Here is a 57,671-nt window from a genome sequence, read left to right on the forward strand (position 1 = left end):
TTCGTGGATAAATTGCCTGCCGATAGCCAAGAAAATATCGTTTATTTTTGCTGGCAAGCTTTTGCCAAAGCACTTGAGCAAACTGATGTCGCGCTCAAGCCTGTGGCCATGACCCTTGAGAAAAATATGCCCATTGGCTCAGGTTTGGGCTCCAGTGCTTGCTCTATTGTCGCAGCGCTGGATGCGCTCAATCAGTTTCATGGCAGCCCGCTAGATGAGATGACGCTGCTTGGTTTGATGGGCGAGATGGAAGGGCAAATCTCAGGTGGTATTCATTACGATAACGTAGCGCCTTGTTATTTGGGGGGCATGCAACTGATGGTGGAAGCGCAGGGCATTATCAGCCAGCAAGTGCCGAGTTTTGACCAGTGGTACTGGGTCATGGCTTATCCTGGCATCAAGGTTTCAACCGCAGAAGCACGCGCTATTTTGCCTGCGCAATATCGCCGCCAAGATGTGATTGCTCATGGCCGATACCTAGCCGGCTTTATTCATGCATGTTACTCTCAGCAACCAGCGCTGGCCGCCGAGATGATCCATGATGTGATTGCAGAGCCCTACCGTGAGAAATTGCTGCCTAATTTTGCCAATGCACGTGAATTTGCCAAGCAAGCAGGCGCATTGACCACAGGGATTTCAGGCTCAGGCCCAACGCTGTTTAGTGTTTGTGATGATTTGGCCGTTGCAGAGCGTGTCGCGCGCTGGTTAGAGCAAAACTATGTGCAAAATGAAGAAGGATTTGTCCATATCTGTCGCTTAGATGGGTTTGGTTCAAAAGTGACAGGAAGTACACTATGAAGCTATACAACATTAAAGAGCGAGACGAGCAAGTCTCCTTTGGCCAAGCCGTACGCCAAGGCTTAGGTCGTAATCAGGGCCTCTTTTTCCCTGAAAATATTCCTCAGTTTGATGATATTGATGCGCTCCTTGCGCAGGATTTTATCACTCGCAGCACCACCATTTTATCGGCATTGATTGGCGATGAGCTGAGCACTGAGCAAGTGCGCAGCATGGTGGGAAATGCCTTTCAATTCCCTGCGCCCCTAGCGAAAGTCAGTGCGCAGGTGGATGCCCTTGAACTATTTCATGGCCCAACTTTAGCCTTTAAAGACTTTGGTGGCCGCTTTATGGCGCAGTCTTTAGCAACGGTTTCTGAAGGTGGGCAAATCACCATTTTGACTGCGACCTCAGGCGATACTGGCGCAGCGGTTGCTCATGCTTTTTATGGCATGGACAACATTAAGGTGGTGATCCTCTATCCAAAAGGTAAGATCAGCCCGTTGCAAGAGGCGCTGTTCTGTACCTTGGGCAAGAATATTCATACGGTTGCCATTGAAGGTGATTTTGATGCTTGCCAGGCCATGGTTAAGCAAGCCTTTGATGATGCCGCACTTCGCCAAGAGATTGGTTTGAACTCCGCGAACTCAATCAACATCAGCCGTTTGATGGCGCAGATTTGCTACTACTTTGAAGCCGTGGCTCAACTCTCTGCTGAAAAACGCCAGAATCTTGTGGTCTCTGTACCAAGCGGTAACTTTGGTAACTTGACCGCTGGTCTACTAGCCAAAGCCATGGGTTTGCCGATTAAGCGCTTTATTGCTGCAACCAACGCCAATGATACTGTGCCGCGTTATCTTGAAACCGGTGAGTGGGCTCCGAAACCTACGGTTGCAACGCTTTCCAATGCGATGGATGTTAGCCAGCCAAACAACTGGCCACGCATTGAAGAGCTATGCCAGCGCATGGGCTGGGGGCTTGAAACACTGGGTCGCGGCGCGGTCACTGATGCGCAAACCGCAGAAACGCTCAAAGCAATGTACAAAGATGGCTACCTGTGTGAGCCGCATGGTGCGATTGCCTATCGCGTATTGACTGAGCAACTCGCTGCCGATGAGCACGGTCTATTCCTTTGTACTGCGCATCCAGCCAAGTTTAAAGAGGCGGTGGATGAGATTCTGGCAACCGATATTGATCTGCCTGCGCCTTTGGCCAAGCATGCCAAATTGCCACTGCTTTCTCAGACGCTTGCGCCTGATTTTGATGAGCTAAAAGTGGTATTGCGTCGCGTGCAGCCATAAGCACAGCAAAGATGTATGGTTCAAAAAAGCGCTCCTGGGAGCGCTTTTTTATGGCTTTTTGTCTTTGGAGTGACCTGAATTCGAGACCTTTTTCAGGAATTGTTAGCTGGGTCGCAATGTTAAATTTGATGTAATAAATGAACACAAGCGCCAAAGCGGGGCGAAAAATTGCTGTCAATCTCGCACTATTTGGGGCGATTTGCTGGCTTTTGATCAAGTCCGGTGAAAGGAATGTGAAATGACCGGAATTTCATGAAAAACAAAGGATTTTCGGTTTAAAAACGTGACTGAAACGCGCTTACCTAAAGTGCAAAGCTATGGTTATCTAAGCTCGATTTATCTCATATTTGATTGAGGATGGAGCCGAATGAATAAGTTTACCCTGAGTGCATTAGCGCTTGCCATGGCCGCGACTGCGCCACTTACCCAAGCCGATGAGTTGGCGGGTCTATCGCAACTGACCATTATTCCAAACCATAATGCGCAGCTGCTTCGCAACTTTAACCCTTATCTCACAACACGTTTGCACACCGCGCGTGACTTTATCTATGAGCCATTGGTGATTTTTAATGAGCTAAAAGGGAATACACCTGAGTATCGTTTGGCGACCAACTATAAATTTAGCGATGATCTTTTGACCCTCACTTTTGATTTGCGTGAAGGCGTGAAATGGTCAGATGGTCAAACCTTTAACGCAGATGACGTGGTTTACTCTTTTGAACTGCTGAAAGCACAACCTGAGTTTGACGATCGCGGTATCAACAAGTTGGTGAAATCAGTTAAGAAGATCAATGACTACCAAGTGTCATTTGCGCTGACTGAAGTGAATACCAACGCCGCTTATGAAATTGTGCAAGTACCAGTAGTTGCTGAGCATATCTGGTCGAAAGTCGACAACTTGGTTGAGTTCGAAAACCCAAATCCAGTGGGCACCGGTCCATTTACCGATATCAAAGTCTTTACCCCAACCCTGATGGTGCAATGTCGTAACCCGAACTACTGGGATAACGCAGAGCTTGAAGTGGACTGTTTGCGTCTACCACAATTTACCCATAACGATCAGGTGTTCGCATCCTTGGTGAACTCTGAAGTGGACTGGGCGGGCTCTTTTGTTCCTGATATCGACAGTACTTATATGAAGGCATCGAAGCACCATGGCTACTGGTATCCAGCTGCGGGCACTCAGTCTTTCATGTTTAACTACCAGTCAAAAGATGCTGCGAAAGCTGAAGCCATGAATAACGTGGACTTCCGCCGTGCATTCTCCATGGCCATTGACCGTGCAACCATCATTGATATTGCTAACTATGGCAATGGCACAGTGAACGACTTTGCATCGGGCTTGGGTTATGCGTTTGAAGCCTGGTCTGATGAAGGCGTGCATCAGCAGTATAAGCAATATATGACTTATAACGTGGACGCAGCCAAGGCGTTGTTGAAAAAAGCAGGCTTTGTCGATAAAAACGGCGACGGCTTTGTTGAAACCCCATCAGGTAAGAGCTTTGAGCTAGAAGTTCAATCACCAAATGGTTGGACCGATTTTAACAACGTGGTGATGCTTGCAGTTGAGCAGCTTGGTGAAGCGGGTATTAAAGTCACAGCGAAAACGCCTGACTTCTCTATCTATAACCAAGGGATGGTGAACGGTAACTACGATGTGGCCTATACCAACTACTTCCATGGGCCAACGCCATTTACTTACTGGAATAGTGGTTACCACTCTAAACTGCAAGCTGGCCAAGGGATGCCTCGTTTCGCGATGCACTTCTGGAAAAATAGCCAGCTAGATGCACTACTTGATGGCTTCTTTAAAACAGCTGATGCCAACAAGCAAAAACAAACAGCGCACGAGATTCAAAAGCTGATTGCTGAGAACCAAGTAACCGTGCCTGTGATGTCTGGCTCAAACTTCTACCAGTACAACACCAAGCGCTTTACTGGCTGGTGGACACAGGACAATCCAAAGGGTCGTCCAATGGTTTGGGAAGGAACACCTGAGCGTATTTTGCACGTGCTTGATCTGAAGCCTGTGAAATAAATCATCGCTTACGAAAAAGCCCAGCAATTGCTGGGCTTTTTGTTGTTTGTTCTTTGTTTTTTGTTCTTTGTTTTTGGGGGGCTGACTATTCAGCGATGACCTCAAAGGCCAACAACCGTTTGGCTAGCAAACTGTCGAGCATCTCGCGCTCGCTTTCTTTTAGATAGGTCCAGCGCAATTGATAGCGATCCATCATCGCTTGCTTTTGCTCAAGCTGATGCTGCTCATCCTCATTAATAAAATCAAGATAGAGATTGGCCTGTGGTAAGTAAAAGCTGGCAAAGCACAACTCATCAATTGGCAGCTGACGCTCGTAAGCATGGGGAATACCAGCAAGATAGAGCCAGTTATCGATTTCAAGCTCGCCTTGGTGGCGCACATAGTGGCCGTCAAGCGCTTGGTATTTGGCTGCAAATTGAGCGCGAAAACGGGCAAAGGAAAGATGGGTATTTTCCTGCGTGCTATTGCCTTTGAGTTTACTCGCTAGCTCTCGTAAGCGCGGATGAAAAGAGAGGGTATCAGGCCAAATGGCGTAGGGAATACCGGTTTGCTGCGATTGTTTTTGCTGTCCACCAATCTGTTCACCCGCGGCGGTGACTTTCCAGCCTTTGGTTGCTTTTTGCAGCCAACCTAGCTCGCGTAGCAGTAGATTAATTTGATTGGCGCTTAATGAAAAATAATGCGCGATTTGCTTGGCTGAATGATAGCCCTGTTCTTGTTTCAGCGCACTTTGGCCGCGAACATCCAAATCATTGGGCCAGATAATATAAGTGCCGAATTTATCACTTTGCTTATACTCACCCCCATGGCGACGGCCAAGGTCGGTCAGTTGCCACTGCTCCTGCTGACGGGCAATGAGTCCAGCCTGTTGCAGCTGAATAAATAGAGTCTTAAGGTCGATTTGGCGCTTTTTTGCCAAAGCTGAGGTGGAGAGTTTTTCTGGCGATGAATTTGACATGGTTGCAAATACAGCGAGGAGTGATGGCTCAATCTTAGCGATTATTTGTCTTGAAAGCTGTGTTTTTTCAAAGGGACAGATGGTAACAAATGCAAAAAAGCGAGCCGAAGCTCGCTTTTTTTGTTGTCACTTTAAGAGCAATTAAAGTGACTCAGTAAAGGTACGAGCAATCACGTCACGTTGTTGTTCAGGTGTGAGTGAGTTGAAGCGTACTGCATAACCAGATACACGAATGGTTAGCTGTGGATAATTTTCTGGGTGTTTTACCGCATCTTCTAGCGTGTCACGTTGTAGTACGTTCACGTTGAGGTGTTGGCCACCTTCAATTTTTGGTGCAACTTCTAGGTTGATTTCGCGATATTCGATGTCGCCTAGGGTTTCAGTTGCAACTGTGTCATCTGCGTTAAAGTTGCCAGCGGCTGCAACACAACGTGCTTGGTTTGTTTCGCTGTCTAGCAACCAAATTGAGTTTAGTAGGTCGTCGTTCGCAGCTTTGGTGATTTGAATACCAGTGATCATATGACTTTACTCCTATCAAATTAGGATGATGTTTTATTTCAACGCACCGGCACGCTTTGTGCTAGCGCAATTTGTATTACTTATTCTTGATGTGAGTCAATTTACCGCAAGATTTCCTTGGGATCAATAGGGTTTTTCATTGAGTTAAATCAAGAAATGGGTGTTTTTTTGTTTTTGTGCGCTAGAATGCAGTTCTGCTCATTTGAGTGGAAATAATACAAAAAGTGGTAAATTTACAACCAAAGGTGGCAAGATGAAGTATATCGGCGCACATGTCAGTGCATCTGGCGGGGTCCATCACTGCATTGATAATGCATTGGCGATTGGTGCTAATGCTTTTGCGCTTTTTACTAAGAATCAGCGCCGCTGGCAGGCCAATCCGCTTGAAAGCAAAGTAATTGACCAATTTCGTCGTCGCTGTGAGGCGGCCAATTTTTCTGCCGCGCAAATTCTTCCCCATGATTCCTATTTGATTAACTTGGGACATCCTGATGCCGAGGCGCTTACTAAATCGCGTGATGCTTTTTTAGATGAGATGCAGCGCTGTGAGCAACTGGGTTTAACGCTGCTCAATTTCCATCCGGGTTCGCACTTAAATCAGATTGATCCTGAAGCTTGTCTCGACCGCATTGCGGAGTCGATCAATATCACTTTAGAGAAGACGCAAGGGGTCACGGCGGTGATTGAAAATACTGCAGGACAGGGGACCAACTTAGGTTATCGATTTGAGCATCTGGCGCAGATTATCGACAAAGTCGAAGATAAAAGCCGAGTGGGTGTGTGCCTAGATACCTGTCATACCTTTGCTGCGGGTTATGATTTGGCTTCTACGGCCGCGGCGCAGGCAACTTTTGCTGAGTTTGAGCAGGTGGTGGGGTTTGAATATTTGCGTGGTATGCACCTCAACGATGCCAAGGTGACCTGTGGTAGCCGTGTCGACCGCCATCATAGCTTGGGGCAAGGGCACATCGGCTGGGACTGCTTTGCTTTCATCATGCAAGATGCGCGATTTGATGGCATGCCGTTGGTTCTTGAAACCATTGATGAAACGATCTGGCCTGATGAAATTCAAGCATTGCGTCAACTGGCAGCAAAGCAGAATGCATGATGATGCCTTTATTTAGCGTCTATTTAATGTCGATAGATTCAATGGTGTTAATAGATGCAATGTTATTGACTAAAAATTAACCAAAAATTTATCCGCAGTTGATACCCAAATATTGAGCCTCGCTATAGTCAACCATGTGTCATAACACTTTGCTGGCAAGTGATGTGTGAGCAAAGCGTTTCCAGCTGAAACGTGGATAACTTTTAGGAGTGCTCAATATGCCTGTTTATTTTCATACACCCTCACGAAGCACAGGGGCAACACGCCCACAACCTTATCGAAGTCAATCTGGACGAGGCCATTGGCGGCACAGCCATGCCCAGCGTCCTACGCGGCAAAGCCAAGCATAAGATGCAAGCATCACCACAGCGCTGGGTTCACCTGTATTCATGGTGGCTGGATGACGATGAATGCGGCGGATGATTGCTGCGCTTGGTGAACTGGGTACAATAGCCCTTTTATTGGCAAGGAATAAGCGAAATGACCCAAGCGCTTAATTGGACTGATGTGATTGGTTCAGAGAAACAGCAACCCTACTTTATAGAGATGATGCAGTACATCCAAAGGCGTCGTGAGCAGGGTGTGGTGATCTACCCGCCGCAAGAGCAGGTATTTAATGCCTTTCAATCCACCCCCTTTGAGCAAGTGCGTGTGGTGATTTTGGGTCAAGACCCGTATCACGGTCCTAATCAAGCGCATGGCTTGTGTTTTTCTGTACTGCCAGGCGTCAAAGCGCCGCCATCACTTGCCAATATGTATAAAGAGCTGGTGCAAGATATTCCTGGATTTACCATTCCCAATCATGGTTATCTTCAAAGTTGGGCTGAGCAGGGGGTATTGCTACTCAACACCGTATTAACCGTGGAGCAGGGGCACGCGCACTCACATGCCAAGTTGGGGTGGGAAACCTTCACCGATCGCGTGATTGAAGCCATCAACCAACAAAAAGAGGGCGTGGTGTTTATTTTGTGGGGCGCACATGCACAAAAGAAAGGCCGCTTTATTGATCGCCAGCGTCACCATGTATTGACGGGTCCGCATCCTTCACCGCTATCGGCACATCGTGGCTTTTTTGGTTGCGGCCACTTTAGCCAAACCAATGCCATTCTCAGTGAGCAGGGACAAGCACCAATCAACTGGTGTTTGCCTGCGCAAATTTAAGTGCGCTGCTGAACAATTTTTCATCGTTTTGACGCGTCCTGCTTTTATTTCCACTATATTTGCAAGGTTATAGGGAAGCGCGGGGCGCGTTATGTTGCAATCCATTTACCAAGAACACCGGCAGATGAGTCAGTTATTGGCGGTGTTAACCAATATTCATCGCGCAATTGGCAAGGAGCAGCCAGTTCGTTTTGATTTAGTGCGAGATATTATCGATTATCTGCAAGATCATGCCGAGCACTATCACCATCCTAAAGAAGATCTGATTTATAACCACTTCAAACGCTACTATCCAGACCAAGCGATGGCCGTGATTCAGCTTTCGCGAGAGCATGAGGAGCTGGAGTCGATCACCGAAGAGTTTATGACCGCGGTGCAAATGGTGCTGTTTGATGCGGTGATTCCGTTGTCGGTGTTTTACGATAAGCTTGGTGCCTATATTGAGCGACAGCGATTGCATCTACATCTTGAAGAGCAGGTGATTTTACCGAAAATCGCGCAATATTTTGGCGATGATGATTGGCAAGAGCTTAAAGCGCAGTGGCAGCATGATCATGAAGATCCACTCTTTGGCCACCATATTGATAGCAAGTATCGCGCTTTAGCCGCTTGTTTGAATACGGGAATTTATCAGCTCGCGCTGGATCAAAATGCCAGCTAAGCATTGGATGATAAAAAGGCAGCCCTGTGCTGCCTTTTTTAATTCAAAATTTTCATTTGATTAGAGAAAGTCGATGTCGTCGTGACACTCGTCAAGCAGGTCGATACCAGCGAGCTCTTTGCGAAGACGCTGTTTATCTTTCAATGCTTCAATTTCACGCCACATACGCTTGGCAGGTTTTTTCTGCGCGCGACTTGCTCGTTCATCGATGAAGTCTTCAAACATTAGATCGTCCATAGTGCACCTCTGCATTACTCCTTAGACTGACTACTTAAGTACCATAGGTAGGGTGAGGATAAAATTGACGCATTTCTCATTTGTTACTGACTGATGAATCTTTTATTAGAAGTCGATCACGAGTTGAAAAAGCATGGCTAAAATTTGCTCATGGTGAAGGATTTTTAGCAGTATTAGATGCGTCTCAATCTCATCTGTGAGTGATAAATGTACGGTGAAATTGATGGATAAAGTCGCGATTGATTGGATAAATATGTGTCTAAAATTTTTTTGATTTTGCTTGGTAAATTTGAAATCCCAATAATTTTTGAGAATTTTTTTCCTGTTTGAGCAAAGGGTTAGTTCTTTTATTTGCGTTTTTTTAGTTAAGCGATATTTATGCCAGTTTTCTTTGCAACCTTAAATTTTTGTTGCAATTATTGTAAGTTATTTGCATGATCATGCGCCGTTTATCACTAACTGTGACGCAATCATCGGTGTAATCGCACTGTTCTTGATTGCATTCGACCGGCATGATTTTGATGCTCGGCGCTGCCCATTCCGGGCCCCCTTTAAATCGGACTTAAACTCGCGATGCTGTGTTACGCAAAGTGGAGATAACTTTGTAGCAGTATGGCACTCAGAAAAATCAAAGAGGTGTATACGTGACAACTCTGAAGCAAATCATCGACCTATTTAATGGTCTGTTGTGGAACTCAGTGCTGATCTATTTGTTGATTGGTGTGGGTGTCTACTTCACCATTCGTCTAGGGTTTATTCAGTTCCGTCATTTTGGCCACATGTTCAAAGTGATGAAAAACAGCCGTAAAGCGGACAAATCTGGTATCTCGTCTTTCCAAGCCCTTTGTACCAGCTTGGCCGCCCGTGTGGGTACCGGCAACATGGCTGGTGTGGCTTTTGCATTGACTGCAGGTGGTCCAGGTGCTGTTTTTTGGATGTGGCTCATTGCCATGTTGGGAATGGCAACCGCTTTTGCAGAAAGTGCCCTTGCACAGCTTTATAAAACACGCGATGAAGATGGCAACTATCGTGGCGGTCCTGCCTACTATATGGAAAAAGGCTTGGGAATGCGCTGGATGGGCGTGCTGTTCTCGCTCTTCTTGATCCTTGCCTTTGGTATGGTGTTTAACGCTGTACAGGCCAACTCAATTGCAGATGCGATGCATCAATCCTTTGGCGTTGATGCCATGTGGGTTGGCGTGGCGCTGGTGATTTTAAGTGGCGTGATTATCTTTGGTGGTTTGCGCAAAGTGGCGCGTACCGCAGAGTTGGTTGTGCCAGTGATGGCGATTGCTTACTTGGGCATTGCCTTCTACGTGTTGATCGCCAACATCGAACAAGTACCAGGTGTACTGGCGATGATTGTAAAAAGTGCCTTTGGTTGGCATGAGGCCGCTGCGGGTGGCCTAGCGTACACGATTAAGCAAGCGATGCTGCAAGGGATCAAACGTGGTTTGTTCTCAAACGAAGCGGGTATGGGCTCTGCGCCAAACGCCGCTGCGTCTGCAACGCCATATCCACCACACCCAGCATCACAAGGTTATGTGCAGATGCTTGGCGTATTTATGGACACCATTGTGATCTGTACTGCGACTGTGGCGATTATCCTGATGTCTGGTGAGTATCAGCCAGGTGCTGAAGTTGAAGGTATTGTACTGACACAGCGCGCGATGACTGCCCACGTGGGTAGCTGGGGTGGCATCTTTGTGGCGACGGCAATCTTCTTCTTTGCCTTTACCTCAATCATTGCTAACTACTCATACGCAGAAACCAACTTGATGTTCCTTGAGCACAACCATAAAACAGGTTTGAACATCTTCCGTGTGGTTGTTCTGGTGATGGTGATGTTTGGTGCGATGTCAAAAGTCCAACTGGTTTGGGATATGGCGGATGTGTCCATGGGCTTGATGGCCGTGGTCAACTTAATCGCGATTATTCTGCTATCGGGTACTGTGATTAAGCTATCCAAGGACTACAACGAACAGCTTCGCCAAGGCAAGGTACCAAGCTTTGACCGCAGCAAATATCCAGAGCTGGATGAGCTGATCGACGAAGGGATTTGGGAAAAGAAAAAGCCAACTGAGCTGTAATTTCTAACCCTTCAGAAAGAATCAATGACAACAATAGGTCACGCCGCTTGCGTGACCTATTTTTTTTGTCATCATAGAGACCTACATTTTCGGCAGTGATTGCGCGCCTAAGAGAGATAAACACTATGTTGATTGTTGTATCCCCAGCTAAAACACTTGATTACGAAACGCCGCTTCCTACGGATCGCTACACCCAGCCAGCGTTTCTTGACCAGTCGGCGCAATTAATTGAACGCTGCCGAACATTAACCCCTGTGGACATTGCGAAGTTGATGAAGGTGAGCGATAAAATTGCCAGCCTCAACGCCGTGCGCTTTGCTGATTGGGCACAACCTTTTAGCCCTGATAATGCACGTCCTGCGATTTTTGCCTTTAAGGGGGATGTCTACACCGGTCTGGATGCCTTCTCTTTGTCAGAGGCGAGTCTGGCATGGGCACAGCAACATTTTCGCATGCTCTCTGGTCTATATGGCATTTTGAAACCTTTGGATCTGATGCAGCCTTATCGTTTAGAGATGGGGACTAAGCTCGATAACATCAAAGGGGCGAACCTCTATCAATTTTGGGGCTCTCAGCTGGCGGAAGCGCTCAATCAAGAATTGGCCGCAGAAGAAACACCTGTGCTGATCAATTTGGCGTCCAATGAATACTTTAAAGCGGTACCGACTAAGGCGCTCAAAGCGCAGGTGATTACCCCAGTGTTTAAAGACCTGAAAAATGGCCAGTACAAGATGATTAGCTTTTTCGCCAAAAAAGCGCGTGGCATGATGGCGCGTTATTTGATGGATCAGCAAGCGACCTCACCTGAAATCATCAAATCCTTTGATGTCGCGGGTTATTACTTTGTGCCTGAGCTCTCAACTACAACTGAGTGGGTCTTCCATCGCGATGCGCCAGAGGCTTAAGCCTGAAAGTGAAGGTTGCCGTTTGCAACTTAGCGAAGATCATCAATCAAAACGCACACAAAAAGCACCGAGTCTGGTGCTTTTTTGGTATTTGTATTGAATCGCTGGTAGCTGGCTATTGCTGACGCCATCATCGAGCAAGTCATGGCCATGGTGCCATTAGGACACATCGTGACATGCTATCGGTTGGCTACTTTCTCATCTGAACTTGCATGAGGACGTGACCCTCTTAACAAGCTCGATTTTGAGGGATACCTCGCAAATCGCTTGCATGGTATAACCCTCGCCCCATGGTAGGAAGGAATGACATTAGATTGAGCAAATCGTATCAACAACGTGGTTTTCTTCACGCCTTTGGGCTTATCTTGTGTTTGATGCTAAGCGCCAGCGCCACTGCCTCCGTCAACATGAAAGCAAGCGATCACGCTGAGCCGAGCAAAACCATCGCACAGCTATCGCCATCATCAAATGCGCAGGCCAGTTACCGTCAGAATCACCAAGCCGTCGTGCTGCGTATGGTGCCGCGTTTTTATCAGCAGTGGCAGCGCAATTTCAATCCCTATGTCGCTGAGCGGTTGCACACCACCCACGAATTTATTTTTGAGCCGCTATGGATAGTGGATACGCTTTATAGCGGTACGCTGCATCTACGCTTGGTAGAGCAGGTGACCTTAAGCGATGATTTGAAAGTGGTGACCCTCACCTTAAGACAAGGGTTGAAATGGTCTGATGGTCAGCCGCTGACATTGGATGATGTGATTTTTAGTTTTGATTATTTACGTCAGCATCCTGAACTGTGCCAGCTATTGGTGATGCCACGTATTGCAGCGATGCAGCGACTCAATGCGCAGCAGCTGCAAATCACCCTTGCAAGTCCGCAATATAATGCCTTGGAGCGTTTAAGTCGCGTGCCCATTGTGCCGCAGCATATTTGGCAATATGTGACCAATCCGCGCGATTATAGCAATAGTGAGCCGGTGGGCTCGGGTCCCATGACACAGGTGGTACGATTTGATGAGCAAGCCTATCGGCAGTGTCGCAATCCTCACTATTGGCAGGCTGACAAACTGGCGATTGATTGTATTGAAATGCCAAAAATTGCCAACAACAGCGCCTATTACAGCGCTTTGGTGTCAGGGCAAGTGGATTGGGGCAGCGCCTTTTTACCTGATATCGATCGCAACTATGCAGCCCTTTCACCGCATTTTCGCTATTGGTTCCCCGCAGCGGGCACCAACAGTGTGGTGTTGAATTTTGCCAGCCCGCATCAAGAGATCGCTAAGGCGCTGAATCAGCCACTGTTTCGCCGTGCTTTGTCCATGGCGATTCATCGTCAGTTGATTGTGGATATCGCTACCCATGGTCAAGGCGAGGTGAATGATTTTGCCTCTGGGCTCGGTCGACCATTAGCGCACTGGGCGGATGGGCGAACCTATTTGCAGCATCGTCCCTATTTGCAATTTAATCCTGAGCAGGCCATTCGCCTATTGGACGATTTAGGCTATCGCGATGTGAATGGTGATGGCTGGCGTGATACGCCGCATGGCGCGCCATTTCAGCTGCAACTGCTAAGCCCACAGGGCTGGGATGATTGGAATAACACAGCGCATTTGCTAGCTGAGCAGTGGCGACGCGTTGGGTTAAATGTGCATCATGTGCTGGTGCCGCTGAATGAATATGAATTGCGTTTGCGTCAGGGGAATTTTGAATTGGCGCTGATGAATTATGCCTATTCAGCTTCTCCTTTTGATTACTGGTATGGCGCCTTTTCATCAACGCGCCCTGCCACCCAAGGGCAACCAAGGGTGGCCAATGGTTTTCATGATTCAGCCATTGATGATTTATTAAAGGCATTTTTGCAAACCGCGCAGCCTGAGCAGCAATTAGAGATTGCGCATCAGCTGCAGCAGCATATTGCCAGCTCGCTGCCATCTTTGCCGCTTTATACCGGTTATGCGGCCTATCAATACAGCACTGCACGCTTTGAAGGATGGTGGTTTGAGCAAAATCCGCAGGGACTGCCCATGTGCTGGGCTGATATTCCCGAGCGGCTACTGCATTTTCTAGCGCTGCGCCCTGTTGAGGCAAAGGTATCCGCAATATGAGCTGATTGAGCACAATAAAAAACGCACTCCAAGGAGTGCGTTTTTGTCGGCGTTACTGAACTATTGATTGCGTCATGAGGTGAATCAATTAGGCTTCAGAGCTTTGCGTTTTTGGTTTGCCTTTATCTTTGCGAACCTTTTTAACGGTTTTCGTCTTTTTCTTTCCGTCTTTGCTTTTGCTTTTGCCTTTGCTATCGCCGTCTTTTTTCTTTTTCTTTTTCACAAACGCTGGTTTTTTGTGTTTTGGCTTGAGGCCTTCGATAAAGCGCTCTTTAATTGGCTCATCGAGGTAGCGCATCACACGTTCAATCATCGGTTGATCATGGGCTTCAACAATCGCAATAGCGCTGCCTTTTTTGCCTGCTCGCGCGGTGCGGCCAATACGGTGTAAGAACACATCAGCGGTGCGTGGCATGTCGTAGTTGATGACATGGGTCACATCTGGCAAATCGATACCGCGCGCTGCGACATCGGTGGCCAATAGAATTTTCACATCGCCTTTGGCAAAGCGCTCAATGGAATTGCTGCGCTTCGCTTGGGCCATTTCACCTTGCAGCCATGCTGTGCGAATGCCAGCTTGGTCAAAACGGCTACGAAGCTCGGCAAGGCGTTCACGGGTCTTGATGAAAATGATGGTTTTTTCTGCGATCTCTTGCACGATATGTTGCGTGAGCGCCCATTTGTGCTCCATATCATCCGCGCGGTAGTACCATTGGTTGATTTTTTTGCGCTCACGACGAGAAGGCTCTGCATCGATCACAGTGGCTTCGCCGAGTAGCTCTTGCGCAAAATCACGCACGCCTTTGCCTTCAAGGGTGGCCGAGAAGAGCAGGCTTTGTTTGCGCCAGCGACACTCACCAACGATACGATGCACGATGCCAGCAAAGCCCATATCCAACATACGGTCCGCTTCATCAAGCACAAAGCATTCAATGGCGCGGCAATCAAAGCGCTCAGCTTCGATATATTCCATCAGACGACCCGGCGTTGCGACCACGATATCCTGTGGTTTACCAAGCCACTCTGCGTGATCTTCATAGGAGATGCCACCGGTGACGGTGATCACTTTGAGCTTGGTAAATTGCGCCAAATTACGCACGGTATCGGCAACCTGAATCGCGAGTTCACGCGTTGGCGTCAGGATCAAAACACGTGCAGGACCCGGTTTGCTACGAGGAAAGTCGAGAAGATGCTGAATCATCGGCAAGGCGAAGGCTGCAGTCTTACCTGTGCCGGTTGGGGCAGACGCCATAATATCCTGACCATCAAGCGCTGGCGGAATCGCTAGGCTTTGAATTTCAGTCGGGCGTGAATAGTTGAGCAGTTCAATCGCTTCAAGTAGCGACTCATCAAGCTCTAAGCTGGCAAAATCTCTCACAGGATCTCCTCGTGATCATCGGGGGCGGCATTATAGAAGCAAAGTTTAGGAATGCCCAGTAGAGGATCGCTCTGTATCACCTTCACTGTCAAATTTCAGGTAAAAATCGCGTGTTAGAGCGATAAAGTTCGCATCGTACCCGGCACCGTCATGAATCGTCAGACTGGCGGTGTGCATCACGGCAGGCGTTGGACTTAAACAAAAGGCTATGCGCTGGCATGGTTTTTTCGCTGTGGTGTGAATCGCCAACTGGGCGATGCAATACAGCTGATGCTCACTGGCTTGTGCGATCAGTTGCTGCGCTTCATAGGTGGGTAAAATGAGACTCGCAACAGCGGTCGGTTTGAGTAGTTGGCGAAGGCTACTCAGCAGCGCAGTTTGACTGAGTTGGTCGTCATGTCGTGCGGTGGCGCGATCGGTTTTTTGCGCTTGCAAGCCATGACCAAAATAGGGCGGGTTGCAGATGATGGCATCATATTGTGCGATATGTTGCTGTTGCCAATCTTGCACGGATTGATGAATCACATCGATACGATGAGCCCAAGGGCTTTGCAGCACATTATCCTGACAGGTTTCAATGGCGCTCTTGGCAATATCTAAGGCATGGATGCGAATATTTTCCTGTCTTTGTGCGCACATCAGGCTAAGAACGCCAGTTCCGCATCCTAAATCTAAGATATTTCCCTGAAAAGGTAGCCAAGACCATGCACCTAAAATCACTGCATCTGTGCTCACTGGCATCCCACATTGACCATTGGAAATTGAAAATTGTTTAAAATCGAATCGTTTGGACGTCATTTTTTCTATCGGTTGGTTAATTTTCGAGCGATAAATTAAGGGTTTAGTGAAAAAGCAACAGATTCTCTGGTTATGAAATGAGCGTCAATTGTTAGGTTGTGGTGTTTTATTCTGAATTGACTGGTCAAATTTGGTTTAAAATATGGCCATTTTCGTTTTCATGGAAAAGATCGTGGTGTTTTTCTCTGAGAGGTTGCTTGTCGTCTAAATCTTCTTCAATATGCCGTGAAATAGATCACGAATAGTTAATTCTACTAAGACGGTTTAGCTAACCTATATAAGTAAACTATTTGTGCCATTGTAGCAGCGAAAGAGGGTGAGGATAACGTGAAGCAGTCGTTAAAAATCTCCGATATTTTGGCATTGGGCTTTATGACCTTTGCTTTCTTCCTTGGGGCGGGCAATATCATGCTACCGCCAGAGTTGGGTCAACAAGCGGGCGAAAACCTGGTACCTGCCATGTTTGGTTTCCTCTTTACGGGTGTCGGTCTACCCCTGCTTGGTATTATTGCAGTCGCGATTTCTGGCGGCGGTTGGAGCGGATTGACGCGCGACCTGCCGGCTAAAATTGCAATGCTGATTGCGATTGCGATTTTTATCGTGATTGGTCCTGCTTACGCAGCGCCACGTGCGGGTTTGGTGGCCTTTGACATGGGCGTGAAGCCTTATTTGTCTGCGGGCCTGCAAGCAAGCTCATGGTCAATCATTCTATTTTCTTTGATCTTCTTTGGCCTTGCCATGCTGTTTGCATGGTCACGTGGCAGCATGATTGACATGATTGGTAAGTTCTTAACACCAGCATTGTTTATCGCATTGGCTGCCTTGGCGATTGCGGTCATCGTGAATCCACAGGGCGAAATTCTTGCCGCCAAAGGTACCTATGTCGACCAGGCCTTTACCAATGGTTTCGTCAACGGCTATCAAACCATGGACGCCTTTGCATCTTTGATGTTCGGGATGTTGATTGTTGATGTGCTGCGTAAAAAGGGCATCACCGATAGCACCAAAACCTGCCACTATCTGATTGCTGCGGGTTTGATTGCCGCAGCTGGTTTGGCCTTTGTTTATCTTTCTTTGGTTTATCTGGGTGCAACCAGCGGTAACGTCGCACAGGGTTTGACTAAGGGGACGGATATCCTAACTGCCTATGTGCCAGCGCTATTTGGCTCTTATGGTTTGATGATTCTGTCAGTGATTGTGATTTTGGCTTGCTTTACCACAGTGGTTGGTTTGGTGAGTGCGGTTTCAGATTACTTCAGCACCATTAGCCCGCTTAGTTATAAGCAATGGGTGGTGATTAACGCGGTTGCCTGCGGCATTGTTGCCAATGTGGGTTTGACTCAGTTGATGACGTTGTCATTGCCTGTGCTATTTGCCATGTATCCAGTCGCCATTGCGCTGATCGCCTTGACCTTTGTTCGTCGCTGGTTGCCAAACCCTCGTTTGGCTTATGCCTTGGTGATTGGTGTGGCCTTTGCCTTTGCACTGTTTGATGCCTTGAGCTTCTTCTGTTCAACCTTTATGGCCAAAGATGCAGCGATTAACCTGACGCTTGCACCAATATTTAGCGCCGCAACAGCCTATATGCCTTTGTATAGCTACTATATGGCTTGGGTGTTGCCAACGGCAGTGGCTTTGCTGCTGAGCTTCGCGCTAAAGCGAAGCGCTGGTGAACCATTGACACCAGCAAGCGCCTAAACACTCAATGGCATGATAAAAAACCACCTTCGGGTGGTTTTTTTATTGGCTGAGAGTTACGCGGCTTAATCTCAGTGTGTTTGCTGGTGGAATCGATAAACCTGAGAACGGCTGCGATTAATCGCAATGCTCAGCCATCTGTTGGCTAAGATGATCGTCTGCTTGCCAGCGCACAAAGGCTTCAAAACTCTGGCCCACACTGAGCACTTCTGTGCCATAGCAGCACAGACCTAAACCCAATTCAGGCTCCCATCGACAGGTGCATTGTACGCCAAGATAGGGCACGCCTTGAAAAGAGAGGGGATGGATATAAAAAGCCTCAATACCGATGTCATGAAAGAGCTGGCTGGGATCTTGATATTCAGGGTATTGCTCGGCGACCTGCTGATCACTGAGGTAGGTGAGGGCATATTCACGTAGCTGATGGTATTCAAGCCAAAGCTCGCTGAGCACCGCGCGATAGAGCTGAGCTTCGTGGTTGAGTAACCAATCAATGGCATCACGCTCTTGGCGATTGAGGGCGCGATCTTGCTCGCCCTCATCGGCAAGGTAGATCATCGGCAGCATGGCATCTTGTCGTTGCGGTTGAGGCAGGTGATGCATCAGGGCTTGCCAACTCGGAAAGTACCCCTGGCCTTGCCAGCGCTCTTCGTTGAGACAAAAGTTCTGATTCATAAGTGATGCACCTTATTGATGATTCTGATGAGCCATTTTGATTGAACCCAGATGATAACGCTGACACTTTATTGGAGCGAGATCACATCGGTTACCTGTCAGTGTGCGGTTCCTATTGATAAAAGTAAAGGTAGCAAACATGCGCGTATTCACACTCTGAATGAGTTTTTATGCAGCACATCAGACCATAAAAAAGCCACGCGGGTGCGTGGCTTTGACAATCAATAAAATAAGTTGGCATTAAGCGGATTGTTCAAGCCAATCAGCAAAGCTGATCATGACCTGTTCACACCAAGTGGCAAGACGCTCATCGGTGAGGTCGTATTGGCTGTCTTCATCAAGCGCGAGGCCCACAAATTGACCATCAACGACCGCTTTGGATTGGTCAAAGTGATAGCCGGACGTTGGCCATTGACCCACAAAGTGCGCGCCACTTTGCGCTAGCTCTTGGTAGAGCATGCCCATGGCATCTAAATACCATTCCCCATAGCCCTCTTGGTCACCTAGACCGTAAAGAGCCACCACTTTGCCACTAAGGTTGAGGCTGGCTAAATCGGACCAAACGACGCCCCAGTCTTCTTGTAACTCACCAAAGTCCCAGGTTGAGATCCCTAAAATCAGCAAATCATAGTGCTGCATTTCACTCAGTGGGGTGTCTTTGACATTGTGCAGTTGTACGAGATCGGCACCTAGAATATCGCGGATTTTCTCTGCGCACATTTCGGTGTAGCAGGTACTGGAGCCATAAAATAGACCAACTTTCATAGCGGTGTTCCATTGTGGATGATGTTTTGATAGTACGCATCAGGAAGCCTTGTCGCAATGGTCAATGCATGCCGTGGCGCCGGTGGTAAGGATGGTTTAATTTACATTGAGTTCATGGGTATAAATACAGTACCTTTAGAGCATGCTGAATTTTGGAGTGTTCGACGTGTCGCAGCCATCCCCCTTTTCTGTGCTTTCAGAGCAAGAAGTGTCTTGCTTGGAGCAGTTTTTAGATGCCATGTGGCTTGAGCGCGGTTTGGCTGAAAATACGCTGGCCTCTTATCGCAGCGATCTAGAAAAATTCACCCATTGGCTGGCCGAGCAGGGTGGTAGCCTTTGGGGGGTGAGTGCAGAGCAGCTGCAAAACTATCAGTGGTGGCTAGAATCTCGCCACTATAAGCAAAGTAGCCGCGCGCGAATGACTTCGGCGCTACGTCGCTTATTCCAATATCTCTTTCGCGAAAAATTGCGTGAAGATGACCCTAGCGCCCTTTTGCTCAGCCCTAAATTGCCCGCGCGCTTACCCAAATCGCTCAGTGAAACGGAAGTGGAAGCCTTGCTCGATGCGCCGCAGCTCGATGATCCCATTGAGATGCGCGATTACGCCATGTTAGAGCTACTCTATGCCACGGGATTGCGGGTGACTGAGCTGGTGAGCTTGACTCTGGAAAATATGAGTTTGCGCCAAGGCGCAGTGCGAGTGGTGGGCAAAGGCGGTAAAGAGCGTTTGGTGCCTATGGGCGATGCTGCGATGGATGCCATTGAGCAGTTTTTGACCCATGGCCGGCCACAACTGCTCGGTGAAGTGAGTTCGGATGTGGTGTTCCCAAGTCGCCGCGCCCGCATGATGACGCGGCAAACCTTTTGGCATCGTATTAAACTCTATGCAACGCGCGCGGGAATCGATGCTGAAGCACTTTCACCGCACGTGCTGCGTCATGCGTTTGCCACGCATTTGCTCAATCATGGCGCTGATTTGCGCGTGGTACAGATGTTGCTGGGGCATAGCGATCTATCGACGACGCAAATCTATACCCATGTTGCGACTGAGCGTTTGAAGGCTTTACACCAAACCCATCATCCGCGCGCATAATTTTAACCAAGTGCTGTCATTTTTTGTTAAATCACTGGCACAATAGGAACTTATTGGATTTTGCCTGCTCCAATGCAAGGCAATTTTGTTGATGAGGAAGAGTATCTATGTTGCGACGCACCTTAACTGGCATCGCCTTAACCCTGAGTTTTGTTTTGCCTGCGCACGCCGATGATGCAGCCATTCAAACGCAATTTGCCAAGCTCGGTTTAAACGTTGAGTCTGTGCAAGCCTCTCCAGTTGCAGGTTTGAAATTGGTTGCTACGGATCAAGGTATTTTCTATGCCTCTGATGACGGCCAATATTTTATTCATGGCAAAATGTTTAAGATTGGTGAAACAGGCATTACCGACGTAGCTGCCGCTGTGGTGAAAAAACAGCTAGAGGCACTATTGCCAACAGCCATTGTCTATAAAGCGCCAAAAGAGAAGTACGCCATTACGGTATTTACGGATACCAGCTGTGGCTACTGCCAAAAACTGCACCAAGAGCTACAAGACTATCTTGATGCTGGGATCACCGTGCGTTATTTGGCTTACCCACGCCACGGCGTAGATTCACAAACTGGCCATTTGCTCAGCAATATTTGGTGTGCCAAGGATCCCGCGCAAGCAATGACCGATGGTAAAGCGGGTAAAGCTGTTGCCGGTGATGGTAAGAGCTGCCTTGATATCATTGCCAAACATTATCAATTTGGCGCGCAAGTGGGTGTCAACGGTACGCCCGCTGTGCTACTGGATGATGGCACGCTACTGCCAGGATATCGCCCTGCCAATGCGATGCTACAGGTATTGCAATCACGCTAAGTCTGATTGGCTTTTCCTATTGATATCAAAACCCTGCTCTTGCAGGGTTTTGTTCATTTACGCCTCTGCCTATAATGGGGCATTCCGCCATCCGTAAGAGATATCAATGATCGACATTCAGCAACGCCCCCTTGGTGATACCAGCCAATTTAGTGATCAAACGCCTGCGATTTTACAGCGCCTTTATGCCGCGCGTGGTGTGTATAGCGAGGCACAATTTCCGCGATCCTTAGGGCAGTTGCATGGTTTTGATAGCTTTGTTGGTATGAGCCAAGCCATTACGCTGCTCGCGCAAGCGGTGAAAGAACAGTGGCGCATTATGGTGGTCGGTGATTTTGATGCCGATGGCGCAACGAGCTCAGCGCTTAGCGTATTGGCACTACGGATGTTGGGGGCAAAACGGGTTGATTATTTGGTGCCCAATCGTTTTGATGATGGCTATGGTCTCAGTCCTGAGGTGGTGGCGCAGGTTGAAGCGCGCGGCGCTGATTTGATTATGACCGTGGATAACGGCGTGTCCTCGATTGCAGGGGTGAATGCTGCGCACCAAGCGGGGATGAAAGTGCTGGTCACCGACCACCACTTGCCCGGTGATGTTCTGCCAGCCGCGGACGCCATGGTAAATCCCAACCTAAATGATTGCGGATTTCCTTCAAAATCCTTGGCTGGTGTTGGTGTCGCTTTTTATGTGATGCTGGCATTGCGTGCGCATTTGCGCCAAGACGACTGGTTTGCCCAGCAAGGGATAAGCGAGCCCAATTTGGCTGAGCTACTGGATTTGGTTGCCCTAGGCACAGTGGCTGATGTGGTAGCGCTAGATGACAACAACCGAATTTTGGTGCACCAAGGTTTAGCGCGCATTCGCGCTGGTAAATGCCGCCCAGGCATTCAAGCGCTGATTGAGGTATCTAATCGCGAGGCGGGGCGTTTGGTCGCCAGTGATTTGGGCTTTGCGCTAGGGCCTCGGATTAATGCCGCAGGGCGTTTGGATGATATGTCCTTTGGTGTGGAGCTGCTATTAACCGCACATATTGAAGCGGCAAGACGCATGGCCAGCGAGCTGGATGCACTGAATCAAACCCGCAAAGAGATTGAAGCGGGGATGAAGCAAGAGGCACTGGCGCTGTGTCAGCAGCTCACCCTGAATGAAGCGAGCTTGCCCTGTGGGCTAACGCTATTTCAGCGTGACTGGCATCAAGGGGTGATTGGCATTCTGGCATCGCGCATTAAAGAGCAATTTCACCGTCCGGTGATTGCCTTTGCAGATGCTGGCGATGGCTTACTCAAAGGCTCCGCACGCTCTATCGCGGGTTTACATATGCGCGATACGCTGGAGCAGGTTGATCGCCTACATCCTGGGTTGATTGTTAAATTTGGTGGCCATGCCATGGCTGCGGGTTTATCCATTGCACAGGAACAATATCAAGCCTTTAGCAAAGCCTTTGATCAAGCCGTCAGTGAGCAGCTGGGTGAAGATCATCTCAAAGGCGTGATGGTTACTGATGGTGCATTGCAGGCTGATGAATTTAATTTGGCCACCGCGCATTTGCTGCGCCAAGGTGGACCATGGGGGCAAGGTTTCCCTGAGCCATTATTTGATGGTGAATTTAAACTGATTCAGCAGCGCTTGGTAGGGCAAAAGCATTTGAAAATGATGCTCGAACCCAAAGCAGGCGGCGCGCCTGTGGATGCGATTGCTTTTAATGTGGATTTGGCGCGTTGGCCTGATCTTTCAGTGAAACAGGTACGCTTGGTGTACCGATTAGACATTAATCTTTATCGCGGCAATGAATCGCTGCAACTTTTAGTGGAACATATCGAGGTGCTGTAATGGATGAAAAGCAGACGGTCCATGAATTATTGAGTCAACATCTTCTGGCGCTTTATCGCATGGAGCAGCGCCAGCCCAATCATCATGAGCCGTGCTGGCATCAGCTCAAAGGTAAAATTGAAGGGCAAGTCACATTGGCCCAGCAGTTGGGTATTTTATCCGAGACCGAGCTGAATTTACTGATGGATCATTGCCATCGTGAAATTTACGGCATCACGCTCAGTGAAAAGAAAAAGCAGGTGGCTTTTGATGAAGCTGATTTCCTGATTCCCACCTACGAGCGCGATCCTTTCGCCTAATTCGATTGTAAATCCGTCAGTTAGCGCCCATGAATCTGGCGGTTTTTGCAACAAATTGCGCAGCTTTGCTGCGCATCACTTTTTTTTGCTTGATTCACATCAGGCCCGCTCTGATTTGAGACAAAAAAGCCCTGTAACTTCGAGGCGGTTTTGATTAGAATTTCGCGGTTAAATTGTATCCATAACTCATAAGAACCATTTGACCCATGTTCGAAATCAATCCGATTAAAAATCGTCTGCAGGATGTTGCTGAACGCACCAACGTCCTTCGGGGGTATCTTTGACTATGACGCCAAAGCTGAGCGTCTTGAAGAAGTCAACGCAGAATTAGAGCAACCCGATGTATGGAATGAGCCGGAGCGTGCACAAGCACTGGGCCGCGAACGTTCTGCATTGGAAGCCGTGGTAAAAACCATCGACACCCTAGAGCAAGGTGTGGAAGATGTGGAAGGCCTACTTGAGCTTGCTGTTGAAGAGCAAGACCAAGAAACTTTCGATGAGATTGACCCTGAGCTTAAATCGCTTGAAGATGAGTTGGCGAAACTTGAGTTTCGTCGCATGTTCGCAGGCGATCATGATGCATCTGATTGCTACCTTGACCTACAAGCTGGCTCTGGCGGTACAGAAGCGCAGGATTGGACCTCGATGATGCTTCGTATGTACTTGCGCTGGGCAGAAGCCAAAGGCTTTAAAGCGGAAGTCATTGAAGTATCTGAAGGCGATGTCGCGGGTTTGAAATCTGCAACCATTCGTGTGGTGGGTGAGTATGCCTATGGCTGGCTGCGTACTGAAACGGGCGTGCACCGTTTGGTTCGTAAATCACCATTTGATTCCGGCGGTCGCCGTCATACATCATTTGCCTCTGCGTTTGTTTATCCTGAAGTGGATGACAATATCGCGATTGATATCAACCCAGCTGATTTGCGTATCGATGTATACCGCGCGTCAGGTGCGGGTGGTCAGCACGTGAACACCACGGAATCAGCGGTACGTATTACCCACGTACCAACCAATACCGTGGTACAGTGTCAGAACGAACGTTCACAGCATAAGAACAAAGACCAAGCGATGAAGCAGTTGAAAGCAAAACTGTTTGAGCTTGAGCTACAAAAACAAAATGCTGAAAAACAAGCGAGCGAAGATGCCAAGTCAGATATCGGCTGGGGCAGTCAAATTCGTTCTTATGTGCTGGATGATTCACGTATTAAAGATCTACGCACTGGCGTTGAGAATCGCAATACGCAAGCGGTTCTTGACGGTGATCTCGACAAATTTATCGAAGCTAGCCTGAAATCTGGCTTATAAGGAAACATCATGACTGAGCAAGTTCAACAAGACGAAAATAAGCTGATTGCCGAACGTCGCGGCAAGCTTGATCACATTCGTCAAAACTGTAAGGCCAACGGCCACCCAAACGAATTCCGTCGCCAACATCTTGCGGGCGATCTGCAGGCCGAGTTTGGTGAGAAGACCAAAGAAGAGCTTGAAGCACTGAACAAAGTTGTGTCAGTGGCTGGTCGTGTAATGGCGAAGCGCGGTCCATTCTTGGTGATTCAAGAAGTCTCTGGCCGTATTCAGGCATATGCAGATAAAGCCGTTCAAAACGAGCTAAAAGACAAATATCAAGGTCTAGATATCGGTGACATCATCGGTGTGACTGGTGCATTGCACAAATCAGGCAAGGGTGACCTTTACGTCAATATGGAGCAGTTCCAACTATTGACCAAAGCACTGCGTCCATTGCCAGAGAAGTTCCACGGTCTGACTGACCAAGAGATGCGTTATCGTCAACGTTACGTTGATCTGATCGTCAATGAAGATTCTCGTCGCGCCTTTGAAATTCGCTCTAAGTTGGTGACTGCGATCCGTAACTTCATGGTGTCAAAACGCTTTATGGAAGTGGAAACACCAATGATGCACGTGATCCCTGGCGGCGCGTCTGCACGTCCATTTGTGACCCATCACAATGCGCTAGATATCGATATGTATCTTCGTATCGCACCTGAGCTTTACTTGAAGCGTTTGGTTGTGGGTGGTTTTGAGCGTGTATTCGAAATCAACCGTAACTTCCGTAACGAAGGTCTATCACCACGTCATAACCCTGAATTCACCATGATGGAATTCTATATGGCGTACGCAGACTACCAAGATCTAATGGATCTCACTGAAGAGATGCTGAGCTCTGTGGCTGTTGAAGTCTTGGGTGCAACGGCAATGCCTTATGGCGATCAAATGGTTGAGTTTGGTGGTAAATATGCGCGTATGAGCATGTTGGATGCGATCAAGCAATACAACCCTGATCACGCAGAGATTCAAGCTTTGGATTATGACAAAGTACAAGATCGTGACCATATGGTGGCGATTGCGAAATCTGTTCACGTTGAAGTGGAAGATTTCTGGACTTGTGGTCAGCTTCTTGAAGAGATCTTTGGTGAAACCGCAGAGCCTAAACTGATTCAGCCAACCTTTATCACTGGCTACCCAGCAGACATCTCTCCGCTGGCACGTCGTAATGATGACTTCCCATTTATCACAGACCGTTTTGAATTTTTCATCGGTGGTCGTGAAGTGGCAAATGGCTTCTCAGAGTTGAACGATGCAGAAGACCAAGATGCACGCTTTAAAGCGCAGGTTGAAGCTAAAGAGTCTGGTGATGATGAAGCCATGTTCTACGATGCAGACTACATCACTGCACTAGAGCACGGTTTGCCGCCAACAGCTGGTCAAGGCATTGGTATCGACCGTTTGGCGATGCTATTTACCGACACGCACACCATCCGTGACGTGATCCTATTCCCTGCAATGCGCCCACAAGCATAATCATTGTATTGAATAGATGAAAAACCGAGGCTTTGGCCTCGGTTTTTTTATGGGCCGAATTTGCCGAGCGGTGCGCATTGAAGTGATAAGCCGATTCTTTTTTCAAAAAAGGAAAAATCGGCGGCCATCCAAGGCGCGATGCCTAAGTGCCGACAAAATTGATGCCACAATCTTTTGGTTTGTGTCTCACATTTTTGACTATGCTTTCAACATGAATGCAATCAACAGTGGCGCGCCATCACAGGTGGCCGCAAAGGGAAGGGGTAAAGCCATGCCATTTCGCAATAGAAAAGTAACCAAACCAGGCACTTTGGTCATTGTCGGTGGTGGGAATGACAGCTGGTTGCAACTGCTTGAGCGGGCCGGCTGGCGCTGTCATCGTTGTTTAGATTTGCGCGCAGCACAGGCGCTCTTTCAAGAGATTGGCCCTTGTATCGGCATTGCCGATCTCAGCCATGATGATTTTAGTTTGCAGGGCGTGGCAAGTCTTGCGAATAAAAATAAACAAGTCCGCTGGATGGCCTTGGTCCGCGATGATCAGCTCAGTAGCGAAGTGATTTGCCAGTTTATCGTTAATTTCTGTTTGGACTATTTTACCGCGCCAGTTCCTGATAATCAGCTGCTTGCTGCTCTGGGTCATCAGCTTGGTATGTTGCAGCTGGAATGCCATATGTGGCCGCATTTAAGTGATCACCATGATATGGGTCTGCTCGGTGATTCTTCGGCGATGCGTAAATTACGCGAGCAGCTGCGCCGCGTTGCCCCCACTGATGTTGCGGTTCTAGTGACGGGTGAGAACGGTACCGGCAAAGAGCTGGTGGCCAAGGCGCTGCATAACGCTTCGCCGCGCGGTAAAGGTCCTTTTGTTGCGGTAGGCAGACAGATTGCAGAGCAATCTGTGGCCAGTGATATCTCCATGGAAGAGCTGGCGACTGTGGCCTTTTCTGAGGCCAATCATGGCACCTTATATATTGATGAGGTGGGCGATCTTTCCACTGAAATGCAGGCGGAATTGCTCCATTTTCTACAGGAAAATGGTCAGCAAAACAGCCAATTGGGTCATCACAAAGATGTGCGGGTGATTGCGGCGACGCATATGGATCTGGAAAAAGCGGTGAGTGAAGGGCGTTTTCGAGAGGATCTTTTTTATCGCTTGAATGTACTGCGGATTCAAGTACCACCACTGCGTGAGCGCAGCATGGATATTTGCTTGCTGGCGGAGCACTTTGTGCAAAAATTTGCGCGCGAATATGCCAGCCAAGCGCGTAGTGTGTCGGATTCGGCTAAGCAAATTTTGCAAAGCTATAGTTGGCCGGGCAATGTGCGTGAGCTGATTAATATCGTCAAACGTGCGGTGTTACTGGCGGATCATCATTTGATTGAAGCGGAGCACCTTGATATTCCGCACAACAATGATTTGCGCCATAGCTTGCGAAAAGCCCGTGAAGACTCGGAGCGTGATGCTCTGGTTTCAGTGCTGGAGATGCACAATGGGCAAGTGACGGCGGCGGCGAAAGAGTTAGGCGTTTCGCGTGCCACTATGTACCGCTTGTTGAATAAGCATGATTTGGTGCCCTCACCACGGGCGAAAAAACCAGCTTAGTCATGGTGATACTATTGCGATAGTGAAGATTAAAAAGAGCGACGATAGGTCGCTCTTTTTGGCATTGTTGGAAAGCCGAGAGGTTCGAAAGCAGATTAAGGCGCAGGGTTGCTATATTGCTTGGCGATCGCCTCTATGCCATCAAGCACTTCAGCAGAGAGTGAGAGCTCAACGCTGTTGATATTGTCTTTGAGCTGCTCAAGTGTCGTCGCGCCAATAATATTGCTGGCGACAAAGGAGCGGCTATTAACAAATGCCAGCGCCATTTGCGCCGGATCCAAGTCATGCTGCTGAGCCAGCGTGACATAAGCCTGTGTGGCCGCCAGTGCTTGTGGATTGTTATAGCGCTGAAAGCGCGCAAAGAGACTAAGCCTTGCGCCTTCTGGTTTTTGTCCATTGAGATATTTGCCACTGAGCACGCCAAATGCCAGCGGTGAGTAGGCCAGTAAACCGATGCCTTCATAATCACAGATTTCACTCAGTCCCACTTCAAAACTGCGATTAAGCAAGTTATAGGGGTTTTGAATGGTGATCATCCGCGCCATGGATTGCAGCTCGCTGAGCTGCAAAAAGCGCATCACACCCCAAGGGGTTTCATTAGAAAGCCCAATATGGCGAACGAGTCCTTCTTGCTTGAGCTGACTCAACGCCTCTAGGGTTTCGCCAATACAATTGATTTGCGCTTGTTTATCGTAATTAGCTTGATTCTGAGCGTAGTTGAGCTGGCCAAAACAGTTGGTGATACGCTCAGGCCAATGGAGCTGATAGAGGTCGAGATAATCGGTGTTCAGGCGCGATAGCGAATCAAGCAGCGCTTGGCGAATACTCGTTTTGCTATAGCCGCTGCCTTCGCGAATATGCGGCATATTGCGCGGCCCGGCGACTTTACTGGCGAGAATAAAATCGCTGCGATCGCGACGTTTGGCGATCCAAGAGCCGATAAAGCGCTCGGTATCGCCTTGGTTTTTCGCTTCGGGTGGGACCGGATACATCTCTGCCGTATCGATAAAATTCACACCATGCGCCAGCGCATAATCAAGCTGCTGGTGCGCCTGTGACTCACTATTTTGCGCACCAAAGGTCATGGTACCCAAACAGATTTGGCTTACTTTTAAATCGCTATGCGCAATGGTGTTGTATTTCATCACTTCTCCTAAGGCAGTTTTTTATGCAGCAAAATGGTTTGCTCCTGGGCTTGTTTCTTCGATAGGCGCTTGCTGCGAATACGCAAATTGACAAACTCCACAGCCAAAGAAAATGCCATGGCAAAGTACACATATCCCTTTGGAATATGCAGGCCAAAACCTTCACCCATCAAGGTCATGCCGACCAAAATCAAAAAGCTTAAAGCCAAAATTTTAATGGTGGGGTGGCGATCCACAAAGTCACCAATGGGTTTGGCGGCAATCATCATAATGCCCACCGAGATTAAAATCGCAATCACCATCACACTAATGTGATCCGCAAGGCCCACGGCGGTAATCACCGAGTCGAGAGAGAAAACGATATCGATAATTGCGATTTGGATCAGAATACTCATAAAGCTGGCGCTGACCGTAGATTGCTGATGTGATTCTTCACTGCCCTCAAGACTGGCGTGAATTTCGTGGGTACTTTTCCCCAGTAAAAAGAGGCCGCCAAAGATTAATATCAGATCCCGTCCCGAGAAATCCCACTGCCAGAGGCTAAAAAGCGGTTCGGTCAGACGCATCATCCAGCTCAGTGAAAGCAGCAGTAAAATGCGAGTGATCATCGCCAGAGCTAAGCCTAATACTCGGCCGCGCTGACGTTGGTGCTCTGGTAGTCGGCCCACCAAAATACTAATAAAGATAATGTTATCGATGCCTAAAACTATCTCTAGCGCCGTCAGGGTAAAAAGAGCGACCCAAGCGTTGGGATCGGCGAACCATTCCATGGTGTATATCCGTAATTGAAATCAATGGGTTGTAAATATAGCAGGGAAGCGATTTTTGCCGCGAGCAATTCTCTAGTTAGATTGATCAACTGAGAAATGGCGCGCAATGATCGCACCAGTAAAGGATTTTTTGAGATAGAAGCCCTTGGGCTGAGCTTGAATGGCATTGCCTTCGCTATCAAAGGCTCGGGTTTTGACTTGGCCATGGGCGGCTTTGGGGCGAAGCTGGAGCACTTCACCGCGGCTGGCACTAATGTGCTGACTTTCACCCAGAGCGATGGACTCCATGAGCTCTTCCCAATCGGCTTTGAGCTGCGCTTCTTCTTGCGCGTTCGGAGACCATAAAATCGCAGGGCCAACGCGGCGCTGGGCCAGCGGAATGTCTCGCTCGCCTTCAATGGGAAGCCACAAAACGCGCGCTAATTTATGGCGTAAATGGCATTGCTGCCAGGTGACGTTGGTGATCCCTGTGAGTGGCGCGACACAGACAAAGGTGGTTTCCAGTGGTTGCCCTTGGTAACCCATAGGTAGGGTTTTTAGCTCAATCCCTAAATGCGGAAAGTCAGGCTCTGGGCGGCTTCCGGCACTGGCACCTAAATGCCATTCGAGTAATTGACCCACCCAGCCTTTGTCTCGGCGAAGATCTGCGGGCACAGAAATACCGGCAATGTGCGCCAATTGTGCGAAATTTTGGCCGCAGAGATCCGCTGCACGAGCAAGCAGTTGATCTTCACTTTGAGGTGGCGAAGGGTGTGGATTCATTGCGAAATTTTATCATGCTTTGTCGCTAGGATGATCCATTTTTGGATCGATTAAAAAAACACCAAGATCATTGCGTGGTGGATAAGGTTTGTTCTCCTCAATTAGCGAAACCGCATTTTTATTGGCTTTGAGAAAGATTGTTCAATATTTTGCGATGCACAAAAAACGATCTTTCAACGGTTGTCCGGCGTTCTCACACAAAGATATCCACAGGGATTGAGGATAAGTTCAAAATTAAGTGACACATGGTTGTATATACAGTCATATTTTGCCCTTCATTCTCTGTGTTGTCTTATTTTTCGGCATTTTTTGAGTGCGGGTGTGGATAATTCCGTAATTGTTCGATCTTTGTTCGATCTGTTCCTTGTTCGTTATTTATGCATCTTTGAGCCTAGATAGTTTCTGTATTTTATTATGCAAGGCTATGTTTTACATGGGTTTGAATGGCTTTTGATGATCTTTCCGTTGATTGTTTTGTGATCGTTTTTTTAGCTAACCCAGTCTAAAAAAGGGGTTTTGAACATAGATATCCACAGAAATCGTGAATAAATGTGCGCTAAGTCGCATTTCATTCTCACTTCGCTCTGAAGCCCTGATCAAAAGGCGCTTTCGTCACAATTGTGAGCCAGAGCAGACGGCATTGAATGCTATCGCTTTACCTTGTGCAGTGGCTGTGGAAAAATCACCGTTATGAAAGATTAGTTTGGGGTCGTCCAGTGATTGATGGCGATGGTTACCGTCCCAATGTCGGGATAGTGATCTGCAATGATCGCGGTCAGGTATTCTGGGCAAGACGATATGGTCAGCACTCTTGGCAATTTCCACAAGGTGGGATTGATGAGGGCGAAACTGCTGAACAGGCGATGTATCGCGAATTGTATGAAGAGGTTGGGTTAACCAAAAAAGATGTAACGTTATTGGCGACTAGTCGCCATTGGTTGCGTTACAAATTACCTAAGCGTCTGGTTCGTTGGGATTCAAAGCCGGTCTGTATCGGGCAAAAACAGAAGTGGTTTTTGCTACGCTTGGAATGCGATGAAAGCAAGGTCAATATGCAGCGCAGTCGAACACCTGAGTTCGATGGATGGCGATGGGTCAGTTATTGGTACCCAGTTCGCCAAGTGGTGTCTTTTAAGCGCGATGTTTATCGCCGAGCGATGAAGGAATTTGCCGCTGTGGCAATGCCCTTTCGTGAAAAACAGCCAAGGCGCAAGGGGCGCCGGAGTGCAAAATAGATGTTGACGAAATTGAGGCATATCGTAGAGCAAGTGGCAAGTGCCGAGCAGCTTGACGATGCCCTCAATTTATTGGTGCAGCAAACCTGTGATGCAATGCAAACAGATTGTTGCTCCATCTACATTGCCGATCATCGGCAATCTCAATTTCGACTCATGGCTTCAAAAGGGTTAAGCACGGATCGTTTAATCCAACTGAAAATGGGGGAAGGCTTGGTTGGCTGGGTAGCCAAACATGCCGAACCCATTAACCTCGCTGATGCCTGCGAGCATCCCAATTTCAAACATCTCCCCGGTATTGGTGAAGAAGCATTTCGCGCCTTTCTAGCCACGCCAATTATCTATCGCAAAGCCATTCTTGGCGTATTAGTGGTGCAGCAGCGCCAGCAGCGATTATTTGATGAAAGTGAAGAATCATTTTTGGTCACCCTTGCCGCCCAGCTCGCGGTAGTTATTTCGCATGCTAAATCGCAAGGTAAGTGGCAGCCGAGCAGTGTGGGTGTGGGAATTCACTATACAGGTAGCGCTGCATCTTCTGGTGTCGCAGTGGCTAAGGGCTGGTGGGACGATTCTCAGCCTCGCTTAGAGCAGGTACATCCAAGTTCGGCGTTGAGTCCTGACTTAGAGCGTGAACGTTTAAGTTTTGCGCTGGATGCGGCGGATCAAGAGTTTCGCCGATTGCGTAAGCGCTTTGATGGCGATTTGCAAAAAGACTCCTTGGCGATTTTTGATCTCTTTAGTCACCTTTTGCATGATCCCATGCTGCGCAATGATCTCAGTGCCTGTGTGGAAGATGGCGATAGTGCTGAGTGGGCCGTGCGCCAAGTGGTGGAGCGCTACTTTAGCCGTTTTTCTGCGATGGCTGATCCTTATCTTAGAGAGCGCGCCGGTGATATGCGCGAGCTGGGCCAGCGCTTACTCTATTTCCTCTCTCGCCAAGATATGCCGCAAACTCAATTTGCAGAGCCAACGGTGCTTTTTGCGCGTGAGTTGACGGCATCCATGCTGGCGACAATTCCACGTGAACAATTAGCAGCGGTGGTTTCACAAGAGGGGGCGGTGAACTCGCATGCTGCAATTTTGGCGCGCAGTTTAGGGATCCCTGCGATTATGGGAGTCGATTTTACTGGTGAAGGGGTGGCCAATCGACGGGTCATTGTCGATGGCTATCGTGGTGATGTCTTTATCGACCCCAATGTGCATATCGCTGCTGAATATTTGCAACTGCTCAAAGAGGAGCAGGCGCTCACTGAGCTGGTGGAGCAAGATCGGCAGTTAGCAGCCACTACGGCCTGTGGTACCACCATTGGTATTCATTTGAATGCGGGATTAAGCAGTGATATTGGTGCCAATCAGGGTATTGATGGTGTGGGTTTATATCGCACCGAAGTGCCGTTTTTGCTGCAATCAAGCTTTCCTTCCGAGGAGGAGCAGACCAAGCAATATCGTGAAATGTTGCAAACCTATCATCCATTGCCTGTGGTGATGCGCACGTTGGATGTCGGTGGTGATAAATGTCTGCCCTATTTGAGCGTTGAAGAAGACAACCCATTTTTAGGTTGGCGTGGAATTCGCTTTACGCTGGATCATCCCGATATCTTCTTGATTCAATTACGCGCCATGCTGCGCGCCAGTTTAGACCATGAAAATCTAGCGGTTCTTTTCCCCATGGTTTCAGGGATTGCTGAGCTTGATGAGGCAATCAATCTTTTTGAGCGTGCGGTGAAAGAGATCGCGCAAGAGGCAGCAATACATGGTCACACTTTACAGCGTCCTAAGCTTGGGGTGATGCTTGAAGTGCCATCAATGCTTTATCTGTTGACGCCTTTGCTGCCGCGCATCGATTTTATGTCTGTGGGCAGCAACGATTTAACCCAATATTTGCTGGCGGTGGATCGCAATAATGCACGGGTGGCCAGTTTGTACGATCCGTTGCATCCTGCGGTACTACAGGCGCTCAAGCAGATTATCGATTTTGCCAACATCCAGCAGCTACCCGTTTCGGTTTGTGGTGAGTTGGCGGGCGATCCGCTAGGTGCCTTGCTACTCACTGGTATGGGGTATCGCAGCCTGAGTATGAACCCACGCAATGTGGCGCGTATTAAATACCTGCTACGTCAATTTAGTTTGGCGGAGCTTGAGGCGGCTGCCAGCGAAGTGCTGCAATGCTATGCCAGTCAGAAAATTCATTTGCATTTAAGTGCGTTACTTGAACAGCGCGATCTCGGTGGGTTTATTCGCGCCGGTAAGTAGTTGTGCTTTGACTTTTGTGATCCCCCTCATTAATCTCGAACCTTCGGCCAAATTCACGCTCTAATGCGCGTATGGATATCAACAAGAGAGCAACAGCATGTCGCAAGGCTATTTAACCTTTCCCAATATTGATCCCGTGATGGTGGCCATCGGCCCGCTAAAAATTCACTGGTATGGTGTGATGTATCTTATCGGTTTTGCCTTTGCTTACTGGCTTGCCTGTCGTCGAGCGGATAAGCCGAACTCAGGCTGGACGCGTGATGAAGTGGGTGATCTACTCTTTGCAGGCTTTGTTGGCGTGATTGTCGGCGGCCGTTTGGGCTATGTGCTGTTTTATAACTTTGGCGCATTCCTTGCCGATCCCATTTATCTATTCCGCGTCACCGATGGTGGCATGTCCTTCCATGGTGGTCTGCTCGGTGTGATCACCGCAATGCTATGGTATGGCTGGAAAAACCATCGTAAATTCTTTGCTATTGCCGATTATGTTGCGCCGCTGGTGCCATTTGGCCTTGGCATGGGGCGCATCGGTAACTTTATTAATGGCGAGCTTTGGGGCCGTGTCACTGATGTGCCTTGGGCGATGATTTTCCCATCAGGTGGGCCATTCCCGCGCCATCCGTCGCAGCTTTATGAGTTCGCGCTTGAAGGTGTCGCGCTCTTTATCATTTTGAATCTCTATATTCGTAAGCCACGTCCAACCGGCGCGGTTTCTGGTTTGTTCTTGATTGGCTATGGCGCATTCCGCTTTATCGTCGAGTATGTGCGTCAGCCCGATGCCCAATTGGGGCTCTATGGCGGCTTTATCAGTATGGGGCAAATCCTAACCATTCCAATGATTCTGGGTGGTATTGGTTTGATGTGCTGGGCGCATCGCCAGCCAAAAACGGCTTAATTCATTCGGTCATGTAATCGTGTTTTAGCACACGAATATGAAAACTGGATTTGAACCTCGAGGCGCTATCGTTAAAATAGCGCCTTATTTTTTACAAAAAGAGGCTCATTGAGCATGCAGCAGTATTTAGACTTGATGCAAGATATTGTCGATAACGGTACCGATCGTGGCGATCGCACGGGTGTGGGCACACGTTCCGTTTTTGGTCGACAGCTTCGTTTTGACCTCAGCAAAGGCTTTCCATTGCTGACCACCAAGAAGCTTTATACGCGTGCGATTATTCATGAGCTATTGTGGTTTTTAAACGGCGATACCAATATCAAGTATCTGCAGGATAACCGTGTCTCTATTTGGGATGAGTGGGCAACTGAAGCGGGCGATTTAGGACCGGTATATGGTGCGCAGTGGCGCTCTTGGGCCTGTCCTGATGGCTCAACTGTTGATCAAATCAGTGAGCTGATCGAGCAGATCAAAACCAAACCAAACTCACGTCGTCATATTATTAGCGCTTGGAACCCGGCAGATCTGCCAAACGAAAGCATTTCTCCGCAGGCTAATGTTGAGCAAGGTAAAATGGCATTGGCGCCTTGCCACTGCTTGTTCCAGTTCTATGTTGCCGATGGCAAGCTTTCCTGTCAGCTTTACCAGCGCAGCGCAGATTATTTCTTAGGGGTGCCATTTAATATCGCCAGCTACGCGCTCTTTACCCATATGATTGCGCAGCAGTGCGGTCTAGAAGTGGGTGATTTTGTGCATACCTTTGGTGATGTGCATCTTTATCACAATCATCTTACCGATGAGATTGTATTTGAGCAGCTCAAACGCGAGCCGCGTGCATTGCCTACCTTGACCATTGCGCGCAAGCCAGATTCTATCTTTGATTACACCTTGGAAGATTTTGTGATTGAAGGCTACGAGCCGCATGATGGGATTAAAGCGCCGATTGCGATCTAAGATGTCTCGTTGATTGATGATATAGGTCGTCATTGGATAGAAAGCCACCTCTGCGGTGGCTTTTTTATTGTCTGACAGTGGGGCATACAAGCGGTGAATAAGACGAGCTATAACGAAAAAAGCCTCGCGGTGCGAGGCTTTTGAATCATTAACAAGGTTTGATTAGGTGGTCGCGAATAGAATCGAACCTGGCAGAATCATAAACACCAAGCTGAGGTAACCGGCGACGGTCAATTTGCTCTCACTGGCCATTTCACCCAACTTAATCGCTGCTTTCACAGGCAGTTCACGTAGGAACGGCGTGCCGAAAATTAGCAGCGTCGCAAGGATGTTAAAGCACAGGTGTACCAAGGCAATTTGCAGAGCCAAGATAGCGTTGTCACCGGTAACCGCAGTCGCTGCTAGCAGCGCGGTAATACAGGTACCGATGTTTGCGCCCAAGGTAAATGGGTAAACATCACGGACTTGCAGTACGTTGGTTCCAACCAGTGGCACCATCAAGCTGGTGGTCGTCGATGATGACTGGACCAGAACAGTGACTGCAGTACCAGACAAAATGCCGTGAATTGGACCACGACCAATGGCGTGTTGCAGCATTTCACGAGCGCGACCAACCATTAGGCTGCGCATCAATTTACCCATCATGGTGATGGCAAAGAAGATCAACGCAATACCAAAGACGATGATTGCAACACCATCAAAAGGTGCCGGTAGCATCTTAAATGGTGCTTCAAATAGATTGATGGCTGGACCAATAATTGGCTTCATAAAGTCCATCCCTTTCATGCTCATGTCGCCAGTACTCATCAATGGTGAGACCAACCAGCTTGAAAGTTTGTCCAGAATGCCAAACATCATTTCCAACGGTAGGAAAATCGCAACCGCTAGTAAGTTAAAGAAATCGTGAATGGTGGCACAAGCAAATGCACGACGGAATTCGTCTTTACAGCGTGCGTGACCAAGGCTCACCAAGGTATTGGTGACTGTCGTACCAATGTTGGCACCCATCACCATTGGAATTGCGGTTGCAACAGGCAAACCACCGGCAACCAAGCCAACGATGATTGATGTGACAGTACTAGAAGACTGAATCAAAGCAGTGGCAACCAGACCAATCATGAGGCCTGCAACTGGGTGTGATGCAAATTCAAACAAAGTTTTTGCTTGCTCACCCACAGCCATTTTAAAACCACCGCCAATAAGCGATACGGCAACGAGTAGTAGATACAGCATGAACGCTAGGTTAAACCAGCGCACCCATCGCATCGCGCTGAGCTGAGATACAGCAGTAGTGGAAGCTTGGGTATTCATAATCATTTCTCCGTGACAGGAAAGTGTCGTTTAGATGTCGTATTGATGAATCTGGCGCGATAGTAGAGAGGGTATATTTCAGTAATATTACAGTGCTGTCATAAATGGAAAAAAAAACGAATTTCCCTGCAGTTATTTTGTTTTACGACAAGATTTGTGCACATTTTGTGCAATTGTGTGGTTTTTACGCTAGCGTCCATCATCGCGTTGAAGGCGTGGATGCCGTGTTTATTTGGTATGGGGTGTTGTATTGAATGTCGTCTGATGACATGAAGTGCAAGCGGGTTCAAATTTTCGTAACACTATGATTGCATTCTGATAACTCATCGCAAATCTTCAATCTATCACCTTAAACCTTTCGTTTTTTTCGATGTATTAGCTCTAAACAACCGATTTTTTGTGAGTTGGATTGCAGACTATAGTGTCAAAAGATGAAATTGAATCCGTAAAAGGCAGTAGACCTATGAATGACGCACTTCGTCAGTTTTTAAAATTAGAATCAGCGGGCGGCATTATCCTGATTGTTGCATCCATTTTGGCCATGTTGCTTGCCAATAGCCCGCTACAAGGGCTGTATGATGCCTTTTTGATGACCCCAGTCACCGTCGGCGTGTCATCTGTGGTGATCGATAAACCCTTAATCCTTTGGATTAACGATGGTTTGATGGCGGTCTTCTTTTTGTTGATTGGCCTTGAAGTCAAGCGTGAGCTGATGGAAGGTGCGCTGGCCTCAAAAGAACAGGCGATTTTCCCTGCCATTGCAGCTGTCGGCGGAATGCTAGCCCCTGCGCTTGTTTATATTTTATTTAACGGCGGCGATGAAATTGCCCGCCAAGGCTGGGCAATTCCTGCGGCGACTGATATCGCTTTTGCCTTAGGTATTATGGCGCTATTGGGCAACCGTGTGCCATTGAGCCTCAAGGTCTTTTTGTTGGCGCTGGCGATCATTGATGATCTCGGTGTCATTGTGATTATTGCGCTGTTTTATAGCAGCGATCTCTCGATCACTGCGCTGGTGATTGCCGCACTGGCAACCTTAACGCTGTGTGTCATGAATGTACGCCATGTGACCAAGATCAGTTGGTATGTGGTGGTCGGTATTATTTTGTGGGTGAGCGTGCTGAAGTCAGGGGTACACGCAACACTAGCAGGTGTGGTATTGGGCTTTGCTATTCCATTGTATGGTCAAAATAAGCAAGATAAGTCACCGCTGAAAACCATGGAGCACAAGCTTCACCCATGGTGCTCCTTTATGATTTTGCCAATCTTTGCCTTTGCCAATGCTGGCGTATCACTGGAAGGCGTTTCCTTTGGTGATTTAGGCTCAATGTTGCCACTGGGGATTGCGCTGGGCCTATTGATTGGTAAGCCGCTGGGTATCTTTAGTTTTAGCTGGATGGCCGTGAAAATGGGGGTGGCGAAGTTACCTGAGGGGATTAACTTTAAGCATATCTTTGCGGTGTCTGTGCTCTGTGGTATTGGCTTTACCATGTCGATGTTTATTTCATCGCTGGCCTTTGCTACCCAAGATGAAATCTTTGGCACTTTCTCTCGCTTAGGGATTTTGCTGGGCTCAACCTGTTCGGCGTTACTGGGTTATATGCTGCTTTCTAAGACCTTGCCAAATGCTAAGGCAAAACAGTAGCGCCGCTTAGAGAGATTCAATGTTTAAAGTCATAAAAAGCTTTCAGTGATATCTCTATCATTTAGAATTAAAGCCGCAGTTCATCAAACTTATGAATTGCGGCTTTTTGATTGGAATCCAGTATGTCCCATTTAAACTATAACCACCTCTATTACTTTTGGATGGTGTGCAAGCAAGGCTCGGTGAGCAAAGCCGCAGAAGCTTTGTTTTTAACCCCACAGACGGTCACAGGGCAGATCAAAGCGCTTGAGATGCGTTTGGATGGTAAGCTCACCAAGCGAGATGGGCGTAATTTGGTCCCCACCGAATTGGGCCAATTGGTGTTCCAATATGCCGATAAGATGTTTGATTTAAGCTATGAGATGCTGGATATCGTCAATTATCGCCAGCAGGCCAATTTGCTGCTTGATGTTGGCGTTGCTGATGCGTTATCCAAACGCTTGGTCAGTAAAATTTTGTTGCGCGCTGGCGCGCAAACGGAAAACCTGCATTTACGCTGTTTTGAATCCACCCATGAGTTGCTGTTAGAGCAGTTATCACAACACAAGTTGGATATGATTCTCTCTGATTGTCCGGTGGACTCAAGTCAAAGCCCAGGTCTTTATAGTAAGAAAATTGGTGAGTGTGCCATGAGCTTTTTTGGCGCCGCTTCTTTTGAAACACCATTTCCCGCCTGTATTGAAGAGTACAAGCTGTTGGTGCCGGGGCGACGCACCGCGATGGGGCGAAAATTAACCCAGTGGTTTGATCATCAAGGTCTGCAGCCCTGCATTGTGGGAGAGTTTGATGATGCCGCGCTGATGAAGGCATTTGCTGAATATCATCAAGCGGTATTCGTTGCTCCGACGATTTATCGTCATGAGCTGGTGGATAGCGATCATCTCAAAGAGATTGCTCAGGTTCATGATATCAGCGATGAGTATTATGTGATTTTTGCTGAGCGTATGATTCAGCATCCTATTGTGAAGCGGATTTGTGAATCCGATCTATCGGATCTGTTTGCCTAATCAGCCGAGTCGGCCCAAAGGAGTGGTTGTGAGTTTTGATTTAGAAAAAATGGCCGCGCGCGCACCTGCCGCCGTCACGCTGCTCAAAGCGATGGCCAATGAGCGTCGTTTATTTATTTTGTGCTATTTGCATCAGCATCAGGAAGCGACGGTGAATACCTTGGTTGAGGCGCTGGGGATGAGCCAGTCGGCGCTCTCTCAGCATTTGGCATGGTTGCGTCGTGATGGTTTGGTGCAAACGCGCAAAGTTGGGTTGCAGGTTTATTATCGATTGAATAGTGAGGTGGCGATGTCGGTGATGGGCGTGTTGCATCAGCATTTTTGCGCCTTAGATGCTGACGACACATCTTTGGCAGAATAGCTTTATCTTGCTGATCTCAAATTTTAGATAACAAAAAACCGGCCAAAGGCCGGTTTTTTCGAAATCAAAGTGACTAATTAAAGTGCTTTGATTTGAGCCGCTAGGCGAGACTTGTGACGTGCAACTTTGTTCTTGTGAACAAGGCCTTTAGCAGCCATACGGTCTAGAACTGGTTGCATTTCAGCGAAAGCTGCAGTTGCAGTTTCTTTGTTACCAGTCGCGATTGCAGCGATAGTTTTCTTGATGTAGGTGCGCATCATAGAACGACGACCAGCATTGTGCTGACGGCGTTTTTCAGATTGGATGGCACGCTTCTTAGCAGATTTGATATTTGCCAAGGGTCTTACTCCCAAATCTTGGTTCGGTGACAATTTAAGGCCGAGGAATATGCCCTGTTGCGCCTAATTTGTCAAATCGTTTGTGTAAATATCCACCGCACTAGTGTTTGCTAGCACTTGTGAAATAACGCGGTTAATATGGCGAGCAATTCTAACAGCATTCGAGCGACGAAGTAAGCCCTTTCTTGGCTCTCTTTGTGAGGTTTTTTGTGAGTAAACAACTTTTACGTTCTGGTCTGGTGGTGAGCGCCATGACTTTTGTTTCTCGCGTACTAGGATTGGTGCGCGATATGGTTGTTGCCAGCCTAATGGGCGCTGGTGCGGCTGCAGACGTATTTTTCTTCGCCAATAAAATCCCCAATTTCCTTCGTCGTTTGTTTGCTGAAGGCGCATTTTCTCAAGCTTTTGTGCCCGTACTCACTGAATATCATGCCACAGGCGATCTGGATAAAACCCGCCAACTGATTGCCCGCGTATCAGGTACGCTTGGGGTGATAGTCTCTGTCGTGACCTTGGTTGGTGTGATTGGCTCGCCTATTTTGGCTGCGCTATTTGGTACTGGTTGGTTTGTTGACTGGCTCAATGATGGCCCGGGCGCAGATAAATTTGAGCTGGCTTCCTTTATGCTCAAAATCACCTTTCCATATCTCTGGTTTATCACCCTAGTGGCGCTTTCTGGCGCGGTGCTCAACACTTTGGGTAAGTTTGCCGTCTCCTCTTTTACCCCTGTATTTCTTAATGTGATGCTGATCATTGCTGCGCTATTTATCGCGCCGCATTTTGCGCAGCCAGAAATCGGTCTTGCTATTGGGGTGTTTTTAGGTGGCTTGGTGCAGTTTCTTTTTCAGCTGCCCTTTTTGTATCGTGCAGGGGTGCTGGTTAAACCGCAGTGGGGCTGGCGCGATCCAGGTGTCGTACGTATTCGCACCTTAATGATTCCAGCGCTATTTGGTGTTTCGGTCAGTCAGATCAACCTATTGCTCGATACCTTTATTGCCAGTTTTCTACAAACCGGCTCCATCAGCTATCTATATTATTCCGATCGCTTGCTTGAATTTCCCCTCGGTATGTTTGGTATTGCCATTGCCACGGTGATTTTGCCAGCGCTATCGCGCAACCATGCCACTAAATCTGCCGATGAGTTTCAGCGCACCATGGATTGGGGCGTGCGTATGGTGCTGCTGCTTGGCATGCCAGCGATGCTTGGTTTGATGTGTTTGGCTAAGCCGATGTTGATGGTGCTGTTTATGCGCGGTGAATTTACCGTCGAGATGGTCAACCAAGCGTCCTTGTCATTACTGGCCTATGCCTCAGGTTTGCTTAATTTTATGCTGATCAAGGTGCTTGCACCAGGTTACTACTCTCGCCAAGACACCAAAACGCCAGTGCGCTATGGCATTATCGCGATGGTCACCAATATGGTCTTTAACGCAATATTTGCTTATTACTTCAGTTATGTCGGCTTGGCCATGGCGACCGCGTTGTCTGCGCTTGTGAATATGGCACTGCTTTATCGCGGTTTGCACCTTGCCAATGTATACAAGCTATCACGCTGTAGTCTGCTGTTTATTGTCCGTTTGGTGATTGCCGTGATGGTGATGGTGGCTTTACTGTGGCATTTAACGCCAGCACAAAGCGTGTGGCTTGAGTGGTCGCTACACCATCGTATTTTTGCGCTCTGTGGTTTGATTGGCGCTGGCGCCGTGAGTTATGTGCTCACCGCTATCGTTTGTGGTGTGCGTCCCTATCACTTGCGTGCAGCTGCGGTTGCATAAGCGCGTGGGAAAGGATTGGCGTGATAGATGAAGCCTTGCGCAGACTAGTATATAATCCGCCAGTTTTGTGTTGCCTGATAGTGGGACTATGGAGTTAATTCGCGGAATTCATAACTTGCTGCCATCGCATCATGGCTGTGTACTGACCATTGGTAATTTTGATGGTGTGCACCTTGGCCATCAAGCGGTGCTCAAGCAAGTCGTGGAAAAAGCAAAAGAATTGGGATTGCCCGCTACCGTGATGGTATTTGAGCCACAGCCCAATGAATTCTTTTTGCGTGAACGTGCACCGGCACGTTTGACGCGTTTACGCGATAAATGGCAACACCTGTCACAATGCGGGATTGAGCGCGTATTGTGCGTCAATTTCAACCATCACTTTGCACAGTTAACGGCGCAGCAATTTATTGAGCGCTTGTTGGTTGCGCAATTGGGTGTTAAGTTTTTGGTCGTCGGTGATGATTTTCGTTTTGGCCAGCAGCGCCAAGGTGATTTCGCCATGCTGCAACAAGCAGGCGAAGAACACGGTTTTGCCGTGGTTAGTACCGACACCTTTTGCCATTCCCACGAGCAGCAAGTGCCATGTCGCGTGAGTAGTACCGCGATTCGCCAAGCGCTAGCTCAGGATGATTTAGCCGCCGCAGCAAGGATGTTGGGCCGACCTTATAGTATTTGTGGACGTGTGTCCCATGGTCGCAAGTTGGGACGAACCATAGGTTTTCCCACCGCCAATATTCCGCTCAAACGCTTTGTCTCACCGGTGAATGGTGTATATGTGGTGACAGTGCATGGCCTTGACCAGATCTATCAGGGTGTGGCGAATGTCGGGCATCGTCCCACAGTGGGTGGACTAAGGCAGCAGCTTGAAGTCCATCTTTTTGATTATCAGGCCGATTTATATGGCCAACAAATTGAAGTTCAACTGCGACATAAACTGCGCGGTGAACAAAAATTTGCATCCTTTGAGGCACTGCAAGCCCAGATTGCACAGGATGCACAAGCAGCACGCCTTTGGCTGTTGCACAACAATAATGTCTGAACTTCCAGCAAACGGAATCAACAATCGATGAGTGACTATAAAGATACGCTAAACCTCCCGGAAACTGAGTTTCCGATGCGAGGCAATTTGGCCCAACGTGAGCCTGAAATGCTCAATCGCTGGTATGAAAAAGATCTGTACGGCAAGATCCGTGCAGCGAAGAAAGGTAAGAAATCGTTCATTTTGCATGATGGTCCTCCATATGCGAATGGCGATATTCACATTGGTCACTCTGTAAACAAAATTCTGAAAGACATTATTATCAAGTCAAAGACACTTGCAGGCTTTGACGCACCTTATATTCCCGGTTGGGATTGCCATGGGCTACCGATTGAGCTGATGGTTGAGAAGAAAGTCGGTAAGCCAGGCCAAAAAGTGACGGCTGCTGAGTTTCGTGAACAATGCCGTGAGTACGCTGCGACGCAAGTGAACGGTCAGCGTGAGAGCTTTAAGCGTCTTGGTGTGTTGGGTGATTGGGATAATCCATACCTAACCATGGACTTCAACACAGAAGCCAACATCATTCGTGCGCTTGGCCACATTACTAAAAATGGCCATTTGCACAAAGGTTTTAAACCTGTGCACTGGTGTACTGACTGTGGTTCAGCTTTGGCTGAAGCCGAAGTGGAATACTACGACAAGAAATCACCATCAATCGATGTGAAATTCCGCGCCGTTGATGAAGCTGCGGTTGCTGCGAAGTTTGATTGTGCAGAAGGCCATATCGGTGAAGGTGAGCTATTTGTGGTGATTTGGACCACGACACCTTGGACACTGCCTGCAAACCGCGCTGTTGCTTTGTCAGCAAACCTTGATTACGCCTTGGTTCAAGTGGAAGGTGAACAACCTTGTCGTTTGATTTTGGCTGATGAGTTGGTTGCCGATGCAATGGATCGCGCAGGTATTAGCCAATATCACAAGTTGGGCTTCTGTAAAGGTGCCGACCTTGAGTTGATGCAATTCAACCACCCATTCTATGACTTCTCTGTGCCAATTATCCTTGGTGATCACGTGACCACCGAATCTGGTACTGGTTGTGTGCATACAGCACCTGGCCACGGTCAAGAAGACTTCGCGGTGGGTCAACAATACAATCTTGAAGTGGCAAACCCAGTGGGCGGTAACGGTGTTTACCTACCTGATACTGAGCTATTTGCTGGTCAGCACGTATTTAAAGCCAATGACAGCGTGGTTGAAGTCCTTAAAGAGCGTGGTGCGCTATTGCACCATCATGCTTATGAGCACAGCTACCCACACTGCTGGCGTCACAAGACACCAATCATTTTCCGTGCGACACCACAATGGTTCATCTCTATGGATCAAGCGGGTCTTCGCAGCAAGGCGATGTCTGAAATCAAACAGACTCAGTGGATTCCTGATTGGGGTCAAAACCGTATTGAAGCTATGGTGGATGGCCGCCCTGATTGGTGTATCTCTCGCCAACGTACTTGGGGTGTGCCAATTACTTTGTTTGTTCACAAAGAAACCCAAGAGCTGCACCCTGACACTGAAGCACTTTTTGAAAAAGTGGCCAAAGAAGTGGAAGGCAAAGGCATTCAAGCATGGTGGGATTTGGATACTGAAGCGCTACTTGGCGCTGATGCGGCAAACTACGACAAAGTGCTTGATACCCTTGATGTATGGTTTGACTCAGGCTCTACACACTATGCGGTTGTGGATCAGCGTCCTGAATACCATGGTCATACGCCAGATCTTTACCTTGAAGGTTCAGACCAACACCGTGGTTGGTTCCAATCTTCACTGCTAACCTCAATTGCGATTCGCGGCGCAGCACCGTATAAGCAAGTGCTAACCCATGGCTTCACCGTGGATGGTAACGGCCGCAAGATGTCAAAATCTTTGGGTAACGTGATTGCGCCGAAAGATGTGATGAACAAGCTTGGTGGCGATATTCTTCGCTGGTGGGTTGCATCAACCGATTACACCGGTGAAATGACAGTGTCTGATGAGATTCTAAAACGCTCTGCAGATGCTTACCGTCGTATTCGTAACACCGCGCGTTTCTTGCTTGCTAACATCAATGGCTTTGAGCCAAGCACTGATGCAGTGAGCGCTGATGAGATGGTGGCACTGGATCGCTGGGCCGTTGCACGTGCAAACAGCCTGCAAGAGGAGTTGATTGCTGCTTACGATTGCTACAACTTCCACGGTGTAACTCAGAAGTTGATGCAGTTCTGCTCGGTTGAGTTGGGCTCTTTCTATCTTGATATCATCAAAGATCGTCAATACACCGCGAAAAAAGGCAGTGTTGCGCACCGCAGCTGTCAAACTGCGATGTATATGATCCTTGAAGGTATGGTTCGCTGGATGGCGCCAATTCTATCTTTCACTGCAGATGAAGTATGGAATGCAATGCCAGGTGAGCGTGACGAGTTCGTCTTTACCGGTGAGTGGTACCAAGGTCTATTTGGTCTTGCTGATGATGCAATGATGAATGACGCTTACTGGGCCGATATTCTTGCTGTGCGCGGCGAAGTGAACCGTGCACTTGAAGCGGCGCGTAACGAAAAAGTGATTGGTGGCGGTCTACAAGCGGAAGTGACTTTGTTTGCGACAGCTGATCTTGCGAGCAAGCTACAAGCGCTAGGCGATGAACTTCGTTTTGTACTGATCACCTCAAAAGCCAATGTAACTTTGGTGGATGCACAGCCAGAAGGTGCGCAAGCCACTGAGATTGATGGTTTGTGGCTTCAAGTGGCAGCGTCAACTGCGGCGAAGTGTGAGCGCTGTTGGCACCATGTGGCCGATGTGGGCACCATCGCAGGTCATGAGGCCGTATGTGGCCGCTGTGTTAGCAACATTGAAGGCGCTGGTGAACAGCGTCAGTTCGCTTAATCATGGCTGTTTGGACGCGAATTCGTCAGTCAGGGCTTTTTTGGCTCTGGCTGGCGGCCTTGGTATTTGCCATCGACATCGGCACCAAATTGCTGGTGATGCATACCATGGGCTATGGACCGGCTAATCGCATTGAGCTTTTGCCATTTTTCAACCTGACCTATGTGCACAACTATGGGGCCGCTTTTAGCTTTTTAAGTAATGCGGGTGGCTGGCAACGTTGGTTCTTTACCGGTATTGCCCTTGTGGTTTGTACCCTGTTGGGTTGGTGGATGAGCCGTAGTTCGCGTCAAGTGAAGCTGGTGAATATCGCCTATGCATTGATCATCGGTGGGGCTTTGGGCAATGTGTTTGATCGCATGATCCATGGCTATGTCATCGACTTTCTCGATGTTTATTGGGGCAGTTATCACTGGCCCGCATTTAACATCGCCGATAGTGCCATTTGCATTGGTGCTGCGCTGATTGTCCTCGACAGTTTTCGCAGTGAACCCAGCAAGGCATAGGTCACCATGTCCTGACTGAATCAAAAGCGCTCTTCGTTGCGACGAAGGGCGCTTTGTTGTAAAAGGGGACATGCAATTTCAAGGTACACGCCCATTCAGAGAGTGAGATAAAGCTGCATGGAAATTTTGTTAGCCAACCCTCGAGGTTTCTGCGCCGGTGTTGACCGAGCCATTAGTATTGTTGAGCGTGCGCTTGCGCTCTATGAGCCGCCGATTTATGTCCGTCATGAAGTGGTGCATAACCGTTTTGTGGTGGAAGGGCTCAAGCAACGTGGCGCTATCTTTGTTGAGGAGCTGAGTGAAGTTCCTGACGACAATATCGTTATTTTTTCTGCCCATGGTGTTTCCCAAGCTGTACGTGAGGAAGCCAAATCCCGTCAGCTGACCGTATTTGATGCCACCTGTCCTTTGGTGACCAAAGTACATATGGAAGTGGCTCGCGCTAGTAAAAAGGGTATGGAAGTGGTGTTAATTGGCCATGCGGGCCACCCTGAAGTGGTGGGTACCATGGGGCAATATCACAATGCTGCAGGTGGCATGTATTTGGTGGAAACACCGGCCGATGTCAGCAAGCTCACGGTCAAAGATCCAAGCCAGCTGCATTTTGTTAGCCAAACCACATTGTCGGTGGATGAAACGGCTGATGTGATTGATGAGCTACGCCGTGTATTCCCGCAAATTCAAGGCCCACGTAAAGATGATATCTGTTACGCCACGCAAAATCGTCAAGATGCTGTGCGCGAACTTGCCGCGCAAACCGATGTGATGGTGGTGGTGGGCTCAAAGAACTCATCCAATTCAAATCGCCTGCGTGAATTGGCAGAAAAACTCTCGACACCCGCTTATTTAGTTGATGATATCGACGATATCGATGCGAAATGGTTTGCAGGATGTGCCATTGTTGGCGTCACCGCCGGTGCATCGGCGCCAGAAGAGCTGGTTCAGGGGATCATTGCGCATATTGTGACATTAACTCAGGCCAGTATTCGTGAGCATCAAGGCCGCGAAGAGAATATGTATTTTGAAGTTCCACGCGAACTTCAGGTGAAAAATCTCGACGATTAATTTTGAATAAAAATTCATTGTTTGATTTTTTGAAACAAGAGAATTGACGTCGAAAAAGTCAAGGAGAATAGGCAAATGGTAAACATAGCAATTGCTGGCGCAGCAGGACGCATGGGTCGCAATTTGGTCAATGCAGTACAGCAAGCGGAAAATGCAGCCCTTGGCGCAGCAAATGAACGTCCTGAATCAAGCCTTATTGGCGCAGATGCAGGCGAAGTGGCTGGAATTGGCCGTTTAGATGTGGCAATTAGCGATAATTTTGATAAATCAGTAAATGCATTTGATGTGCTCATTGATTTCACTGCCCCTGATGCCACCATGGATAACCTCGCGCTTTGTGCGGCACACGGCAAAGCGATTGTGATTGGTACCACCGGCTTTACCGAAGCGCAAAAAGAGCAAATCCAGCAATACGCACAGCAAATCCCTGTTGTCATGGCGCCTAACTATAGCGTCGGTGTGAATCTGGTATTTAAGCTGCTTGAGCAAGCGGCCAAGGTGATGGGTGATTACTGCGATATCGAAATTATCGAAGCGCACCATCGTCATAAGGTTGATGCCCCATCAGGGACTGCGCTGGGTATGGGGGAAGCCATTGCTGGTGCCATGGGCAATCAACTATCTGATGTGGCGGTATTTGCTCGCGAAGGGATCACTGGTGAGCGCGATCGCAATGAGATTGGTTTTGCGACCATTCGTGCGGGTGACATTGTGGGTGAGCACACGGCAATGTTTGCTGATATTGGTGAGCGCGTTGAAATTACTCATAAAGCCAGTAGTCGTATGACTTTTGCCAATGGCGCGGTTCGCGCGGCGATTTGGCTTGGTGATAAATCCGCTGGCTTTTACACTATGCGTGATGTTTTAGATTTAAACGATTAAATATAATTAATCTTTGAAAAAGAGTGCTACATGCACTCTTTTTTTGTATCTATCGAATTAATAACACATTGTTTTTAAATAAAATAAATAAGATATCATCTGTTTATGTGTGCTTTTGATGTGAATTTATGCTTGATTGTTTATTTTGGGTGTAATTGTTTGTTTTTGAATCAATGTGCATTTTTCGCAAGCGTTTGCGTCAGTCGGTGGTGTTCTTTTATATCAATGTGGGAGCTCATTTATCAATGAGACAATTATGTATCAAAATTTATCGAATCATAGCTAAGAAAAGGCATCTTTATTCGGCTTATATGTTCTAAAAAATGGATTTGGCAATATTTTTAGTTTTTTCTTGTGCTTCATGTTGACAGTGAAAAGGGCGATCTCTAGAATGCGCGCAATTTGTCAAAAATACCTTAACCGGTTGGACGACATTATGTAGAATGGAAAGTGATAAGTTATCCATTCTGAATGCATTTTTATTAAAATCTGGAGGTTGTCTTGAACAAGTCAGCGCTATTGGTCCTAGAAGATGGGACGGTGTTCCGCGGCACATCCATTGGTGCTTTTGGAACCGCTGTTGGAGAAGTCGTTTTTAATACCTCGATGACGGGGTACCAAGAAATTCTCACTGATCCTTCCTATTCTCGACAAATCGTCACTCTCACTTATCCCCATATTGGCAACACCGGTACTAATACCGAAGACGAAGAATCCTCCGCTGTTCACGCTCAAGGCCTTGTCATTCGCGACCTCCCTCTTCTGGCCAGCAACTTCCGTAGCGAACAATCTCTTTCTGATTATTTAAAATCCCACAACATCGTTGGCATCGCTGACATCGATACCCGTAAGCTCACACGCGTCCTACGCGAAAAAGGTGCGCAGAACGGTTGTATCATTGCGGGCAATCAGTTGGATGAAGGTAAAGCACTTGAGCTTGCCAAAGCATTCCCGGGTCTAAAAGGCATGGATTTGGCCAAAGAAGTGACCACTGAGAGCGCCTATTCTTGGACCCAAGGTTCATGGACGCTTGAAGGCGGCTTACCTGCAGAGAAAAGCGCTGCAGACATGCCATACCATGTTGTTGCTTATGACTTTGGTGCCAAGCGCAACATTCTACGTATGTTGGTTGACCGTGGTTGCCGCTTGACTGTGGTGCCGGCGCAAACTTCAGCGGAAGAAGTGCTCGCGATGAACCCAGACGGCGTGTTCCTATCCAATGGCCCTGGCGACCCAGCACCATGTACCTACGCCATTGAAGCGACCAAGGTTTTCCTTGAGAAAGGTCTACCTGTATTTGGTATCTGTTTGGGTCACCAAATTTTGGCGCTGGCCTCTGGCGCGCAAACCGTGAAGATGAAATTTGGTCACCACGGTGCCAACCACCCAGTGAAAGATCTCGACCGCGATGTGGTGATGATTACCTCACAAAACCACGGCTTCGCTGCCGATGAGAAAACCCTGCCTGCGAACTTGCGCGCAACGCATGTATCGCTATTTGACGGTTCATTGCAAGGGATTCATCGCACCGACAAGCCAGCATTTAGCTTCCAAGGTCACCCTGAAGCGAGCCCTGGTCCTCACGACGCGGCACCGCTATTTGACCACTTTATTGAATTGATTGAGCAGCACAAAGCGCATTAATTGGGAGTTTGAGACCATGCCAAAACGTAATGATATTCAAAGTATTTTGATCCTTGGTGCCGGCCCAATCGTGATTGGTCAAGCCTGTGAGTTTGACTACTCCGGCGCCCAAGCGTGTAAAGCCCTTCGCGAAGAGGGCTATCGCGTTATCCTGGTGAACTCAAACCCAGCGACCATCATGACTGACCCTGAAATGGCCGACGCAACCTATATCGAGCCAATTCACTGGGAAGTGGTGAAAAACATCATCGCTAAAGAGCGTCCTGATGCCATCCTACCAACCATGGGCGGTCAAACGGCGCTGAACTGTGCGCTTGAGCTTGAAAAGCAAGGCGTACTTGCCGAATTTAATGTTGAGATGATCGGCGCAACAGCAGATGCGATTGATAAAGCGGAAGACCGCTCTCGTTTCGACAAAGCGATGAAATCCATCGGCCTTGAGTGTCCACGTGCCGACACCGCCAAGAGCATGGAAGAAGCCTATAAAGTTCTCGATATGGTGGGCTTCCCATGTATCATCCGTCCATCCTTTACCATGGGTGGTACTGGTGGTGGTATCGCTTATAACAAAGAAGAGTTTGAAGAGATCTGCCGCCGCGGTTTGGATCTATCGCCAACCAATGAGCTACTCATCGATGAGTCTTTGATTGGTTGGAAAGAGTACGAGATGGAAGTGGTTCGCGATAAGAACGACAACTGTATCATCGTCTGCTCCATTGAAAACTTCGATGCCATGGGCATTCACACCGGTGACTCCATCACAGTTGCGCCAGCGCAAACCCTAACTGACAAAGAGTACCAATTGATGCGTAACGCATCATTGGCAGTGTTGCGTGAAATCGGCGTTGAAACAGGCGGTTCAAACGTACAGTTCGGGATCAACCCGAAAGATGGCCGCATGGTGATCATCGAGATGAACCCACGCGTATCACGCTCTTCAGCATTGGCTTCAAAAGCAACGGGTTTCCCAATTGCGAAAGTGGCAGCCAAACTTGCTGTTGGCTTTACCCTTGATGAGTTGATGAACGACATCACGGGTGGCGCGACCCCAGCATCCTTTGAACCAACCATCGATTACGTGGTTACCAAGATTCCACGTTTTAACTTTGAAAAATTTGCCGGTGCCAATGACCGTTTGACCACGCAGATGAAGTCTGTGGGTGAGGTAATGGCCATTGGTCGTAACCAGCAAGAATCACTACAAAAAGCGTTGCGCGGCCTTGAAGTTGGCGCCACTGGTTTTGATGAGATGGTGAATCTGGACGATCCAGATGCGCTAAGCAAAATCCGTCACGAGCTCAAAGATGCTGGCGCTGAGCGTATTTGGTATATCGCTGATGCATTCCGCGCGGGCATGTCCATTGATGGTGTGTTTAACCTTACCAACGTGGATCGCTGGTTCTTGGTACAAATCGAAGATTTGGTCAAGCTTGAGCAAAAAGTGAAAGAGCAAGGTTTTGCTGGTTTAACCGAAGATTCATTGCGTCTGCTTAAGCGTAAAGGCTTTGCGGATGCGCGCCTTGCTAAATTGCTGGGTATTGGTGAAGGCGAAATTCGCAAACTACGCGACCAATATGACATTCACCCAGTGTACAAGCGCGTTGATACCTGTGCGGCTGAGTTCTCATCTGATACGGCTTACATGTACTCCTCATATGATGAAGAGTGTGAGTCTAATCCATCCGATAAAGACAAGATCATGGTGCTTGGCGGTGGTCCAAACCGTATCGGTCAAGGTATCGAGTTTGATTATTGCTGCGTGCACGCGGCGCTTGCGCTTCGTGAAGATGGTTATGAGACCATTATGGTCAACTGTAACCCTGAAACCGTTTCAACGGACTATGACACCTCAGACCGCCTCTACTTTGAGCCTGTAACCCTAGAAGATGTGCTGGCGATTGTTCGCGTTGAAAAGCCAAAAGGTGTGATTGTGCAGTACGGCGGTCAAACACCACTGAAATTGGCGCGCGCCCTTGAAGCAGCTGGTGTGCCTGTGATTGGTACGAGCCCTGATGCCATTGACCGCGCGGAAGACCGTGAGCGCTTCCAAGCTGCTGTTGAGCGTCTTGGCCTGCTACAACCAGAAAACGCCACGGTAACCACCATGGAGCAAGCGGTTGATAAAGCAAAAGATATCGGTTATCCGCTGGTGGTTCGCCCATCCTATGTATTGGGTGGCCGCGCCATGGAAATCGTTTATGACGAGCAAGACCTGCGTCGTTACTTTAACGAAGCGGTGAGCGTGTCAAACGAGTCACCGGTATTGCTTGACCGCTTCTTGGATGATGCCACTGAAGTGGATATCGACGCGATTTGCGACGGCGAGCGCGTGGTGATTGGCGGGATTATGGAGCATATCGAGCAAGCGGGTGTTCACTCGGGTGACTCAGCCTGTTCATTGCCTGCTTATACCTTAAGCCAAGAGATTCAAGATGAGATGCGTCGCCAAGTTGAGAAGCTTGCCTTTGAATTGGGCGTGCGCGGCTTGATGAATACTCAGTTTGCAGTGAAAGAAGGTAAGGTCTATCTGATTGAGGTAAACCCTCGCGCAGCGCGTACCGTACCATTCGTCTCTAAAGCGACGGGTGTGCCACTAGCGAAAATTGCAGCGCGTGTGATGGCGGGTCAATCGCTTGAATCACAAGGCGTGACCAAAGAGATCATTCCACCATACTACTCAGTCAAAGAAGTGGTATTGCCATTTAACAAATTCCCTGGTGTTGACCCACTGCTTGGCCCTGAAATGCGCTCTACCGGTGAAGTGATGGGTGTGGGCAAAACCTTTGCAGAAGCCTTTGCAAAAGCAGAGCTAGGTTGTGGCAAAGAGTACAGCAACGGCGGCCGTGCATTGCTTTCTGTGCGCGGTAGCGACAAAGGTCGTGTGGTTGATTTAGCACGTAAGCTTCTTGAGCTTGGCTATCAACTTGATGCGACTCATGGCACAGCGGTTGCGCTAGGCGAAGCGGGCATCAACCCTCGCTTGGTGAACAAGGTACATGAAGGTCGTCCGCATATTCTTGACCGTATTAAGAATGGCGAATATGAGTACATCGTCAATACTGCGGAAGGTCGCCAAGCGATTGAAGACTCAAAAGTACTTCGTCGCGGCGCGCTACAAGAGAAGGTGAACTACACCACCACCTTGAACGCAGCATTTGCATCTTGCTTGGGCCACTTGGCGGCTGACCGCCACACCGTGACCTCAGTACAAGAGCTTCACGCGAAAATCACGAAATAATCTTTGATGTGATGACAAAAAGCCGGCCCTAGGGTCGGCTTTTTATTTATGTGGTTTATATCGTGCTAGCTTTTATGACCGTCAGTTTATGCGCGTCGTTTTTATTGAAAAAGCGCAGGCTAGGCAAATTCATCCATGCGTGAATAACTTAGAATTATCACATCTTGAGAAGATGGTTTTTCAATGGAATCAAGCCAATAAGGAATCAGTTGATGTGTGCTGTGAGTGAGCAACAAAGAGTTCAGCAACAAAGGATTATGCAGGTTTTACAATATCTAGAACAGCATTTAGATGAGGCGATTGATGTACAGAAGCTTGCAGAGTTCGCTTGTTATTCGCCATATCACTTTCATCGTATTTTTCGAGTTTATACAGGTGAAAGCGTCTGTGGCTATCGTCAGCGTTTGTTGCTAGAGCGCGCAGCAAAACAGCTTAAATTTGATGGCGCACCCATCACCGAAATTGCCCTTAATTGTGGCTATGACAATCAATCCTCTTTTAATAAAGCCTTTAAAAAACGATTTGCTTGTACGCCCGGTGAATATCGTCAATCGCTAAACCGTGAAACCTTAAGTCGTCCGCAGCTCAATCAAATTGTCTCAGCTGAACAACACAGGCGTGGGGTTATGAATGCAAAAATGGATACAGCAAGTAGGAAGCTAGCGGTCAAGATTGTCGAAAGAGTAGCGTTACAACTTTATTGTTCGCGCGCTTTGGGTGATTATCAAAACGCGGCTTCGCAGGCATGGTCTAGCATGATGCGTTATGCCTATGGACAGAAGTTGATGACGCCTAAAGTAGAGATGTTTGGTATATGTCTTGATGATCCAACGGTGACAGAGCCGAATCGTATTCGTTACCAAGCAGGGCTCAATTTGTTATCGCACCCTGTGCCACAATCGGCACAGGGAGAGGTGTTTATCAGTGAGTTAGCAGGTGGTCGCTATGCGATGGCGGTGCATCGCGGTGCGTACGATAACCTGAATCAGACCTATGAGTATCTTTTCTCCATTTGGTTAGAAGAAAGTGGTGAGCAGCTGCGAGATACACCATGTTTTGAGCGCTACCTTAATCGCGATCCACGGCGGACAAAGCCCGAAAATTTGAAAACAGAAATCTATATTCCGCTGCGCTAAGTGCGCTTCGTAAAAGTCAGATGTAGAAAAGCCAACCTAAGGGTTGGCTTTTGACTATGCGCGGTGATTTACAGTGTTTGATTGATCTGCTTCTGAGCTTGCGCCGAGGTATGTTTGAGCTTTTCAGACAGTATTTTGGACTGGCTTACAAATAGTTGTGCGCCTTGCTGTATCAAGGCTTGGTAAAAACTGCGCTCAAAGCGGGTCAGTGGGCTTGGGTTTTCAGCCTGTTGTTCTTTATTGGGTAAGTAACCACTTACCATTTGCACCACAATCATCGGTCCTTGCTGCGTTTGCACAACACTCACCAAATTATGAGTGCCATAAAGTGTTCCTGTTTTGCCTTGTACATTACCTTTAAGCGGCGCTTTGACCATGGATGGGCGATATTTCATGGTGCCGCTTTCGCCGCCAATGGGCATCATGGCAAATAATGGCGCATTTCTCGGCTCCTTGAGATATTGCATCATTCGATAGAGATGTGCTGCGCTCATGCGGTTGTTGCGACTTAAACCTGAACCATCTGCAATCACAGCATTGGTCAAATCAATCCCTTGATTGAGCGCAATGTGACGCAGTGCTTGGGTGCCATTATAAAAATCACCCGGTGCATTTTGCGCGCGCTGGCCAAGGGTTTTCGTGAGGCTATCTGCAATATAGTTATCGGATCGATGGAGCATCTTGGTGATCAGGGCATCGCGCCCCATGGATTGGTGGATCACCGCGTTGTGTAAGGGGCGTTTCCAGCTGGCAAAATCCAATTGTTTGCTGACAATTCGGCCCTTAAAGGGAATGCCCATGGCTTTGAGTTCGGCGCGAATGACTTGTGCGATATAGCGATCTGGATTGGCCAAGGCAAAGCGCAGCGGAAGTACGCGCTCACTTTGTTCAATGCAGCCTTTTAAATGGTATGCATTTTTATCATTTCGATAGAGCTCTAAAGTGCAAAAATCGGCTTCGTTACTTTTGGGCGCGATAATGCGAGCTTGGCTCTCAAGGGTGATGGGCTGAAAGTCAGGCACGGTGGCTTTAGCGATGCTATGAATGGGCGCATTGGCATAAAGGGCGCCCTGAACACAGTTACCGTCAAGTGCAATCTCACTGATCGCGGCGCTGTAGCAGATGCCATGAATATCCCAAGGCACGCCAGCCGCATGTTGATAACCACGGAAACCACCGCTTTGCAGTTCAATGTCGCCATGGAATTGGCCGCCTTGTGCACGGTAGCGTGCGAGCAGGGCGCGTAAATCATCTCGAGTAAATGTTGGATCGCCTGAAAAGCGGATCAGGGTGCGGTTGCCAACGTCTGCGATTTGGGTTCGATAGTGAAAGTTCTCTGGTAGGCCATGGTAAGCCGCAATTGCCGTCAGTATTTTTTGGGTGCTGGCAGGGGCTAGTAAAATCGACGCATTTTGCTCAAAAATCGGGGTCTTACCGACGGGGGCAACAATCAGTGCAAGCTGGCTACCGGCTGGTAGTGATTGCTCACCAATGACTGAGGCATGCGCGGATAATGGACTGATTAAGGTCGCTAGAATGGCTAATAAAATACGATGAATCATGACCTTAGACTTTTTATGAAAAGAAGCATGATAAAAAAAACGTTTATCCAAGGATAGGCGTTGGGCTGTTTTTTTTCAGCTGATGCTCATTTTTGTCTGCGTTGTAACATAGTGCCGTGAAGATTGAGGCGATTAATGCTGCGTCAAAATCACTGCGAAGTGCGCCCCATGAGGCAATTGTTTAATGTGGTTAGGTCAATTGAGTCGCGATGTAACCTGTGGCGTTGCTGCTTGATTTTGCCTCAGGGATAGCTAATTTGTGATTTAGATTGCATCATCAGACAGTGGGGGACGGATGATTTTATTTGGAACATGGTTTAGAATCATTTGCATATAACAAACATATCCCCCTGTTGAAGCTAAGCTTTGACAGGGTTTCTTTTGCACTCAAGAAGTGAAATCTCTTGGGTTGAGGTGAATCAATATGGAACAAATCCCAATGACACTTCGCGGTGAAGCGAAGCTGCGTACTGAACTTGAGCGTCTGATGAAGCGTCGTCCACTGATTTCTCAAGCGATTGCTGAGGCTCGTGAACTAGGCGATCTAAAGGAAAATGCTGAATACCATGCTGCACGTGAAGAGCAAGGGATTTGTGAAGCGCAAATTCGTGATATCGAGTTCAAGCTATCTAACGCACAAGTGATCGATGTGACCCGTATGCCTAATGAAGGCCGAGTGATCTTCGGTGCCACTGTGACTGTGGTTGATGTCAACACTGATGATGAAGTGACTTATACCATCGTGGGTGATGATGAAGCGGATTTGAAAGAAAACCTCATCTCTGTTAACTCACCAATTGCGCGTGGCTTGATCGGCAAAATGGAAGGTGACGAAGTGGCGATCGCAACCCCTGGCGGTACAAAAGAGTTTGAAATCGATAAAGTTGCCTATATTTAATTTGGCAATTTTGTAAGTTGATGAAACAAAAAAGGCCGCATGGGCGGCCTTTTATTTACGTGGAAGTTCGATTTTTCGATCTTCAGACGGACGGTATAGCACCAAGATTTTACCAATGGTCTGTACCTTTTCAGCGCCGGTTTCGCGAACAATCGCTTCAATAATCAGTGCTTTGGTCTCACGATCTTCACTCGCCACCTTCACTTTAATCAGTTCATGATGTGCAAGTGCGATTTCGATTTCTGCGACCACGGCTTCTGTTAGGCCATTGGCGCCCATCAACACCACTGGTTTCAAATGGTGGGCAAGGCCTTTAAGATATTGCTTCTGCTTTGTACTCAGATTCATAGATAGCCGATTTTCTTTATTGATAGGGTTGAAAACATCGTATTCTACCGCCATCTACAGTTGAACACTATGTGTTTAAGCGTAATGCGGTTACATATTAGGTCAAGTATGAGTAAAAAAAAGCACTCGGCTAGCTCAGGTCGCTGGCTCAAAGAGCACTTTGACGATAAATACGTGCAAGAAGCACAAAAGAAAGGTTTCCGTTCTCGCGCTATTTTTAAGCTCGAAGAACTGCAGCAAAAGGATAAACTGCTAAAACCGGGGATGACTGTGGTCGATCTAGGCGCTGCGCCTGGCGGCTGGAGTCAGTATGCAGCAGAGCAAATCGGTGAAGCAGGGCAAGTGATTGCCTGCGACATTTTGCCGATGGATTCTATTCCTGGGGTTGCTTTTTTGCAGGGTGATTTTCGCGAAGAGGCG

Annotated in this window: 49 protein-coding genes (2 of these 49 cut by a window edge); 35 read left to right on the plus strand and 14 right to left on the minus strand. The window is 48.1% G+C overall.

Going from position 1 to position 57,671, the window contains the following annotated elements; translation table 11 throughout:
- The 3 genes from thrB to L9P36_RS02440 form a co-directional block, all read left to right on the plus strand.
- Window positions 1-798, plus strand: the 3' portion of a protein-coding gene (gene thrB, locus L9P36_RS02430) for a homoserine kinase (RefSeq protein WP_237464625.1). The gene continues 159 nt to the left of window position 1, outside the view; only the last 798 of its 957 coding nucleotides appear in the window; its start codon lies off the left edge, out of view; the stop codon is at window positions 796-798.
- On the plus strand, window positions 795-2,078 hold the full coding sequence (gene thrC / locus L9P36_RS02435; protein WP_237464627.1) for a threonine synthase: 1,284 nt from the start codon (window positions 795-797) through the stop codon (window positions 2,076-2,078). Before thrB ends, thrC begins: the two co-directional genes overlap by 4 nt.
- 367 nt (window positions 2,079-2,445) lie before the next feature.
- Window positions 2,446-4,116 (plus strand): ABC transporter substrate-binding protein, encoded by a 1,671-nt coding sequence (locus tag L9P36_RS02440; RefSeq protein WP_354004717.1) that lies wholly within the window; start codon window positions 2,446-2,448, stop codon window positions 4,114-4,116.
- Window positions 4,117-4,201: 85 nt separating this feature from the next.
- On the opposite strand, the gene L9P36_RS02445 is transcribed toward L9P36_RS02440, so the two are convergent.
- Together L9P36_RS02445 and grcA are read right to left on the minus strand one after the other, a co-directional pair.
- Window positions 4,202-5,074 (minus strand): glycerol kinase, encoded by an 873-nt coding sequence (locus L9P36_RS02445; protein WP_237464628.1) that lies wholly within the window; start codon window positions 5,072-5,074, stop codon window positions 4,202-4,204.
- A gap of 141 nt (window positions 5,075-5,215) precedes the next feature.
- Window positions 5,216-5,593, minus strand: coding sequence for an autonomous glycyl radical cofactor GrcA (grcA, locus tag L9P36_RS02450; protein WP_237464629.1), 378 nt, complete (start codon window positions 5,591-5,593; stop codon window positions 5,216-5,218).
- A 253-nt stretch (window positions 5,594-5,846) separates the two neighbouring features.
- Here grcA and nfo point away from each other — a divergent pair, with 253 nt between their 5' ends.
- The 3 genes from nfo to L9P36_RS02465 all read left to right on the plus strand — a co-directional run bounded on the left by nfo (window position 5,847) and on the right by L9P36_RS02465 (window position 8,523).
- Complete coding sequence (gene nfo / locus L9P36_RS02455; RefSeq protein ID WP_237464630.1) at window positions 5,847-6,701, plus strand: deoxyribonuclease IV; 855 nt, start codon at window positions 5,847-5,849, stop codon at window positions 6,699-6,701.
- A gap of 480 nt (window positions 6,702-7,181) precedes the next feature.
- Complete coding sequence (gene ung, locus L9P36_RS02460) at window positions 7,182-7,862, plus strand: uracil-DNA glycosylase (RefSeq protein WP_237464631.1); 681 nt, start codon at window positions 7,182-7,184, stop codon at window positions 7,860-7,862.
- 91 nt (window positions 7,863-7,953) lie between these two features.
- Window positions 7,954-8,523 carry a hemerythrin domain-containing protein gene (locus L9P36_RS02465; protein WP_237464632.1) on the plus strand — a complete coding sequence of 190 codons (570 nt, stop codon included), beginning with the start codon at window positions 7,954-7,956 and terminating at the stop codon, window positions 8,521-8,523.
- 60 nt (window positions 8,524-8,583) lie between these two features.
- On the opposite strand, the gene L9P36_RS02470 is transcribed toward L9P36_RS02465, so the two are convergent.
- A complete protein-coding gene (locus tag L9P36_RS02470; protein WP_237464633.1) occupies window positions 8,584-8,760 on the minus strand; it encodes a DUF3545 family protein in 177 nt (58 codons plus the stop codon).
- A 653-nt stretch (window positions 8,761-9,413) separates the two neighbouring features.
- Between L9P36_RS02470 and L9P36_RS02475 the strand changes: the two genes are divergently transcribed.
- From L9P36_RS02475 to L9P36_RS02485, 3 genes are all read left to right on the plus strand, one after another.
- Entirely contained in the window at window positions 9,414-10,850 is a 1,437-nt protein-coding gene (locus L9P36_RS02475) for an alanine/glycine:cation symporter family protein (protein WP_237467833.1), read from the plus strand.
- A gap of 125 nt (window positions 10,851-10,975) precedes the next feature.
- Window positions 10,976-11,755 (plus strand): peroxide stress protein YaaA, encoded by a 780-nt coding sequence (gene yaaA / locus L9P36_RS02480; protein ID WP_237464634.1) that lies wholly within the window; start codon window positions 10,976-10,978, stop codon window positions 11,753-11,755.
- A gap of 314 nt (window positions 11,756-12,069) precedes the next feature.
- Window positions 12,070-13,860 carry an ABC transporter substrate-binding protein gene (locus tag L9P36_RS02485; RefSeq protein WP_237464635.1) on the plus strand — a complete coding sequence of 597 codons (1,791 nt, stop codon included), beginning with the start codon at window positions 12,070-12,072 and terminating at the stop codon, window positions 13,858-13,860.
- A gap of 88 nt (window positions 13,861-13,948) precedes the next feature.
- Here the strand turns inward: L9P36_RS02485 and srmB are convergent, their stop codons facing one another.
- Together srmB and L9P36_RS02495 are read right to left on the minus strand one after the other, a co-directional pair.
- On the minus strand, window positions 13,949-15,238 hold the full coding sequence (gene srmB, locus L9P36_RS02490) for an ATP-dependent RNA helicase SrmB (RefSeq protein ID WP_237464636.1): 1,290 nt from the start codon (window positions 15,236-15,238) through the stop codon (window positions 13,949-13,951).
- A gap of 45 nt (window positions 15,239-15,283) precedes the next feature.
- On the minus strand, window positions 15,284-15,979 hold the full coding sequence (locus L9P36_RS02495) for a tRNA1(Val) (adenine(37)-N6)-methyltransferase (protein WP_237464637.1): 696 nt from the start codon (window positions 15,977-15,979) through the stop codon (window positions 15,284-15,286).
- A gap of 384 nt (window positions 15,980-16,363) precedes the next feature.
- Here L9P36_RS02495 and brnQ point away from each other — a divergent pair, with 384 nt between their 5' ends.
- On the plus strand, window positions 16,364-17,734 hold the full coding sequence (brnQ, locus tag L9P36_RS02500) for a branched-chain amino acid transport system II carrier protein (RefSeq protein WP_237464639.1): 1,371 nt from the start codon (window positions 16,364-16,366) through the stop codon (window positions 17,732-17,734).
- Between the two features lie 117 nt (window positions 17,735-17,851).
- Here the strand turns inward: brnQ and L9P36_RS02505 are convergent, their stop codons facing one another.
- Entirely contained in the window at window positions 17,852-18,409 is a 558-nt protein-coding gene (locus tag L9P36_RS02505; protein ID WP_237464641.1) for a DUF6985 domain-containing protein, read from the minus strand.
- Between the two features lie 240 nt (window positions 18,410-18,649).
- Complete coding sequence (gene fldB, locus L9P36_RS02510) at window positions 18,650-19,174, minus strand: flavodoxin FldB (RefSeq protein ID WP_237464643.1); 525 nt, start codon at window positions 19,172-19,174, stop codon at window positions 18,650-18,652.
- A 190-nt stretch (window positions 19,175-19,364) separates the two neighbouring features.
- On the opposite strand from fldB, the gene xerD reads away from it, so the two are divergent.
- From xerD to L9P36_RS02545, 7 genes are all read left to right on the plus strand, one after another.
- Entirely contained in the window at window positions 19,365-20,267 is a 903-nt protein-coding gene (gene xerD / locus L9P36_RS02515; protein ID WP_435532755.1) for a site-specific tyrosine recombinase XerD, read from the plus strand.
- A 107-nt stretch (window positions 20,268-20,374) separates the two neighbouring features.
- Entirely contained in the window at window positions 20,375-21,073 is a 699-nt protein-coding gene (gene dsbC, locus L9P36_RS02520; RefSeq protein ID WP_237464645.1) for a bifunctional protein-disulfide isomerase/oxidoreductase DsbC, read from the plus strand.
- Window positions 21,074-21,179: 106 nt separating this feature from the next.
- On the plus strand, window positions 21,180-22,904 hold the full coding sequence (recJ, locus tag L9P36_RS02525) for a single-stranded-DNA-specific exonuclease RecJ (protein WP_237464647.1): 1,725 nt from the start codon (window positions 21,180-21,182) through the stop codon (window positions 22,902-22,904).
- Complete coding sequence (locus L9P36_RS02530) at window positions 22,904-23,203, plus strand: hypothetical protein (protein ID WP_237464649.1); 300 nt, start codon at window positions 22,904-22,906, stop codon at window positions 23,201-23,203. The genes recJ and L9P36_RS02530 overlap by 1 nt, the downstream gene beginning before the upstream one ends.
- Window positions 23,204-23,409: 206 nt before the next feature.
- Window positions 23,410-24,508, plus strand: a protein-coding gene (prfB, locus tag L9P36_RS02535; RefSeq protein WP_237464651.1) for a peptide chain release factor 2 whose coding sequence is annotated in 2 segments (ribosomal slippage) — window positions 23,410-23,484 and window positions 23,486-24,508 — 1,098 coding nt in all. Because the reading frame shifts where the segments join, the coding sequence is not laid out codon by codon here.
- A gap of 9 nt (window positions 24,509-24,517) precedes the next feature.
- Window positions 24,518-26,023, plus strand: coding sequence for a lysine--tRNA ligase (lysS, locus tag L9P36_RS02540; RefSeq protein ID WP_237464653.1), 1,506 nt, complete (start codon window positions 24,518-24,520; stop codon window positions 26,021-26,023).
- Between the two features lie 271 nt (window positions 26,024-26,294).
- The gene (locus L9P36_RS02545; protein ID WP_237464655.1) at window positions 26,295-27,626 is read left to right on the plus strand and encodes a sigma-54-dependent transcriptional regulator; all 1,332 of its coding nucleotides are present in this window, start codon (window positions 26,295-26,297) and stop codon (window positions 27,624-27,626) included.
- 95 nt (window positions 27,627-27,721) lie between these two features.
- Here L9P36_RS02545 and L9P36_RS02550 read toward each other — a convergent pair whose 3' ends face one another.
- The 3 genes from L9P36_RS02550 to mutH all read right to left on the minus strand — a co-directional run bounded on the left by L9P36_RS02550 (window position 27,722) and on the right by mutH (window position 30,303).
- Complete coding sequence (locus L9P36_RS02550; protein ID WP_237464657.1) at window positions 27,722-28,771, minus strand: NADP(H)-dependent aldo-keto reductase; 1,050 nt, start codon at window positions 28,769-28,771, stop codon at window positions 27,722-27,724.
- 8 nt (window positions 28,772-28,779) lie between these two features.
- Entirely contained in the window at window positions 28,780-29,541 is a 762-nt protein-coding gene (locus L9P36_RS02555; RefSeq protein ID WP_237464659.1) for a TerC family protein, read from the minus strand.
- Window positions 29,542-29,613: 72 nt separating this feature from the next.
- Window positions 29,614-30,303: a DNA mismatch repair endonuclease MutH gene (mutH, locus tag L9P36_RS02560; protein ID WP_237464661.1), complete on the minus strand. Its 690-nt coding sequence runs from the start codon at window positions 30,301-30,303 to the stop codon at window positions 29,614-29,616.
- A gap of 716 nt (window positions 30,304-31,019) precedes the next feature.
- On the opposite strand from mutH, the gene rppH reads away from it, so the two are divergent.
- The 4 genes from rppH (at window position 31,020) to L9P36_RS02580 (ending at window position 35,640) form a co-directional block, all read left to right on the plus strand.
- On the plus strand, window positions 31,020-31,538 hold the full coding sequence (gene rppH / locus L9P36_RS02565; RefSeq protein WP_237467835.1) for an RNA pyrophosphohydrolase: 519 nt from the start codon (window positions 31,020-31,022) through the stop codon (window positions 31,536-31,538).
- Window positions 31,539-33,791, plus strand: coding sequence for a phosphoenolpyruvate--protein phosphotransferase (gene ptsP / locus L9P36_RS02570; protein WP_237464662.1), 2,253 nt, complete (start codon window positions 31,539-31,541; stop codon window positions 33,789-33,791). It begins immediately after the preceding gene.
- A gap of 97 nt (window positions 33,792-33,888) precedes the next feature.
- Window positions 33,889-34,686 carry a prolipoprotein diacylglyceryl transferase gene (gene lgt, locus L9P36_RS02575; protein ID WP_237464664.1) on the plus strand — a complete coding sequence of 266 codons (798 nt, stop codon included), beginning with the start codon at window positions 33,889-33,891 and terminating at the stop codon, window positions 34,684-34,686.
- Between the two features lie 114 nt (window positions 34,687-34,800).
- Window positions 34,801-35,640, plus strand: coding sequence for a thymidylate synthase (locus tag L9P36_RS02580; protein ID WP_237464666.1), 840 nt, complete (start codon window positions 34,801-34,803; stop codon window positions 35,638-35,640).
- A 162-nt stretch (window positions 35,641-35,802) separates the two neighbouring features.
- Here the strand turns inward: L9P36_RS02580 and L9P36_RS02585 are convergent, their stop codons facing one another.
- The gene (locus L9P36_RS02585) at window positions 35,803-36,951 is read right to left on the minus strand and encodes a Na/Pi symporter (RefSeq protein WP_237464668.1); all 1,149 of its coding nucleotides are present in this window, start codon (window positions 36,949-36,951) and stop codon (window positions 35,803-35,805) included.
- A 463-nt stretch (window positions 36,952-37,414) separates the two neighbouring features.
- Here L9P36_RS02585 and nhaA point away from each other — a divergent pair, with 463 nt between their 5' ends.
- The 3 genes from nhaA to L9P36_RS02600 all read left to right on the plus strand — a co-directional run bounded on the left by nhaA (window position 37,415) and on the right by L9P36_RS02600 (window position 39,964).
- Window positions 37,415-38,596, plus strand: a complete 1,182-nt coding sequence (gene nhaA / locus L9P36_RS02590) for a Na+/H+ antiporter NhaA (protein WP_237464669.1) — start codon at window positions 37,415-37,417, stop codon at window positions 38,594-38,596.
- A gap of 122 nt (window positions 38,597-38,718) precedes the next feature.
- Window positions 38,719-39,603: a transcriptional activator NhaR gene (gene nhaR / locus L9P36_RS02595; RefSeq protein WP_237464670.1), complete on the plus strand. Its 885-nt coding sequence runs from the start codon at window positions 38,719-38,721 to the stop codon at window positions 39,601-39,603.
- 49 nt (window positions 39,604-39,652) lie between these two features.
- Entirely contained in the window at window positions 39,653-39,964 is a 312-nt protein-coding gene (locus tag L9P36_RS02600) for an ArsR/SmtB family transcription factor (RefSeq protein ID WP_237467836.1), read from the plus strand.
- Between the two features lie 77 nt (window positions 39,965-40,041).
- Here L9P36_RS02600 and rpsT read toward each other — a convergent pair whose 3' ends face one another.
- The gene (rpsT, locus tag L9P36_RS02605; RefSeq protein ID WP_237464671.1) at window positions 40,042-40,302 is read right to left on the minus strand and encodes a 30S ribosomal protein S20; all 261 of its coding nucleotides are present in this window, start codon (window positions 40,300-40,302) and stop codon (window positions 40,042-40,044) included.
- 209 nt (window positions 40,303-40,511) lie between these two features.
- Between rpsT and murJ the strand changes: the two genes are divergently transcribed.
- The 9 genes from murJ (at window position 40,512) to L9P36_RS02650 (ending at window position 54,443) form a co-directional block, all read left to right on the plus strand.
- The gene (gene murJ / locus L9P36_RS02610; RefSeq protein WP_290368661.1) at window positions 40,512-42,077 is read left to right on the plus strand and encodes a murein biosynthesis integral membrane protein MurJ; all 1,566 of its coding nucleotides are present in this window, start codon (window positions 40,512-40,514) and stop codon (window positions 42,075-42,077) included.
- A gap of 88 nt (window positions 42,078-42,165) precedes the next feature.
- Window positions 42,166-43,116 carry a bifunctional riboflavin kinase/FAD synthetase gene (gene ribF, locus L9P36_RS02615; RefSeq protein WP_237464672.1) on the plus strand — a complete coding sequence of 317 codons (951 nt, stop codon included), beginning with the start codon at window positions 42,166-42,168 and terminating at the stop codon, window positions 43,114-43,116.
- Between the two features lie 27 nt (window positions 43,117-43,143).
- Window positions 43,144-45,972, plus strand: a complete 2,829-nt coding sequence (gene ileS / locus L9P36_RS02620) for an isoleucine--tRNA ligase (RefSeq protein ID WP_237464673.1) — start codon at window positions 43,144-43,146, stop codon at window positions 45,970-45,972.
- A 2-nt stretch (window positions 45,973-45,974) separates the two neighbouring features.
- Window positions 45,975-46,478 carry a signal peptidase II gene (gene lspA / locus L9P36_RS02625; RefSeq protein ID WP_237464674.1) on the plus strand — a complete coding sequence of 168 codons (504 nt, stop codon included), beginning with the start codon at window positions 45,975-45,977 and terminating at the stop codon, window positions 46,476-46,478.
- 117 nt (window positions 46,479-46,595) lie between these two features.
- Window positions 46,596-47,543 carry a 4-hydroxy-3-methylbut-2-enyl diphosphate reductase gene (gene ispH, locus L9P36_RS02630; RefSeq protein ID WP_237464675.1) on the plus strand — a complete coding sequence of 316 codons (948 nt, stop codon included), beginning with the start codon at window positions 46,596-46,598 and terminating at the stop codon, window positions 47,541-47,543.
- A gap of 75 nt (window positions 47,544-47,618) precedes the next feature.
- Window positions 47,619-48,425, plus strand: coding sequence for a 4-hydroxy-tetrahydrodipicolinate reductase (dapB, locus tag L9P36_RS02635; protein ID WP_237464676.1), 807 nt, complete (start codon window positions 47,619-47,621; stop codon window positions 48,423-48,425).
- A 501-nt stretch (window positions 48,426-48,926) separates the two neighbouring features.
- Entirely contained in the window at window positions 48,927-50,069 is a 1,143-nt protein-coding gene (carA, locus tag L9P36_RS02640; protein ID WP_237464678.1) for a glutamine-hydrolyzing carbamoyl-phosphate synthase small subunit, read from the plus strand.
- Between the two features lie 16 nt (window positions 50,070-50,085).
- Complete coding sequence (gene carB, locus L9P36_RS02645) at window positions 50,086-53,307, plus strand: carbamoyl-phosphate synthase large subunit (protein WP_237464680.1); 3,222 nt, start codon at window positions 50,086-50,088, stop codon at window positions 53,305-53,307.
- Between the two features lie 212 nt (window positions 53,308-53,519).
- On the plus strand, window positions 53,520-54,443 hold the full coding sequence (locus L9P36_RS02650; RefSeq protein ID WP_237464682.1) for an AraC family transcriptional regulator: 924 nt from the start codon (window positions 53,520-53,522) through the stop codon (window positions 54,441-54,443).
- A gap of 68 nt (window positions 54,444-54,511) precedes the next feature.
- Here the strand turns inward: L9P36_RS02650 and dacB are convergent, their stop codons facing one another.
- Entirely contained in the window at window positions 54,512-56,005 is a 1,494-nt protein-coding gene (dacB, locus tag L9P36_RS02655; protein WP_237464684.1) for a D-alanyl-D-alanine carboxypeptidase/D-alanyl-D-alanine endopeptidase, read from the minus strand.
- Between the two features lie 424 nt (window positions 56,006-56,429).
- Here dacB and greA point away from each other — a divergent pair, with 424 nt between their 5' ends.
- Entirely contained in the window at window positions 56,430-56,903 is a 474-nt protein-coding gene (gene greA, locus L9P36_RS02660) for a transcription elongation factor GreA (protein ID WP_237464686.1), read from the plus strand.
- A 51-nt stretch (window positions 56,904-56,954) separates the two neighbouring features.
- Here greA and yhbY read toward each other — a convergent pair whose 3' ends face one another.
- Entirely contained in the window at window positions 56,955-57,251 is a 297-nt protein-coding gene (gene yhbY, locus L9P36_RS02665; RefSeq protein WP_237464688.1) for a ribosome assembly RNA-binding protein YhbY, read from the minus strand.
- A gap of 108 nt (window positions 57,252-57,359) precedes the next feature.
- Here yhbY and rlmE point away from each other — a divergent pair, with 108 nt between their 5' ends.
- Window positions 57,360-57,671 carry the 5' portion of a 23S rRNA (uridine(2552)-2'-O)-methyltransferase RlmE gene (rlmE, locus tag L9P36_RS02670; protein WP_237464690.1) on the plus strand. 318 nt of this gene lie beyond the right edge of the window, so 312 of the gene's 630 nt are visible here — the first part of the coding sequence; its start codon is at window positions 57,360-57,362; its stop codon lies beyond the right edge, outside the window.

The organism is Vibrio stylophorae, assembly GCF_921293875.1.
Classification (GTDB): domain Bacteria; phylum Pseudomonadota; class Gammaproteobacteria; order Enterobacterales; family Vibrionaceae; genus Vibrio_A; species Vibrio_A stylophorae.

Coding starts and splice junctions, on each gene's coding strand:
- yhbY (WP_237464688.1), bottom strand. CDS start 57,251: ATGAATCTGAGTACAAAGCAGAAGCAATATCTTAAAGGCCTTGCCCAC.
- grcA (WP_237464629.1), bottom strand. CDS start 5,593: ATGATCACTGGTATTCAAATCACCAAAGCTGCGAACGACGACCTACTA.
- L9P36_RS02470 (WP_237464633.1), bottom strand. CDS start 8,760: ATGGACGATCTAATGTTTGAAGACTTCATCGATGAACGAGCAAGTCGC.
- yaaA (WP_237464634.1), top strand. CDS start 10,976: ATGTTGATTGTTGTATCCCCAGCTAAAACACTTGATTACGAAACGCCG.
- lysS (WP_237464653.1), top strand. CDS start 24,518: ATGACTGAGCAAGTTCAACAAGACGAAAATAAGCTGATTGCCGAACGT.
- L9P36_RS02505 (WP_237464641.1), bottom strand. CDS start 18,409: ATGAATCAGAACTTTTGTCTCAACGAAGAGCGCTGGCAAGGCCAGGGG.
- greA (WP_237464686.1), top strand. CDS start 56,430: ATGGAACAAATCCCAATGACACTTCGCGGTGAAGCGAAGCTGCGTACT.
- lgt (WP_237464664.1), top strand. CDS start 33,889: ATGTCGCAAGGCTATTTAACCTTTCCCAATATTGATCCCGTGATGGTG.
- L9P36_RS02555 (WP_237464659.1), bottom strand. CDS start 29,541: ATGGAATGGTTCGCCGATCCCAACGCTTGGGTCGCTCTTTTTACCCTG.
- dapB (WP_237464676.1), top strand. CDS start 47,619: ATGGTAAACATAGCAATTGCTGGCGCAGCAGGACGCATGGGTCGCAAT.
- thrC (WP_237464627.1), top strand. CDS start 795: ATGAAGCTATACAACATTAAAGAGCGAGACGAGCAAGTCTCCTTTGGC.
- L9P36_RS02650 (WP_237464682.1), top strand. CDS start 53,520: ATGTGTGCTGTGAGTGAGCAACAAAGAGTTCAGCAACAAAGGATTATG.
- lspA (WP_237464674.1), top strand. CDS start 45,975: ATGGCTGTTTGGACGCGAATTCGTCAGTCAGGGCTTTTTTGGCTCTGG.
- L9P36_RS02550 (WP_237464657.1), bottom strand. CDS start 28,771: ATGAAATACAACACCATTGCGCATAGCGATTTAAAAGTAAGCCAAATC.
- fldB (WP_237464643.1), bottom strand. CDS start 19,174: ATGAAAGTTGGTCTATTTTATGGCTCCAGTACCTGCTACACCGAAATG.
- L9P36_RS02585 (WP_237464668.1), bottom strand. CDS start 36,951: ATGAATACCCAAGCTTCCACTACTGCTGTATCTCAGCTCAGCGCGATG.
- dacB (WP_237464684.1), bottom strand. CDS start 56,005: ATGATTCATCGTATTTTATTAGCCATTCTAGCGACCTTAATCAGTCCA.
- L9P36_RS02445 (WP_237464628.1), bottom strand. CDS start 5,074: ATGTCAAATTCATCGCCAGAAAAACTCTCCACCTCAGCTTTGGCAAAA.
- nfo (WP_237464630.1), top strand. CDS start 5,847: ATGAAGTATATCGGCGCACATGTCAGTGCATCTGGCGGGGTCCATCAC.
- L9P36_RS02600 (WP_237467836.1), top strand. CDS start 39,653: ATGGCCGCGCGCGCACCTGCCGCCGTCACGCTGCTCAAAGCGATGGCC.
- L9P36_RS02495 (WP_237464637.1), bottom strand. CDS start 15,979: ATGCCAGTGAGCACAGATGCAGTGATTTTAGGTGCATGGTCTTGGCTA.
- carB (WP_237464680.1), top strand. CDS start 50,086: ATGCCAAAACGTAATGATATTCAAAGTATTTTGATCCTTGGTGCCGGC.
- L9P36_RS02545 (WP_237464655.1), top strand. CDS start 26,295: ATGCCATTTCGCAATAGAAAAGTAACCAAACCAGGCACTTTGGTCATT.
- ung (WP_237464631.1), top strand. CDS start 7,182: ATGACCCAAGCGCTTAATTGGACTGATGTGATTGGTTCAGAGAAACAG.
- nhaA (WP_237464669.1), top strand. CDS start 37,415: ATGAATGACGCACTTCGTCAGTTTTTAAAATTAGAATCAGCGGGCGGC.
- mutH (WP_237464661.1), bottom strand. CDS start 30,303: ATGAATCCACACCCTTCGCCACCTCAAAGTGAAGATCAACTGCTTGCT.
- ileS (WP_237464673.1), top strand. CDS start 43,144: ATGAGTGACTATAAAGATACGCTAAACCTCCCGGAAACTGAGTTTCCG.
- ribF (WP_237464672.1), top strand. CDS start 42,166: ATGGAGTTAATTCGCGGAATTCATAACTTGCTGCCATCGCATCATGGC.
- ptsP (WP_237464662.1), top strand. CDS start 31,539: ATGTTGACGAAATTGAGGCATATCGTAGAGCAAGTGGCAAGTGCCGAG.
- L9P36_RS02530 (WP_237464649.1), top strand. CDS start 22,904: ATGGATGAAAAGCAGACGGTCCATGAATTATTGAGTCAACATCTTCTG.
- nhaR (WP_237464670.1), top strand. CDS start 38,719: ATGTCCCATTTAAACTATAACCACCTCTATTACTTTTGGATGGTGTGC.
- dsbC (WP_237464645.1), top strand. CDS start 20,375: ATGTTGCGACGCACCTTAACTGGCATCGCCTTAACCCTGAGTTTTGTT.
- L9P36_RS02440 (WP_354004717.1), top strand. CDS start 2,446: ATGAATAAGTTTACCCTGAGTGCATTAGCGCTTGCCATGGCCGCGACT.
- recJ (WP_237464647.1), top strand. CDS start 21,180: ATGATCGACATTCAGCAACGCCCCCTTGGTGATACCAGCCAATTTAGT.
- L9P36_RS02465 (WP_237464632.1), top strand. CDS start 7,954: ATGTTGCAATCCATTTACCAAGAACACCGGCAGATGAGTCAGTTATTG.
- L9P36_RS02580 (WP_237464666.1), top strand. CDS start 34,801: ATGCAGCAGTATTTAGACTTGATGCAAGATATTGTCGATAACGGTACC.
- ispH (WP_237464675.1), top strand. CDS start 46,596: ATGGAAATTTTGTTAGCCAACCCTCGAGGTTTCTGCGCCGGTGTTGAC.